Source organism: Brevundimonas sp. (assembly GCF_013912065.1).
In the GTDB taxonomy this organism is placed as follows: Bacteria; Pseudomonadota; Alphaproteobacteria; order Caulobacterales; family Caulobacteraceae; genus Brevundimonas.
This window is the reverse complement of the sequence record NZ_JACESA010000002.1, coordinates 1-55,565: the sequence shown is the minus strand read 5'-3', so window position 1 is coordinate 55,565 and position 55,565 is coordinate 1. Positions and strand designations below refer to the sequence as shown.

General features: G+C 66.9%; 56 protein-coding genes and 1 pseudogene (1 of these 57 running past the window's edge). 21 read left to right on the top strand and 36 right to left on the bottom strand.

What is annotated here, in order from left to right; translation table 11 throughout:
* The 3 genes from plsX to H2037_RS02110 all read right to left on the bottom strand — a co-directional run.
* Window positions 1-286, bottom strand: partial view of a phosphate acyltransferase PlsX gene (gene plsX / locus H2037_RS02120; RefSeq protein ID WP_292117126.1) — the 5' end (the start) only. 791 nt of this gene lie to the left of the window's left edge; the window shows 286 of its 1,077 coding nt (coding positions 1-286); it begins with the start codon at window positions 284-286; its stop codon lies off the left edge, out of view.
* A gap of 107 nt (window positions 287-393) precedes the next feature.
* Window positions 394-912: a DUF177 domain-containing protein gene (locus H2037_RS02115; RefSeq protein WP_292117124.1), complete on the bottom strand. Its 519-nt coding sequence runs from the start codon at window positions 910-912 to the stop codon at window positions 394-396.
* A 4-nt stretch (window positions 913-916) separates the two neighbouring features.
* Window positions 917-1,441, bottom strand: coding sequence for a ubiquinol-cytochrome C chaperone family protein (locus H2037_RS02110; RefSeq protein WP_292117119.1), 525 nt, complete (start codon window positions 1,439-1,441; stop codon window positions 917-919).
* 91 nt (window positions 1,442-1,532) lie between these two features.
* Here H2037_RS02110 and bamE point away from each other — a divergent pair, with 91 nt between their 5' ends.
* Window positions 1,533-2,012, top strand: a complete 480-nt coding sequence (gene bamE / locus H2037_RS02105; RefSeq protein WP_292117115.1) for an outer membrane protein assembly factor BamE — start codon at window positions 1,533-1,535, stop codon at window positions 2,010-2,012.
* A 72-nt stretch (window positions 2,013-2,084) separates the two neighbouring features.
* On the opposite strand, the gene H2037_RS02100 is transcribed toward bamE, so the two are convergent.
* From H2037_RS02100 to hemA, 12 genes are all read right to left on the bottom strand, one after another.
* Entirely contained in the window at window positions 2,085-4,232 is a 2,148-nt protein-coding gene (locus H2037_RS02100; RefSeq protein WP_292117112.1) for a sodium-translocating pyrophosphatase, read from the bottom strand.
* 179 nt (window positions 4,233-4,411) lie between these two features.
* A complete protein-coding gene (locus tag H2037_RS02095) occupies window positions 4,412-4,840 on the bottom strand; it encodes a hypothetical protein (protein WP_292117110.1) in 429 nt (142 codons plus the stop codon).
* Window positions 4,841-4,892: 52 nt separating this feature from the next.
* Window positions 4,893-5,882: a thiamine-phosphate kinase gene (gene thiL / locus H2037_RS02090; protein ID WP_292117107.1), complete on the bottom strand. Its 990-nt coding sequence runs from the start codon at window positions 5,880-5,882 to the stop codon at window positions 4,893-4,895.
* Complete coding sequence (gene nusB, locus H2037_RS02085) at window positions 5,882-6,406, bottom strand: transcription antitermination factor NusB (RefSeq protein ID WP_292117104.1); 525 nt, start codon at window positions 6,404-6,406, stop codon at window positions 5,882-5,884. The genes thiL and nusB overlap by 1 nt, the downstream gene beginning before the upstream one ends.
* Entirely contained in the window at window positions 6,403-6,864 is a 462-nt protein-coding gene (gene ribH / locus H2037_RS02080) for a 6,7-dimethyl-8-ribityllumazine synthase (RefSeq protein WP_292117101.1), read from the bottom strand. The genes nusB and ribH overlap by 4 nt, the downstream gene beginning before the upstream one ends.
* Entirely contained in the window at window positions 6,861-8,000 is a 1,140-nt protein-coding gene (gene ribB / locus H2037_RS02075; protein ID WP_292117098.1) for a 3,4-dihydroxy-2-butanone-4-phosphate synthase, read from the bottom strand. The genes ribH and ribB overlap by 4 nt, the downstream gene beginning before the upstream one ends.
* A complete protein-coding gene (locus H2037_RS02070; RefSeq protein ID WP_292117094.1) occupies window positions 7,997-8,587 on the bottom strand; it encodes a riboflavin synthase in 591 nt (196 codons plus the stop codon). Before H2037_RS02070 ends, ribB begins: the two co-directional genes overlap by 4 nt.
* 81 nt (window positions 8,588-8,668) lie before the next feature.
* The gene (locus H2037_RS02065) at window positions 8,669-9,289 is read right to left on the bottom strand and encodes a RibD family protein (protein WP_292117091.1); all 621 of its coding nucleotides are present in this window, start codon (window positions 9,287-9,289) and stop codon (window positions 8,669-8,671) included.
* On the bottom strand, window positions 9,289-9,759 hold the full coding sequence (gene nrdR, locus H2037_RS02060) for a transcriptional regulator NrdR (RefSeq protein ID WP_292117089.1): 471 nt from the start codon (window positions 9,757-9,759) through the stop codon (window positions 9,289-9,291). The genes H2037_RS02065 and nrdR overlap by 1 nt, the downstream gene beginning before the upstream one ends.
* 8 nt (window positions 9,760-9,767) lie before the next feature.
* Window positions 9,768-11,051 (bottom strand): serine hydroxymethyltransferase, encoded by a 1,284-nt coding sequence (glyA, locus tag H2037_RS02055; RefSeq protein ID WP_292117086.1) that lies wholly within the window; start codon window positions 11,049-11,051, stop codon window positions 9,768-9,770.
* Between the two features lie 185 nt (window positions 11,052-11,236).
* Window positions 11,237-11,428: a hypothetical protein gene (locus H2037_RS02050; protein ID WP_292117085.1), complete on the bottom strand. Its 192-nt coding sequence runs from the start codon at window positions 11,426-11,428 to the stop codon at window positions 11,237-11,239.
* Entirely contained in the window at window positions 11,425-12,651 is a 1,227-nt protein-coding gene (gene hemA, locus H2037_RS02045) for a 5-aminolevulinate synthase (protein WP_292117084.1), read from the bottom strand. Before hemA ends, H2037_RS02050 begins: the two co-directional genes overlap by 4 nt.
* Window positions 12,652-12,846: 195 nt before the next feature.
* Here hemA and H2037_RS02040 point away from each other — a divergent pair, with 195 nt between their 5' ends.
* The gene (locus H2037_RS02040) at window positions 12,847-14,577 is read left to right on the top strand and encodes a patatin-like phospholipase family protein (protein ID WP_292117083.1); all 1,731 of its coding nucleotides are present in this window, start codon (window positions 12,847-12,849) and stop codon (window positions 14,575-14,577) included.
* 13 nt (window positions 14,578-14,590) lie between these two features.
* On the opposite strand, the gene H2037_RS02035 is transcribed toward H2037_RS02040, so the two are convergent.
* On the bottom strand, window positions 14,591-16,396 hold the full coding sequence (locus tag H2037_RS02035; protein WP_292117080.1) for an aminopeptidase P family protein: 1,806 nt from the start codon (window positions 16,394-16,396) through the stop codon (window positions 14,591-14,593).
* 9 nt (window positions 16,397-16,405) lie between these two features.
* The gene (locus H2037_RS02030) at window positions 16,406-17,272 is read right to left on the bottom strand and encodes a 50S ribosomal protein L11 methyltransferase (RefSeq protein ID WP_292117078.1); all 867 of its coding nucleotides are present in this window, start codon (window positions 17,270-17,272) and stop codon (window positions 16,406-16,408) included.
* A gap of 97 nt (window positions 17,273-17,369) precedes the next feature.
* Here H2037_RS02030 and H2037_RS02025 point away from each other — a divergent pair, with 97 nt between their 5' ends.
* Entirely contained in the window at window positions 17,370-17,975 is a 606-nt protein-coding gene (locus H2037_RS02025; RefSeq protein ID WP_292117076.1) for a hypothetical protein, read from the top strand.
* 60 nt (window positions 17,976-18,035) lie between these two features.
* Here the strand turns inward: H2037_RS02025 and H2037_RS02020 are convergent, their stop codons facing one another.
* A complete protein-coding gene (locus tag H2037_RS02020) occupies window positions 18,036-18,944 on the bottom strand; it encodes a LysR family transcriptional regulator (protein ID WP_292117074.1) in 909 nt (302 codons plus the stop codon).
* Window positions 18,945-19,036: 92 nt separating this feature from the next.
* On the opposite strand from H2037_RS02020, the gene H2037_RS02015 reads away from it, so the two are divergent.
* From H2037_RS02015 to H2037_RS01995, 5 genes are all read left to right on the top strand, one after another.
* Window positions 19,037-20,071 carry an aldo/keto reductase gene (locus tag H2037_RS02015; protein WP_292117072.1) on the top strand — a complete coding sequence of 345 codons (1,035 nt, stop codon included), beginning with the start codon at window positions 19,037-19,039 and terminating at the stop codon, window positions 20,069-20,071.
* A gap of 23 nt (window positions 20,072-20,094) precedes the next feature.
* Window positions 20,095-21,264, top strand: coding sequence for an MFS transporter (locus H2037_RS02010; protein WP_292117069.1), 1,170 nt, complete (start codon window positions 20,095-20,097; stop codon window positions 21,262-21,264).
* Between the two features lie 201 nt (window positions 21,265-21,465).
* Window positions 21,466-23,055 carry a DEAD/DEAH box helicase gene (locus H2037_RS02005; protein WP_292117067.1) on the top strand — a complete coding sequence of 530 codons (1,590 nt, stop codon included), beginning with the start codon at window positions 21,466-21,468 and terminating at the stop codon, window positions 23,053-23,055.
* A 95-nt stretch (window positions 23,056-23,150) separates the two neighbouring features.
* A complete protein-coding gene (locus tag H2037_RS02000) occupies window positions 23,151-24,200 on the top strand; it encodes a GGDEF domain-containing protein (protein WP_292117064.1) in 1,050 nt (349 codons plus the stop codon).
* A gap of 39 nt (window positions 24,201-24,239) precedes the next feature.
* Window positions 24,240-24,989: a lysophospholipid acyltransferase family protein gene (locus H2037_RS01995; protein WP_292117061.1), complete on the top strand. Its 750-nt coding sequence runs from the start codon at window positions 24,240-24,242 to the stop codon at window positions 24,987-24,989.
* Between the two features lie 121 nt (window positions 24,990-25,110).
* On the opposite strand, the gene H2037_RS01990 is transcribed toward H2037_RS01995, so the two are convergent.
* From H2037_RS01990 to H2037_RS01935, 11 genes are all read right to left on the bottom strand, one after another.
* Window positions 25,111-25,461: a TfoX/Sxy family protein gene (locus tag H2037_RS01990; protein ID WP_292117058.1), complete on the bottom strand. Its 351-nt coding sequence runs from the start codon at window positions 25,459-25,461 to the stop codon at window positions 25,111-25,113.
* Between the two features lies 1 nt (window position 25,462).
* Window positions 25,463-25,852: an iron-sulfur cluster assembly accessory protein gene (locus H2037_RS01985; RefSeq protein WP_292117055.1), complete on the bottom strand. Its 390-nt coding sequence runs from the start codon at window positions 25,850-25,852 to the stop codon at window positions 25,463-25,465.
* A 13-nt stretch (window positions 25,853-25,865) separates the two neighbouring features.
* On the bottom strand, window positions 25,866-26,255 hold the full coding sequence (locus H2037_RS01980) for an SUF system Fe-S cluster assembly protein (protein ID WP_292117053.1): 390 nt from the start codon (window positions 26,253-26,255) through the stop codon (window positions 25,866-25,868).
* A gap of 4 nt (window positions 26,256-26,259) precedes the next feature.
* The gene (locus H2037_RS01975) at window positions 26,260-27,483 is read right to left on the bottom strand and encodes a cysteine desulfurase (RefSeq protein WP_292117648.1); all 1,224 of its coding nucleotides are present in this window, start codon (window positions 27,481-27,483) and stop codon (window positions 26,260-26,262) included.
* A gap of 50 nt (window positions 27,484-27,533) precedes the next feature.
* Window positions 27,534-28,556, bottom strand: coding sequence for a Fe-S cluster assembly protein SufD (gene sufD, locus H2037_RS01970; protein ID WP_292117050.1), 1,023 nt, complete (start codon window positions 28,554-28,556; stop codon window positions 27,534-27,536).
* Window positions 28,553-29,302: a Fe-S cluster assembly ATPase SufC gene (sufC, locus tag H2037_RS01965; RefSeq protein ID WP_292117047.1), complete on the bottom strand. Its 750-nt coding sequence runs from the start codon at window positions 29,300-29,302 to the stop codon at window positions 28,553-28,555. The genes sufD and sufC overlap by 4 nt, the downstream gene beginning before the upstream one ends.
* 8 nt (window positions 29,303-29,310) lie before the next feature.
* Complete coding sequence (locus H2037_RS01960) at window positions 29,311-29,613, bottom strand: type II toxin-antitoxin system RelE/ParE family toxin (protein WP_292117044.1); 303 nt, start codon at window positions 29,611-29,613, stop codon at window positions 29,311-29,313.
* On the bottom strand, window positions 29,610-29,870 hold the full coding sequence (locus H2037_RS01955; protein ID WP_292117041.1) for a hypothetical protein: 261 nt from the start codon (window positions 29,868-29,870) through the stop codon (window positions 29,610-29,612). Before H2037_RS01955 ends, H2037_RS01960 begins: the two co-directional genes overlap by 4 nt.
* Before the next feature lie 471 nt (window positions 29,871-30,341).
* Window positions 30,342-31,808, bottom strand: a complete 1,467-nt coding sequence (gene sufB / locus H2037_RS01945; protein WP_292117038.1) for a Fe-S cluster assembly protein SufB — start codon at window positions 31,806-31,808, stop codon at window positions 30,342-30,344.
* Entirely contained in the window at window positions 31,808-32,947 is a 1,140-nt protein-coding gene (locus H2037_RS01940; RefSeq protein WP_292117035.1) for a cysteine desulfurase family protein, read from the bottom strand. The genes sufB and H2037_RS01940 overlap by 1 nt, the downstream gene beginning before the upstream one ends.
* On the bottom strand, window positions 32,944-33,426 hold the full coding sequence (locus H2037_RS01935) for an Rrf2 family transcriptional regulator (protein WP_292117032.1): 483 nt from the start codon (window positions 33,424-33,426) through the stop codon (window positions 32,944-32,946). The genes H2037_RS01940 and H2037_RS01935 overlap by 4 nt, the downstream gene beginning before the upstream one ends.
* A 158-nt stretch (window positions 33,427-33,584) precedes the next feature.
* On the opposite strand from H2037_RS01935, the gene H2037_RS01930 reads away from it, so the two are divergent.
* Together H2037_RS01930 and H2037_RS01925 are read left to right on the top strand one after the other, a co-directional pair.
* Window positions 33,585-34,235 carry an alpha/beta hydrolase gene (locus H2037_RS01930; protein ID WP_292117029.1) on the top strand — a complete coding sequence of 217 codons (651 nt, stop codon included), beginning with the start codon at window positions 33,585-33,587 and terminating at the stop codon, window positions 34,233-34,235.
* A gap of 33 nt (window positions 34,236-34,268) precedes the next feature.
* Window positions 34,269-35,543: an FAD-dependent oxidoreductase gene (locus tag H2037_RS01925; RefSeq protein WP_292117027.1), complete on the top strand. Its 1,275-nt coding sequence runs from the start codon at window positions 34,269-34,271 to the stop codon at window positions 35,541-35,543.
* On the opposite strand, the gene H2037_RS01920 is transcribed toward H2037_RS01925, so the two are convergent.
* On the bottom strand, window positions 35,540-36,127 hold the full coding sequence (locus tag H2037_RS01920; RefSeq protein WP_292117025.1) for a TetR/AcrR family transcriptional regulator: 588 nt from the start codon (window positions 36,125-36,127) through the stop codon (window positions 35,540-35,542). The genes H2037_RS01925 and H2037_RS01920 overlap by 4 nt on opposite strands.
* 121 nt (window positions 36,128-36,248) lie before the next feature.
* On the opposite strand from H2037_RS01920, the gene H2037_RS01915 reads away from it, so the two are divergent.
* A complete protein-coding gene (locus tag H2037_RS01915) occupies window positions 36,249-36,656 on the top strand; it encodes a RidA family protein (protein ID WP_292117022.1) in 408 nt (135 codons plus the stop codon).
* Between the two features lie 16 nt (window positions 36,657-36,672).
* On the opposite strand, the gene ahpF is transcribed toward H2037_RS01915, so the two are convergent.
* Together ahpF and ahpC are read right to left on the bottom strand one after the other, a co-directional pair.
* On the bottom strand, window positions 36,673-38,259 hold the full coding sequence (gene ahpF / locus H2037_RS01910) for an alkyl hydroperoxide reductase subunit F (RefSeq protein ID WP_292117019.1): 1,587 nt from the start codon (window positions 38,257-38,259) through the stop codon (window positions 36,673-36,675).
* A 157-nt stretch (window positions 38,260-38,416) separates the two neighbouring features.
* Complete coding sequence (gene ahpC / locus H2037_RS01905; protein ID WP_292117015.1) at window positions 38,417-38,980, bottom strand: alkyl hydroperoxide reductase subunit C; 564 nt, start codon at window positions 38,978-38,980, stop codon at window positions 38,417-38,419.
* 272 nt (window positions 38,981-39,252) lie between these two features.
* On the opposite strand from ahpC, the gene H2037_RS01900 reads away from it, so the two are divergent.
* A complete protein-coding gene (locus H2037_RS01900; protein WP_292117012.1) occupies window positions 39,253-41,178 on the top strand; it encodes a hypothetical protein in 1,926 nt (641 codons plus the stop codon).
* A gap of 52 nt (window positions 41,179-41,230) precedes the next feature.
* On the opposite strand, the gene H2037_RS01895 is transcribed toward H2037_RS01900, so the two are convergent.
* The gene (locus H2037_RS01895; RefSeq protein WP_292117010.1) at window positions 41,231-42,433 is read right to left on the bottom strand and encodes a DUF1343 domain-containing protein; all 1,203 of its coding nucleotides are present in this window, start codon (window positions 42,431-42,433) and stop codon (window positions 41,231-41,233) included.
* A gap of 208 nt (window positions 42,434-42,641) precedes the next feature.
* Window positions 42,642-43,145, bottom strand: a complete 504-nt coding sequence (locus H2037_RS01890; protein ID WP_292117008.1) for a DOMON-like domain-containing protein — start codon at window positions 43,143-43,145, stop codon at window positions 42,642-42,644.
* A gap of 129 nt (window positions 43,146-43,274) precedes the next feature.
* Here H2037_RS01890 and H2037_RS01885 point away from each other — a divergent pair, with 129 nt between their 5' ends.
* The 5 genes from H2037_RS01885 to H2037_RS01865 all read left to right on the top strand — a co-directional run bounded on the left by H2037_RS01885 (window position 43,275) and on the right by H2037_RS01865 (window position 47,841).
* Window positions 43,275-44,087 (top strand): class I SAM-dependent methyltransferase, encoded by an 813-nt coding sequence (locus H2037_RS01885; protein ID WP_292117004.1) that lies wholly within the window; start codon window positions 43,275-43,277, stop codon window positions 44,085-44,087.
* A 66-nt stretch (window positions 44,088-44,153) separates the two neighbouring features.
* On the top strand, window positions 44,154-45,407 hold the full coding sequence (tyrS, locus tag H2037_RS01880; protein ID WP_292117002.1) for a tyrosine--tRNA ligase: 1,254 nt from the start codon (window positions 44,154-44,156) through the stop codon (window positions 45,405-45,407).
* A gap of 94 nt (window positions 45,408-45,501) precedes the next feature.
* The gene (locus tag H2037_RS01875) at window positions 45,502-45,987 is read left to right on the top strand and encodes a peroxiredoxin (RefSeq protein WP_292116996.1); all 486 of its coding nucleotides are present in this window, start codon (window positions 45,502-45,504) and stop codon (window positions 45,985-45,987) included.
* Between the two features lie 158 nt (window positions 45,988-46,145).
* Complete coding sequence (locus H2037_RS01870; protein WP_292116993.1) at window positions 46,146-47,291, top strand: peptidoglycan DD-metalloendopeptidase family protein; 1,146 nt, start codon at window positions 46,146-46,148, stop codon at window positions 47,289-47,291.
* On the top strand, window positions 47,275-47,841 hold the full coding sequence (locus tag H2037_RS01865; protein ID WP_292116990.1) for a polymer-forming cytoskeletal protein: 567 nt from the start codon (window positions 47,275-47,277) through the stop codon (window positions 47,839-47,841). Before H2037_RS01870 ends, H2037_RS01865 begins: the two co-directional genes overlap by 17 nt.
* Before the next feature lie 56 nt (window positions 47,842-47,897).
* Here H2037_RS01865 and prfB read toward each other — a convergent pair.
* Window positions 47,898-49,020 (bottom strand): peptide chain release factor 2 gene (prfB, locus tag H2037_RS01860; RefSeq protein ID WP_292116987.1). Its coding sequence is split into 2 segments (ribosomal slippage): window positions 47,898-48,950 and window positions 48,952-49,020, totalling 1,122 coding nucleotides; the frame shifts between segments, so codons are not numbered across the junction.
* A 121-nt stretch (window positions 49,021-49,141) separates the two neighbouring features.
* Window positions 49,142-51,553 (bottom strand): penicillin-binding protein 1A, encoded by a 2,412-nt coding sequence (locus H2037_RS01855; RefSeq protein WP_365832799.1) that lies wholly within the window; start codon window positions 51,551-51,553, stop codon window positions 49,142-49,144.
* 136 nt (window positions 51,554-51,689) lie between these two features.
* On the opposite strand from H2037_RS01855, the gene H2037_RS01850 reads away from it, so the two are divergent.
* The 4 genes and pseudogenes from H2037_RS01850 to mutL all read left to right on the top strand — a co-directional run.
* On the top strand, window positions 51,690-52,118 hold the full coding sequence (locus H2037_RS01850; protein ID WP_292116984.1) for an organic hydroperoxide resistance protein: 429 nt from the start codon (window positions 51,690-51,692) through the stop codon (window positions 52,116-52,118).
* Window positions 52,119-52,175: 57 nt separating this feature from the next.
* Window positions 52,176-53,180, top strand: a complete 1,005-nt coding sequence (gene cobS / locus H2037_RS01845; protein WP_292116982.1) for a cobaltochelatase subunit CobS — start codon at window positions 52,176-52,178, stop codon at window positions 53,178-53,180.
* Between the two features lie 72 nt (window positions 53,181-53,252).
* Entirely contained in the window at window positions 53,253-55,040 is a 1,788-nt protein-coding gene (locus H2037_RS01840) for a response regulator (RefSeq protein ID WP_292116980.1), read from the top strand.
* Window positions 55,041-55,122: 82 nt separating this feature from the next.
* A pseudogene (mutL, locus tag H2037_RS01835) lies at window positions 55,123-55,518 on the top strand (DNA mismatch repair endonuclease MutL); the annotation flags it as partial.
* Window positions 55,519-55,565: the final 47 nt, after the last annotated feature.

The following is a 55,565-nucleotide window of genomic DNA, read 5'->3' as shown; positions in this document are numbered from 1 at the left end:
CCGCCTCGACGGCGTTCCACAGGCTGGAGCCCTTACCCCGGCGCATGGCCTGGGCGGGCTTCTCGTCCATGGCCACGACCTTGTCGGTATGGCGGATTTCGACGGCGTCGGCCGGCAGGTCGCACCGCGCCAGTTCGGCCCTGATCTGGGCCTCGTCGCCGTGGAGCAGGAAGCGGACGCCTTCCCCGCCGTGCGTGCGGATATAGGAGCGAACGCCGGGCACGACGACGGATGGCCCGTGATCGCCGCCCATGGCGTCAAGCGAGATCGTAACTGGGGCTGGCAAATGGACCTCGTGTGGCCGCGCCGTCTTGTCGCGCGACGCTTGATATAGGGGCGCTGGACGATAGCGCCCAGCCGGGGGGATGCAACCACCCGGCCCCTACGTCAACCTCAGCCTTCGTCCTCTGGCGACTTCAGGGCTTTCAGGGCGGCAAAGGGGGAAATCTCGGCGGGCTCTTCCGGTTGCACGAATTCCGCGCCGGGCTTGCGGGGGAAGGGATCCAGCGACAGGGCCAGTTGCTCGACGGCGTACTGGCCCAGGTCGATCTTGCCGTCCTCGATCAGGTCGGCGTCCTCTTCGTCAAGCGTCACCTCGATCTCGTCGGTCTCCTGCGGCGCGGCTTCGACCAGCTGGATCGAGAAGCGACGATCGACATCGACCGGCAGGGGCTCAAGCGTCAGGCCGCAGGTCTGGACCGCATGGGCCTTCACCCGCCCTTTCAGCGTCCATTCGCTGGTCGAGGGCGTCGGCTTCACCTCCATGTCGATCACGAAATCCTCCAGCCGCTGAAGGTCCAGGGCGCGGGCGATTCGCTTGCGCGTCTCCGCGTCCGGCTCAAGCATCCGGGTCAGACCGGACCCGATCTGGTTGATCCGCACCGTCTCGCTGTAGGGAAGGCTCACGCTCATAGTCTCAAATTTCCGTCCAGGCCGGCCGCGCCAGCACTTCGTTGAATTTCTGCGCCGCCAGACCAGCCCGCACGGCGATCGCATAGCGCGCCAGAGCCTCGGCTTGTTCAGCCTCGGGTTCGGCATAGACATTGCGCGCCAGCGCCTGCGTCAGCGCCGCCGTATCGGCGTCGCGCAGCGGCGTCTCATAGGCGTTCATCCGCCCGTACAGGGCCTCGCCCAGCTTGCGCATCTTCTTGCCGACCGAGACGTCGCCCACGCCTTCCTCGCGCAGCGCATGATCCAGGGCCGAGACATAGACGTCGAACAGCGCCTGGCCCGCGTCGCGTCCCTGTTCGGTGTTCTCGTCGCGCAGCCGCAGCACCAGCAGCAGGACATGCAGGGTGTAGAGCTCGAACCGGGCGTCGATCCGGTCGGCCACGCCCAGGCGCGTATAGAAGGCGACATTGCGGGCCTGTTCCACCGCCAGGGCGTACAGGTGGTCGCCGATGCGGGCGCCGGGCCGGGGTTTGAACAGGTTTTTCAGCATGGTTTTCCGCGGCCCCTTTTCCGCCGCGCCGTTGAACTAGGACGCGTGTCCGTCTAGGTCAAAGACCTTGTTCTCTCGCAGGCGCCCGATCATGTCTCGTTTCGTCCCGCTTTTCGCCGCCGTTTCCCTGGCGACCCTGTCCGCCGCCTGCGCGCCGACGATCGGCTCCAACGGCTTCCAGGCCATCGACGCTAAGCCCCAGGACATCGTCGCCGGAACCGACACCAAGGAGACGGTGCTGGCCCGCCTGGGTTCTCCGTCGACCACCTCGACCTTCGAACCGGACCAAGTCTGGTACTACATCAGCCAGACGACCGAGAAATACACCTACAACCGGCCGACCATCTCCAGCCGCACCGTCACCGAAGTCACCTTCGAGCCGAACGGCGACACGGTGACCGGCGTCCGCACCCTGGGCCTGGCCGACGGCGAGCAGATCGCCATGAACCGGACCGAGACCCCGACCCGCGGCCGCGCCCTGACGGTGCTGGAGCAACTGCTGGGCAACGTCGGCCGCGGCCAGCTGCCCCGCACCGAGGACGACACCCCCGGCCAGCGTCGTCCGGACTAACCGACGCTCGCGCCAAGACAGAAACGCCCCGGAGATCGCTCTCCGGGGCGTTTTCGTATCGGCTTGGTTTACCTAGCCGACAGTGCCGCTCGCCAGCACCGCCAGCAGCAGCAGGGCGACGATATTGGTGATCTTGATCATCGGGTTCACCGCCGGCCCTGAGGTGTCCTTGTAGGGATCCCCCACCGTGTCGCCGGTCACGGCCGCCTTGTGAGCCTCGGAGCCCTTGCCGTGGACGACGCCGTTCTTGTCGGTGAAGCCTTCCTCGATCACCTTCTTGGCGTTGTCCCAGGCGCCGCCGCCCGAGGTCATCGAGATGGCGACGAACAGGCCGGTGACGATCACCCCCATCAGCATGGCGCCCAGCGCGGCGAAGGCGTTGGCCTTGTCCGAAATCGCCAGGACGGCGACGAAGAGGACGATAGGCGACAGCACCGGCAGCAGCGACGGCACGATCATCTCGCGAATCGCCGCCTTGGTCAGGATATCGACGGCTCGGCCGTACTCCGGCTTGACCTGATAGGTCATGATGCCGGGGTTCTCGCGGAACTGACGGCGCACCTCGGCCACCACGGCCTCGGCCGCCCGCCCCACCGCCATCATCGACATGCCGCCGAACAGGAAGGGCAACAGTCCCCCGAACAGCAGGCCGACGACCACATAGGGATTGGTCAGGTCGAAGGCGATCGGCCCCATGTCGGCGAAGAAGGGATAATCCCCTGGATTGGCCGAGAAATACTGCAGGTCCGACGTATAGGCGGCGAACAGGACCAGAGCCCCCAGTCCGGCCGAACCGATGGCGTAGCCCTTGGTCACAGCCTTGGTGGTGTTGCCCACCGCGTCCAGCGCATCGGTCGAATGCCGCACCTCGCTGGGCAGGCCCGCCATCTCGGCGATACCTCCGGCGTTGTCCGTGACCGGCCCGAAGGCGTCCAGGGCCACGATCATCCCCGCCACGCCCAGCATGGTGGTGGTGGCGATGGCGATGCCGAACAGGCCTGCCAGCTGGAAGCTGGCGACGATGCCGACGATGATGGTCAGGGCGGGAAGCGCCGTGGCCTCCAGCGACACAGCCAGCCCCTGGATGACGTTCGTCCCGTGGCCCGACACCGAGGCGTTGGCCACCGACCGTACGGGCCGGAAGTTGGAGCCGGTGTAGTATTCGGTCACCACCACGATGGCCGCCGTCACCGCCAGTCCGACCATGCCGGACCAGAACAGCGCCATCGGCTGGATCTCCAGCCCGCTCGCGGTGACGATCGGACCAGTAACCATCTGATCGATGACCCACCAGACCGCGCCGATGGACAGGACGCCCGTCACGATCAGCCCCTGGTACAGGGCGCCCATGATGTTCTGGCTTTTGCCCAGCCGTACGAAGAAGCTGCCGATGATCGAGGTGAAGATACAGACCCCGCAGATCGCCAGCGGCAGCGCCATCATCACATCCACATAGGGCTGACCCCGGAAGAAGATGGCCGCCAGGACCATGGTCGCCACCGTCGTGACCGCATAGGTCTCGAACAGGTCGGCCGCCATGCCGGCGCAGTCCCCGACATTGTCGCCCACATTGTCGGCGATTGTCGCGGCGTTCCTTGGATCGTCTTCGGGAATTCCGGCCTCGACCTTGCCCACCATGTCGCCGCCCACGTCGGCGCCCTTGGTGAAGATGCCTCCGCCCAGACGGGCGAAGATCGAGATCAGCGAGGCGCCGAAGCCCAGGGCCACAAGCCCGTCGATCACCTCCCGACTGGTCGAAGCCAGGCCCATATGATGCGTCAGCACGATATAATAGCCGGACACCCCGATCAGGGCTCCGCCCGCCACGAACATCCCGGTGATCGCTCCTGACCGGAAGGCCAGGTTCAGTCCCTTGGACAGGCTTTCCGAAGCGGCCTGCGCCGTACGCACATTGGCCCGGACCGAGATCAGCATGCCGGCGTAACCGGCGGCGCCCGACAGCACGGCCCCGACCAGGAAGCCGACCGCCGCATAGACGCCGATCAGGAAATAGGCCGCGATCAGGATCACGATCCCGACCAGGCCAATCGTCATATATTGCCGTTTCAGATAGGCCGAGGCGCCTTCCTGGATGGCGGCCGCGATCTCTCGCATCTTGTCATTGCCGGTGCTCGCCTTCATCAGCACGGCGGTCTGGACGGCGCCGTACAGCACCGCCAGAACACCGGCGGCGAAAGCCAGCGTAAGAAAAGTCGTCATTGGCGTTTCCATGCCCTTGCAAACAGGCGCGCAGGCCTTGGCGCGGGCGGGCGTTATCGCCTCTGTCCGCCTTCCGGTCCCCCCGCACGCGGCGGACGCGTCAGTGCGTCCCTTGGGATTTGCAGGCGGAGCGTGTCATGGGCGTCCCGGTGACGCAACCGTGATCGCTGGAACGGGCTTCAGCGACCCAGCATGCCGCCGCGGCGACGCGGACTTTGGTTCAAGACCTCGACCCGCGTGACCGAACCCCGTCCCGAGATGGAATTGGCCGCAGCGACGAGCGCGGCGGACATCCGGCCCTCGTCCAGACGGGTCCAGTCGCCGGCCACGGTGAACGGCGTGCGATGCGCGGCCCTGACCAGGGCGTCGCGGAAGAAGGCTTCCTTGAGCCTCATCTCTTCCAGGCTCTTGCCGCCGCCGATGTGCAGCCTCAGCGATACGAAGACGTAGTTTCTCAGCCGGCCGTCCGCGATCACGGGCAGGCCGAGACCCGGCAGCCCCAGCGCCGGCGCCGTCTCGGGCGCCTTGCTTGACGAGGCGACGGCCGGGGCGGCGGCGACAGTCGCCATAGCGACCGGTCCGGCGGTGATCAGGGTTCTGCGATCCATGATCGGTACGCTTAGCCCGTTCCGGTTAGGATTCTGTTGCCGCCAGAGCGGCTCAACCGTGGGTCCAGCCGTCGCGCTCCAATGCGACCGCCTGACCGTCATAGGTCGCCGCAACCCCTGCGCCAGCCGTCACGGCGCCGATCCGGGTCAGCCGAAGCAGCCGCCGCTCAGCCTCGCGTCTCAGCGTCTCCTCGTGGCGCGGGTGGGCGGTGAAGGCGATCTGATAGTCGTCGCCCCCGGTCGCCAGCGCCTCCAGCGCCGCCTGCGGATCGACCCGGTCCTCGAACCAGGCCTGGGCGGCTGCCGACAGGGGCAGGACGTTCAGGTTCAGCGCCACGCCGACCCCGCTCGCCTTGGCGATATGGGCCAGGTCGGCGACCAGACCGTCGGACACGTCGGCTGCGGCCGTCCCCAGGGTCCGCACGACCTCGGCGAAATCCAGCCGGGGCATGGGCATGCGATAGTGATCGACCAGGGCCTTCAGTCTTTCGGCGTCCAGCGGCAGCTCGCCCCGCGCAGCCTTCAGCCCCAGCATGCCGTCGCCGATCGTCCCGGTGACGAAGACCAGATCCCCGACCTGGGCGCCGGCGCGCGACACGGCCGCGCCCGCCGGAACCCAGCCCAGGGCGGTCACGGAAAATGCCGCCGGCCCCGGCGTCTTCACCGTGTCCCCGCCCAGCAGGAAGACGTTGAACAGGGCCTGATCCTCGGCCAGACCCGCCGCGAAGGCCTCCCGTTCAGGCCACCCACACCGCTCCGACCAATGGCAGGCCAGCAGATAACCGAACGGCTCGGCGCCCTTGGCCGCCAGGTCCGACAGATTCACCCGCAGCAGCTTCTTCGCCACCGTATCCAGCGGATCGTCGGGCAGAAAATGCACGCCCTCTACGATGGCGTCCTTGGTCAGGACCAGGTCATGGCCGGGGCGGGACGGCAGCACCGCCACATCGTCCTGAAGCCCCCGCCCCCATTCGGGATGGGCCAGAGGCCGCAGCAGCTTCTCGATCGTCTCGAACTCGCCCGCGACGTCGAGCGCGGGCATCAGGCTCGCGCGTCTTTCGCCACGCCGTCCAGCGCCGCATTGACGAACCGCGCCTCGGCGTCGTCGAAGAAGGCCTTGGCCAGTTCGACATATTCGTCGATCACCACTTCGCGCGGCGTCTCGGGATGTTTGATCAGCTCCCAGGCGCCCGAGCGCAGCAGGGCGCGCAGGGTGGCGTCGATCCGCTCCAGCCGCCAGTTCGAAGCGAGACGGGCCTTGATCGCCGTGTCGATATCGCGCTGGCTCTCGATCACCCCGCGCACGATGTCGGCGAAATAGGCCTCGTCAGCCTCGGCCAGGGCTTCGCCCTCGATATCGGCGTCGAAGCGGAAGTTGGAGAACTCGGTGATCACCGTCTCCACGCCCTCGCCCGCCAGCTCCATCTGGTACAGAGCCTGGACGGCCGCCAGACGCGACACGGTGCGGGCCCGCCGCTGTTTGGAGCTGAGGTTGGGCTCGGCCCGTTGTTTTTCCGCCTCGGCCAGTTGTTCGAGGACGGCCTTGACGCTGTTCGGTTCAGTCATGCGCCGAGGCCTAGCCGCAACCGCTTCTTCAATGCAATGAGGTCGAGGCAGGCTTTGGCCGCGCCGCCCCCCTTATCCCCTTCCGAAAGCCGGGCCCGGGCCCAGGCCTGCTCCTCGTCCTCGGTCGTCAGAATGCCGTTGCCGATGATCAGGCCCTTGACGCCCAGGGCCATCAGGCCGGCCGCCGACTGGTCCGAGACGATCTCGAAATGATAGGTCTCGCCACGGATCACGCAGCCCAGGGCGACATAGCCGTCATAGCGCGGCGCGGTGGGGAAGCGTCCGGACTCCTCGGCCAGGGCGATCGTCGTCGGCACTTCCAGGGCGCCGGGCACGGTGACGACGTCGAACTGGGCGCCCTGCGCCTTCAACGTCTCCTTGGCGCCTTCCAGCAAGGCGTCGGCCAGCTCGTCGTAGAAGCGCGCCTCGACGATCAGAATACGGGGTGCGTCATTCACGCCTTGTCTTCTCCATCCATGTCGCGCCAGCCGACGATACGCAGGCCGTAGCCGTCCAGCGCCGTCGGTTCGGGTCGCGTCGAACTCATCACGATCATGTCCTTGACGCCCAGGTCCAGCAGGATCTGAGCCCCCACGCCATAGGCGCGCAGCGACCGGTCCTTCGCCGCCGGCTTGTCCACGCCGGCCAGCCGCTCGGCCAGCGAATTCAGCGACGGATCGCGCAGGAAGACGACCACACCGGGGCCGTCATGCTCGGTGATCTGTTGCAGGGCCTTGGGCACATAGTCCTGGCGCGCCTCGACATGGCCCAGCAGGTCGCAGGCGAAGTCCACCTGATGCATCCGCACCAGGGTCGGTTTGCCCGGCTCGGGCCGGCCGTGAACCAGGGCGACGTGTTCCGCCCCCTCGATGGTGTTCTTGTACAGCATCAGGCGGAAGGGGCCGCCGTGGACGCTCTCGAACGGCGTATCCATGATCCGCTCGACGAACCGTTCGGTGCGGCGGCGATAGGCGATCAGGTCGGCGATGGTGCCGATTTTCAGCCCATGCAGCTGGGCGAAGGCGACCAGATCGGGCATCCGCGCCATCTCGCCGTCGTCCTTGATGATCTCGCAGATCACCCCGGCCGGGGTCAGGCCCGCCATGCGGCTGATGTCGACCGCGGCCTCCGTATGGCCGGCGCGGACCAGCACGCCGCCGTCACGCGCCACCAGGGGGAAGATGTGGCCGGGCGAGACGATGTCATCCATGCCCTTCGACGCATCGGTCGCCACATGGATGGTGCGCGAACGGTCAGCGGCCGAAATGCCGGTCGTGACGCCTTCCTTGGCCTCGATCGAGACTGTGAAGGCGGTCTTCATGCTCTCGCGATTGTCCGCCGCCATCGGCGGCAGACGCAGCTGGTTCGCGCGCTCCGCCGTCATGGCCAGACAGACCAGGCCGCGCGCCTGACGGATCATGAAATTGATCTGTTCGGGGGTGGCGAACTGGGCGGGGATGATGATGTCCCCCTCGTTCTCGCGGTCCTCGGCGTCCACCAGGATATAGGGCCGCCCGTTGCGGGCGTCCTCCAGGATATCCTCGATGGGACTGATCGGGCTGTCGTTCATATTACTGGCTGCAAACTGCATCATGCCGTCTCCTGCCACCGCGCGAGGTATCGCGCCAGCATGTCGATCTCGAGATTGACCGGATCGCCGACCTTCAGGCGTCCCAGGGTCGTCACTTCCCACGTATGCGGAATGATATTCAACGAAAACACCTGACCCTCGACGCTGTTCACCGTCAGGGAGACGCCGTCCACGGTGATGGAGCCCTTGGCGGCGATATAGCGGTGCAGGGGCGCCGGCGCCTCGACCTCGACCCGGTGCGACCCGCCCTCCGGCGTGATCGACACGACGCGTCCCAGACCGTCGACATGGCCCGAAACAACATGGCCGCCCATCTCGTCGCCCAGTTTGGCCGCCCGCTCCAGATTGACGCCGTCGCCGGCCTTCCAGGCGCCCAGGGTGGTCTTGGACAGGGTCTCGTTCGACACCTCGACCGCGAACCAGTCCGGCCCCTTCTCGGTCACCGTCAGGCAGCAGCCCGCATGACTGATCGAGGCGCCCAGGTCGATCCCGGCGACGTCCCAGACCGTCTCGATCTCATAGCGGCGGTCCCGCTCGGTTTCACGGACGTCGCGAACGCGGCCTATGTCGGTGACGATTCCGGTGAACATTTCGGCTCCGGTCCCTCCCGGACCCAAAAAAGACAGTCTGAATAGTCTGAAATCAGCCGGCGGAAGCGCTCGGCGGCGGGCTTACGATCGCTCGTAACGCTCCCACAGGTCGTCTCCGACGGGCTCGACACCCAGGCGACGGAACTTGGGGGCGTCGGACAGCTTTGCAAGAGCCAGGGCCGCGACGCAGGGCCGTCCCTCCCCGCCCAGCAGGATCGGGGCGCGGAACCATTCCAAACGATCCACCACGCCGGCGCGCAGGAATGAGGCCGCCACCTGGCCGCCGCCCTCGATCAGGACCGAGCCCGCGCCCGCCGCCTTCAGCGCCGTCAGCACCGCCGGGATCGCCGGACGTCCGTCCTCGGCCTCGACCTGGATCACTTCGGCGGCGCCGACCGGGGCTGGCTCGACGGTGGTGAGGATCAGGCTGTTCTCGCCCGCGACCTTGGCTGTGGGCGGCGTCCGCAACCGGCTGTCCAGCACGACCCGCAGCGGCTGATCCACGCTGCGCCCCGGCAGGCGGGCGGTCAGTTCGGGATCGTCGTGAAGCACGGTCTCGACCCCGACCAGGATGGCGTCGTGGCCCGCCCGCAACCTATGGCCTTCCAGCCGCGCCGCCTCGCCGGTGATCCATTGGCTCTCGCCCGACGCCGTGGCGATGCGGCCGTCAAGCGACGTCGCCAGTTTCAGGGTGACGCGCATCAGGCCTTGCCGGACGGGTCGTCGAACCCTTCATCGCCTAGGAATTTGGCGAAGTCGCCGGTGTGGCGGAAATCCTTGTAGACCGAGGCGTAGCGGACATAGGCCACCTCATCGACGCCCTTCAGCGCCTTCATGATGAAGTCGCCGACGACGCTGGACGGGATCTCGGTCTCGCCCAGGCTTTCCAGCTGGCGCACGATCCGGTTGACCATCTGCTCGACCTGTTCGGCCTGAACCGGCCGTTTACGCAGGGCCACGCCCAGCGACCGTTCCAGCTTGTCCCGCTCGAACGGCGTGCGGCGACCGTTGCGCTTCAGGATGACCAGCTCGCGCAGTTGCACCCGTTCGAACGTGGTGAAACGCCCGTTGCAGTTCGGACAGGACCGACGGCGTCGGATGGCCGAGCCGTCGTCTGACGGCCGGCTGTCCTTAACCTGGGTGTCCTGATGACCGCAGAAGGGGCACTTCATCGGTCATTTCATCCGTAGATGGGGAAGCGGTGGGTCAGTTCGCGCACCTGGGCCGCCACGCCCGCGACCACGGCCGGATCGGCCTCGTCGCCGCCGTTCATCGAAGAGACGACGTCGGCGATCCAGTGGCCGATCTGCTTGAACTCGTCCTCGCCGAAGCCGCGCGTCGTGCCGGCCGGCGTGCCCAGGCGGACGCCCGAGGTGACGGTGAAGGGCGCGGTGTCGAACGGCACGCCGTTCTTGTTGCAGGTCATCAGCGCCTTTTCGAGCTCGTGCTCGGTCGCCTTGCCGGTCACGCCCTTGGGCCGCAGATCGACCAGCATCAGGTGGCTGTCGGTGCCGCCCGAGACGATGGCCAGGCCCCGCTCGACCAACACCCCGGCCAGGGCCTGGGCGTTCCTGACCACCTGTTGGGCATACAGCTTGAACTCGGGCTGCAACGCCTCGCCGAAGGCCACGGCCTTGGCCGCGATCACATGCTCCAGCGGCCCGCCCTGCAGACCGGGGAAGACGGCCGAATTGATCTTCTTGCCCAGGTCCGCGTCGTTGGACAGGATCATGCCGCCGCGCGGACCGCGCAGGGTCTTGTGCGTCGTGGTGGTGACGACGTGGGCGTGGGGGATCGGGTCGGGATAGGCGCCGCCGGCGACCAGACCGGCGTAGTGGGCCATGTCCACCATCAGATAGGCGCCGACACTGTCGGCGATCTCGCGGAACCGCTTGAAGTCGATGTGGCGGCTATAGGCCGAGGCGCCGGCCAGAATCAGTTTCGGCTTCTCGCGCTCCGCCATTTCGGCGACGTGGTCATAGTCGATCAGATGGGTGTCTTCCGTCACCTTGTAGGTCACGGGCCGGAACCACTTGCCCGACTGGTTCGCCGGCGAACCGTGCGTCAGGTGCCCGCCGCAGGCCAGGTCCATGCCCAGGAACGTATCGCCGGGCTGCAGCAGGGTGAAGAAGACCGCCTGGTTGGCCTGGGCGCCCGAGTGGGGCTGAACGTTGGCGAAGGCCGCGCCGAACAGCTGCTTGGCCCGTTCGCGCGCCAGATCCTCGGTCACATCGACATATTCGCAGCCGCCATAGTAGCGGCGACCGGGATAGCCCTCGGCGTATTTGTTCGTCAGAACAGAGCCCTGCGCATCCAGCACCGCCTGGGAGACGATGTTCTCGGACGCGATCAGTTCGATCTGTTCCTTCTGGCGACCCAGTTCGCCCTGAACGGCCTTGAAGACGTCCGGATCGGCGTCGGCCAGGGTCTTGGTGAAATAGGCGTCATGGGTGAAGGCGGTCACGTCGGAATCCCCGCAGGTCAGAAGGCCGCCTATCTAGGCTGCGGCGGCCGTATCCACAATATCTTGTGTCTTCCCTACCCTTTCGTCATTCCGGGCGAAGGGCCCCTTAGCCCGAAGACCCGGAACCCAGTGGCGCCGCTGGGTTCCGGGTCTCCGCTACGCTTCGCCCGGAATGACGAAAGAAATCAAAGCCCCAACGCCCGCCTCAACTTGGCAATCGCCACCCGCTCCACCGCCTTGGGTTCGTTCACCGGCCCGATTGCGCTGACCTCGCGGCCGCTGGCTACATGGATGGCAGAGCATTTGACATAGGGTCCGTTCCGGACCCGCTCGACGATCACCTCGCCCAGATCGGAGGCGTCGCCGTCCTCGCTCAAGCCGCGACCGGTCGCCGGGCCACGTTGCAGTGCGAGAACAGCCGGTCCATGGCATCGACCAGATGATCCATCATCTCGTCGGTGTGGTTCGGCGACGGGGTAAAGCGCAGGCGCTCGGTCCCCTTGGGCACGGTCGGATAGTTGATCGGCTGAACATAGACGCCGTACTCGTCCAGCAGCATGTCCGAGATCATCTTGCAGTGCACCGGATCGCCGACGTGCACCGGCACGATATGGCTCTCTGAGTCCATCACCGGAATGCCAGCGGCGGCGAAGCGCGCCTTCAGCGTGGCGGCCCGTTCCTGATGCTGCTCACGCAGTTCGGGATGGGTCTTCAGATGCCGCACCGAGGCCAGGGCGCCCGCCGTCAGGGCCGGCGGCAGGGAGGTGGTGAAGATGAAGCCCGCGGCCCAGCTGCGCACCGCGTCGATAATCACGGCGTCGGCGGCGATATAGCCGCCCATGACCCCGATGGCCTTGCCCAGGGTGCATTCGATGATGTCGATCTGGTCCAGCACGCCGTCGCGCTCGGCCACGCCGGCGCCGGTTTCGCCGTACAGGCCCACGGCATGGACCTCGTCCAGATAGGTCATGGCGCCGTATTTCTTGGCCAGGGCTATGGTCCCGGCCAGGTCGGCGATGTCGCCGTCCATCGAATAGACGCTCTCGAAGGCGATCAGCTTGGGCGCCCCGACCGGGGCGGCGGCCAGCAGGGCCTCCAGATGCTCGAGGTCGTTATGACGGAAGATATGCCGCTCGCCGCCGCCATGGCGGATGCCGGCGATCATCGAGGCGTGGTTCAGGGCGTCGGAGAAGGTGATCAGGCCGGGCAGGATCTTCTGCAGCGTCGACAGGGTCGCCTCGTTGCCCACATAGCCCGAGGTGAACAGCAGCGCCGCTTCCTTATGATGCCAGTCGGCCAGTTCGGCCTCAAGATCGACCGCCGAGCGCGTGGTGCCCGAGATGTTGCGCGTCCCGCCGGCGCCGGCGCCGACCGCGTCGATCTCGTCCTGCATGGCCTTCAGCACGTCGGGATGCTGGCCCATGCCGAGGTAGTCGTTCGAACACCAGATGACGACGTCCTGTTCGGAGCCGTCCTCGCGACGCCGCACCGCCTGCGGGAACCGGCCCTGCACGCGCTTCAGGTCGGCGAAGACGCGATACCGCCCTTCGCTGCGCACCTGTTCCACCGAGTTTTCAAAGGCGGCTTTATAGTCGAACAAGATATTCGTTCTTTCGCTTATGGCGATCGTCTCTCGTTCTTTGCGCCGGACTCCGGCGATTGTCCATGTCCGGTGCATGGACAAAACGCCCCAAATCCCTAATTGATAACGGTTATCAGAAACGGGAGAACCTCGAGCGAGTTGGCGAAGGCGAAACCGATTCACCCTGCCTGGAATCTCACCTACAACCGTCTCATGGCTTCGCTTCGTCCTGACACCCTGGCCTCCGCCCTGTCGCGCATCTTCGAGGGGCCGATGATCGATCGCGCCAGCTGGTTCGCCCTGACCGGCGGCGAGCGGCTGTTCTCGACGGGGGATCCGTCCGACACCCTCTATCTGGTCCGGTCGGGCCGGCTGGGGGTCTTCCACACCGAGCCGGATCAACCTCCGCATCTGCTGGGCGTGGTCCGTCCGGGCGAGCCGGTCGGCGAAATGGCCATGCTGGCCGGCACCGCCCACACCGCCGACGTCGTCGCCCTGCGCGATACCGAGATCCTGGCCCTGCCGCGCGACGCCTTCTTCGAAGCCGCCCGCACCGAACCGGACCTGATGGTCGAACTGTCCCGGCTGATGATCCACCGGGCGCGGGAACGCGCCGGCGGGGCCGCCGAGCCCAGCGTCTTCGGCTTCGTCTCGGCCCGCCCCCGCCCGATCCGCGCCTTCGTCGAACGGATCGCCGCAGCCGTCCAGGCCATGGGCTTCACCTGTCGGGTCATCGACCAGTCGGCCCTGAGTTCGGCCGCCGAATGGTTCAGCCGGGTCGAGGACAATCACGACTATGTCCTCTATGTCGCCGAACAGGACCAGCCCGCCTGGGCCGAACTCTGCGCACGCCAGGTCGACCGGCTGTTCATCGTCGGCAGCGGTCTCCTGGCCCCGCCCTCCGACCTGCCCCGTCGCATGGGGTTCGGCGACGGCCGCCGGCTGACGGACCTGATCCTGCTGCGCGATCCGCGCATGAACCGGCCGGCCAACACCCGGGTCTGGCTAGACGTCCTGAAGCCCGACCGCTGGTTCCACTGCGTCTCGGGGGTCGCCGCCGACACGGAACGGATGGCGCGTGTCATCACCGGCACGGCCATAAGCCTTGTCCTGTCGGGCGGCGCAGCGCGGGCCTATTGCCATATCGGGGCGATCAAGGCGCTGGAAGAAGCCCGGGTGCCGATCGACTTCGTCGGCGGCTCGTCCATGGGGGCCGTCATCGCCGCCGGCCCGGCCCTGGGCTGGTCCTACGAACGGCTGGATTTCGAGATCCGCCGCGCCTTCGTCGAATCGGATCCCCTGTCAGACCTGGCCTTCCCCATCATCGCCATGTCGCGCGCCCGTAAGGTCTCGGGCCTGCTGCAGCGGGCCTATGGCGACGTCGATCTGGCCGACCTGGCCCTGCCCTTCTTCGCCGTCTCGGCCAATCTGACCTCGGGCCGGATCGAGGTTCATCGCTCCGGCCTGATGCGTCGCGCCATGCGCGCCTCGATCGCCATTCCGGGGGTTCTGCCGCCCGTGGTCATCGACGGCCAGGTGCTGGTCGACGGGGCTGTACTGAAGAACTTCCCCACCAGCGTAATGCGCCAGTTGAACAGCGGCCCCATGATCGGCGTCGACATGTCTCAGACGCGCGGCGTCGATCCGACGGCGCTGGAAAACCCCCCGTCCTGGTGGAAATGGGCGCTCAGCGGCGCCTGGAAGAGCGGCCCGCCCATCGTCTCCATTCTGATGCGATCGGCGACCATTACGGGGGATTCGGAAATGGCGCAGTCGCGGGCCGAGGCCGACGTGCTGATCCTGCCCCAACCCGGCGCGACCGACATCCGTGACTGGAAGGCCTATGACGAGCCCGTCACCACTGGCTATGAGGCGACGAAGGCGGCCCTGGCCGATCTCAAGATTCCCATAACCCACCTGCGGCGCAGACTGCCCGCCCACTGATCCTAGATCAGGGTCAGAGAGGCGCGCAGGCGCCCTCCAGCCAGGCCCAGACGTCGCCCTCGACCAGAGGTCCGACCTTGGCCAGGGTCTCGGCGTGATAAGCGTCGACATAGGTTCGCTCGTTCGGCGTCAGCAGGCCCGCCTCGATCAGCCGCCGGTCGATCGGCGCGAAGGTCAGTTGCTCGAACCCGTGCATCGGCCGCTCGCCGCCTTCGGGGACCACGGCCGGCGTCACCACCTGCAGGGTCTCGATGCGGATGCCCCAATGGCCTTCGCGGTAATAGCCGGGCTCGTTGGACAGGATCATACCCTCCAGCAGCGGCTGGGACGTGCCCCATTTGGCGATCCGCTGCGGCCCCTCGTGCACGCCCAGATACGAGCCGACCCCGTGGCCGGTGCCGTGGTCGTAATCCAGTCCCGCCGCCCACATCGGGGCGCGGCACACCGCATCCAGTTGCAGGCCGCTGGTCCCCTCGGGGAACCGCACGGTCGCCATGGCGATGTGCGCCTTCAGCACCAGGGTGAACTTGTGGCGCTGGTCCGCCGTGGGCTCACCCACCGCCATGGTGCGGGTCACGTCCGTCGTCCCGTCCAGATACTGGCCGCCGCCGTCCACCAGCAGCAGGGAGCCCGCCTCGATCCGCCGGATCGTCGCGCCCACCGGCTTGTAATGCGGCAGGGCGCCGTTCGGCCCGGCCCCGGCGATGGTGTCGAAACTCAGGTCCTTCAGCGCCCCGGTCTCCTCGCGGAACCGCTCCAGCGTCTCGACCACCTCGCGTTCGTCCGGCAGGGTCTGCTGCGCCGTCGTATCGACCCAGTGCAGGAACCTCGCCAGAGCCGCGCCGTCGCGGATGTGCGCCCGGCGGCTGCCTTCGATCTCGACCGCGTTCTTGGCGGCGCGGGGAATGGCGCACGGGTCCATGGCCCGCACCACAGTCGCTCCGGCCTGCTCCAGCCGGTCGAAATACCAGGCGGACGACAGCGCCGGATCGACCATAACCTTTTGTCCGCCCAGACCGTCCAGAGCCTCGGCCAGACGCTCGGTCGCCTCGATCCGCACCGCGTCGCCCAGCCATTGGGGCAACTCGTTGGTGACCTTGGCCGGGTCGAGGAACAGCCGCGCCGTCCCGTCCGTCGCCAGCAGGGCCTGGCCGATCGGCAGGGGCGAACGGATCACGTCCCCGCCCCGCACATTGAACAGCCAGGCGATCGACGACGGCGCGGTCAGCAGCACGACATCGGCCCCCGCCTCGGCCACGGCCCTGGCGATCCGCGCCCGCTTCTCCGCATGAGGTTCGCCGGAATAGGCGTCGGGGTGCGGAACCACCGGCGCGGTCGGCTGGGCCGGACGGGCCTCGCCCCAGGCCTGGTCCAGCGGATTGACCTCGACCGGCTTCAGTTCGGCCCCGACCTTCTGCGCCGCACGTTTCAGGGCGACCAGGGCGTCGGGGCTGTGCAGGCGCGGATCATAACCGATCACCGACCCCTTGGGCGCGCTCTCCAGATAGGCGGCGACGTCGTTCAGGTCGCGGCGCTCGAACAGGGCCGGATCGGTCTGGGCCCTGACCTGAACCGTATAGCGGCCGTCCGTGAACAGGCTGGCCCGGTCCTGGAACACCACGGCCGCCCCGGCCGAGCCGGTGAAGCCGGTCGCCCAGGCCAGCCGCTCGTTGGCGTCCGGCAGATATTCGTTCTGATGCTCGTCCTCGTGCGGGATCAGGAAGCCGTCCAGTCCCTGTTCCGCCATCCGGGCGCGCAGCAGCGGCAGGTGTTTCGCCCCGAAGGACGGATCGGTGGTTTCGTCGAAGGTCTGGCGCATGATCTCTCCTCAGCCCATCCGCCGCAGCACCAGGGCGCTCCAGGCGTCGTGATGGATCCGCTTCTCCAGCCGGAATCCGCGCGACGTATAGGCCGCCGTCACCCGGCGCTCCTGCGTCCGCAGCAGTCCCGACAGGATGGCCACCCCGCCCAGGCTCAGCGCCATCTTGATGTCCTGCGACAGGGCCACCAGCGGCGGCGCCAGGATATTGGCGAAGACCAGGTCATACGGCCCATGGCGGCGCACCCGCTGGTCGTTCAGGCCCGAGGCGTGGACGAAGCTGGCGTGGGCCTGGTTCAGGGCGGCGTTTTCGTTGGCGATCCGCACCGACGGCGCGTCGATGTCGGTCCCGACCGCGATCCGGCTGCCGGTCCGCGCCGCCGCGATAGCCAGCACGCCCGTGCCGCAGCCGACGTCCAGCACCCGTTCGAACCGTTCGCGCTTCAGCAGGTCGTCGAACGCCTCAAGACAGCCGACGGTCGTGCCGTGGTGTCCAGTGCCGAAGGCGGCGCCGGCGTCGATCTTCAGATTGACGGCGTTGGGCGGAACCCGCCCCTCGTCATGGGCGCCATAGACAAAGAACCGCCCGGCCCGCACCGGCGGCAGGCCCGACAGGGACATGGCCAGCCAGTCGGCGTCCGCCAGCTTCTCCACCGTCACCGTCACCGGATGATCGGCCAGGCGCGCCTTCAGTCCTTCGATCTCGTCGATCGTGGTCGGAAAGGCGTCGATACGCCAGATGTTGCGATCCTCGTCCTCCTCCAGGATTGAATAGGTCGCCCCCTCCAGCGTGGGGTCGGCGTCGATGGCGGCGGCGGCGGCCTCGGCGCTTTCGCGCGGGCCGCGTGCGATTATCTGAACTGCGGACTCGGACATTTCTCAAACACCGCTAAGATGACGAATCGTTGCGATCCGGCGCTTCGTCTTCCCGACGCCGCCGGGCTTTTTATCTAACCGAGGGGTCGGGGAATACATGGCCAAGTCACCGTCTACGTCTAAAACTGCGTCGCCGAAGCCGGCGACCGCCGCTTCCAAGCCTAAAGCCGCGCCGAAGTCGAGCGCCGTGAAGGCCGTCGCCGAGAAAACCGTCGCGCCCAAGGCGACCAAGCCCGCCGCCGCGAAACCTGCCGCCAAGACCACGGCCGCCAAACCCGCCGTCGCCAAACCCGCCGCCGCCAAGGCCGCGCCCAAGGCCCCGGCTGTGAAGGCTGCGGCCGCCAAGACCGCTGCTCCGAAGACCGCCGCTCCGAAGGCTCCGGCCGCAAAGCCGGCCGCCAAGGCCGCCCCGGCGAAGACCGCGGCCAAGCCCGCCGCCAAGACTTCGGCTCCCAAGGCCGCGACGGCTAAGGCCCCCGCGCCGAAGCCGACGGAATCCAAGGCCGCCGCGCCCGCGCCCAAGCCTGCCTCGCCCTCCCCTGCAGCTGTCGCCGCCGCGCCTGCCTCGGCCGCTGTCGCCACGGCTCCGGCCCCCAAACCCGCTGAAGCGCCCAAGCCCAAGCCGGCCGCAGCCCCGGCGCCCAAGGCCGAGGAAAAGGGTTTCCTGGCCAAGCTCGGCGATCTGATCTTCGGCAAACGCTGATCGGGCCTCGCGCTCTGGACTGAAGTCGCCGGACGGTTCGCCCGTCCGGCGATTTTCGTTTCAGCGCAGCCGGTCGGCCATGAAGTCGACGAAGACCCGCACCCGCGCCGGCATGTTTGCGCCGCCGACGAAAACGGCGTGAATCGCCTCGCGATCGCCGGGATTGAAAGCCTCCAGCAGCGGGACCAGACGCCCTTCCGATATGGCGTCCCCGACGCTGAAATGCCCGACCCGCGTCACCCCCACGCCCGCCAGCGCCAGCTGGGTCAGGGTCTCGCCGTTATTGGCCTCGACCGGCCCCTTGACCGTCAGGGCGTAGTCGCGCCCATCTCGTCGAAACGGCCAGACCGGCTCGGCTCTCCTGAAATTGAAGTTCAGACAGTCGTGGTCGTGCAGGTCCTCAGGAACCTGGGGCGTGCCCCGCCGCGCCAGATAGTCGGGCGAGGCGACGATGGTCCGGCCCGTTTCGCCCAGACGCCGCGCCGTCAGAGGACTGTCAGCCAGCGGCCCGAAGCGGATCGCCACATCCGCCTGACCGCCAGCCACATCGACCACCGCGTCGGTCAGATTGATGTCCAGCAAGATGTGCGGATACAGCCGGACGAAATCGCCGATCAACGGCACCACATGCTGGCGTCCATGGGCCAGGGCGGCGCTGACCCGCACTCGGCCGCGCGGCGCCCCCTGGTCGGCGATCACCTGTTCGGCCTCGTTCAGATCGGCCAGGATTCGTCGCGCCGCGCCCAGATAGGTCTGACCCTCGGCCGTCAGGGTCAGCACCCGCGTGGTGCGCAGCATCAGCCGCACGCCCAGCCGCGCCTCGATCCGGTCTATGGTCCGGCTGACCGCCGATGGCGTCAGGTCCAGCGCCCGACCTGCGGCCGAGAAACTGCCCTCGCCCGCCACCGTCGCGAAGACCTCCATCTCGCGGGCGCGATCCAGGCCGACGGCTGGTACCTTTGCGTTCATTTCAAAAATCCTTGGCCTGACGCCGCCCTACCGCCGATAAGCGCCGCCGTCCATCTGTGCCTCCGAAGACGGTCGCCACAGCGAGGACAATCATGGAATATCGTCAGCTTGGGGCCTCGGGCCTGCGTGTGCCGGTGCTCAGTTTCGGCGCGGGCACCTTCGGCGGCTCCGGTCCGCTTTTCGGCGCCTGGGGCAACAGCGATGTCGACGAGGCGCGTCGCCTGATCGACATCTGCCTCGAGGCTGGGGTCAATCTGTTCGACACCGCCGATGTCTATTCGGACGGCGCGTCGGAACGGGTGCTGGGCCAGGCCGTCAAGGGCCGTCGTGACCAGGTGCTGATCTCGACCAAGACCGGACTGCCGACCGGCGACGGCCCGGCGGACTGGGGCGTTTCGCGCGCCCGGCTGATCCGCGCGGTCGAGGACGCGCTGCGCCGGCTCGACACCGACCATATCGACCTGCTGCAGCTCCATGCCTACGACGCCTCGACCCCGGTCGAGGAATTGCTGGCCACGCTCGACGGTCTCGTGGCCTCCGGCAAGGTCCGCTACACCGGCGTCTCCAACTATCCGGGCTGGGCGCTGATGAAGGCCCAGGCGGCCGCCGACCGCCACGGCCGCACCAGGTTCGTCGCCCATCAGGTCTATTATTCGCTGATCGGCCGGGCCTATGAGGCCGACCTGATGCCGCTGGCCGTCGATCAGGGCCTCGGCGCCCTGGTCTGGAGCCCGCTGGGCTGGGGCCGGCTGACCGGCAAGATCCGTCGCGACACGCCGATCCCGGCAGGCAGCCGCCTGCACCAGACCGCCGCCTTCGCCCCGCCGGTCGAGGACGAGCACCTCTATCGCGTCGTCGACACCCTGGACGCCGTCGCGGCGGAGACCGGCAAGACCGTGCCCCAGATCGCCCTCAACTGGCTGCTGCGGCGCCCGACCGTCGCCTCGGTCATCATCGGCGCGCGCAACGAGGCGCAGTTGCGCCAGAACCTGGGCGCCGTCGGCTGGAGCCTGACGCCCGATCAGGTCGCGGCGCTCGACGCCGCCAGCGACGTCCTGCCTCCCTATCCCCACACCCCCTATCGCCAGCAGGCCGGTTTCGCCCGCCTGAACCCGCCGCTGGTCTAAGCCTCCCTCAAGGTCTCCTTTCCATGAAACTCAATCCTCCCCTACTGGCGCTCGCCGCCGGCGCCTTCGGCATCGGCGTGACCGAGTTCGCGCCCATGGGCCTGTTGCCCGTCATCGCCACCGATCTGGGCGTGTCGATCCCGACGGCCGGCCTGTTGATCAGCGCCTATGCCCTGGGCGTCATGCTGGGCGCGCCGCTGATGACCCTGACCACCGGCCGCGTGCCCCGCCGCACCCTGCTGATCGGACTGGCGGCCATCTTCACCATCGGCAATCTGCTGTCGGCGATCTCGGGCAGCTACGGCATGCTGCTGGTCGCGCGCGTGGTGACATCGCTGAACCACGGCGCCTTCTTCGGCGTCGGCTCGATCGTGGCCGCCAGTCTGGTCGCGCCCAATCGTCAGGCCGGCGCCGTCGCCGCCATGTTCATGGGCCTGACCATCGCCAATGTCGTCGGCGTGCCCCTGGCGACCTGGGCCGGAGACGCCCTGGGCTGGCGCGCCAGCTTCTGGGGCATCGCCGCCATCGGCGTTCTGGTCATGGCCGCCCTTCGCCTGACCCTGCCGAACCGACCCGCCCCGACCGGCGGAGACATGGTCGCCGAGCTGCGGGTCCTGGGTCGCGGCCCGGTGCTGGCGGCCCTGGCCCTGACCGTGATCGGCTCCAGCGCCATGTTCACTGTCTTCACCTATATCGCCCCGATCCTGCGCGAAGAGACCCAGGCCTCGCTCGGTTTCGTCACCGCCATGCTGGTGACCTATGGTCTGGGGCTGACGCTGGGCAACTGGCTGGGCGGCCGGTTCGCCGACCGGTCGGTGGACCGGACTTTGATCATCACCCTGGCTTCACTCTCGGCCATCCTGGTCGCTTTCGCCGCGGCCATGCCGTTCGCGGTCCCGACCTCGATCCTGGTCTTCCTGTGGGGCGTCGCCAGCTTCGCGCTGGTGCCGCCGCTGCAGGTGCGGGTCATGGCCGCCGCGGGCGACGCGCCCAACCTCGCGTCGGCGATGAACATCGGCGCCTTCAACCTGGGCAACGCCATCGGAGCCGCGGTGGGCGGGGCGGTGATCGCCGGAGGCCTGGGCTATCCCGCCGTCTCCCTGGCCGGCGCCGTCGCTTCCGGACTGGGTCTGCTGCTGGTCCTGTTCCTGACCAGGAGGCGCGCGCCCGCCACGGCTCCCGCCGTCGGCTGAATGAGCGATAGCGAGCGTCACGGCGCGGGTTCGGTCTCCCGCGCCGGAACGCCACGAATATCGGAAATACTTGACTTTGAGGCAGGGACTTCTATATCGCCCCCAGCCTCGGGACAGGTCTGCGATCCGCGCCGCCCGCTCGCCCAAAGAGGGGCGGTTCCGTTGCTGCAATGCACGCAGACGCTTTCTTCCCAAGGATTCATGACCGAATTTTCCCAACTGGGCCTCTCGCCCACGACCCTGCAGGCCGTCGCCGACACCGGCTACACGACCGCCACCCCGATTCAGGAACAGGCCATTCCCGTCGCCCTCGCCGGCCGCGACGTCCTGGGCATCGCCCAGACCGGCACCGGCAAGACGGCCGCCTTCACCCTGCCCCTGGTCGAACGCCTGGCCTCGGGCCGCGCCCGCGCCCGGATGCCGCGCGCCATCGTCCTGGCCCCGACCCGCGAACTGGCCGACCAGGTCGCCGAGAGCTTCGCCAAATACGCCAAGGGCACCAAGCTGAGCTGGGTGCTGCTGATCGGCGGGGTCTCCATGGGCGACCAGGTGGCCGCACTGAACAAGGGCGTCGACGTCCTGATCGCCACCCCCGGCCGCCTGCTCGACCTGTTCGAACGCGGCAAGATGCTGCTGACCGGTGTCGAGATCATGGTGGTGGACGAGGCCGACCGCATGCTCGACATGGGCTTCATCCCCGACATCGAGCGCATCTTCAAACTGACGCCGCCGCGTCGCCAGACCCTGTTCTTCTCGGCCACCATGCCGCCCGAGATCACCCGCCTGACGACCGCCTTCCTCAAGGATCCGACCCGGATCGAGGCCTCGCGTCCGGCGATGACCGCCGACACCATCACCCAGTATATTGTCCGCATCCCGACCTCGGACCCCAAGGCCAAGCGCGTCGCCTTGCGCGCCCTGGTCGGTCGTGAGGACGTGCGCAACGGCATCGTCTTCTGCAATCGCAAGTCCGAAGTCGATATCGTCGCCAAGTCGCTGAAGACCCACGGCTTCGACGCCGCGCCGATCCACGGCGACCTGGACCAGTCGCACCGGATGAAGACTCTGGCGGACTTCCGTTCGGGCGCGCTGAAAATCCTGGTGGCCTCCGACGTCGCCGCCCGCGGCCTGGACATTCCGGACGTCAGCCACGTCTTCAACTACGACGTCTCGCACCACGCCGACGACTATGTCCACCGCATCGGCCGCACCGGCCGGGCGGGCAAGCTGGGCCAGGCCTTCATGATCGTCACCCCGGCCGACGACAAGTCGCTGGATAAGGTGCTGAAGCTGATCAAGATGGATCCGAAAGAACTGGTCCTGGACGACATCGACTTCGACGCGATCAAGGACGGCCCGCGCCGCGACGACAAGCGTCCGACCGGTCGTGAACGCTCGAGCGAACGCACTGGTGAGCGCACTGGCCGCAGCCGTTCGCGCGCCGCCGAACCGGTCGAGACCGCCGCCGCGCCGGAAGCCCCGGCCGCCGAGGCGCCCCGTTCACGCAGCCGCCGCAAGGCCAAGCCGGACGCCGTCGCCGAGACTGTCGTGGAGGCCGTCGCCGAAAAACCGGCCGCCGTCGCAAAGCCCCGGCCCGCGCCCAAGGTTGAAGCCGAGACAGCCCCGGCCCGCGCCCCCGTCGAGGAAGCCCGCGCCGATCGCGAACCTCAGCTGCGTCAGTCGGACCGTCGCGGAGAACGTCGCCCGGAAGAGCGCGAACGTTCGGGCGTCAAGGGTTTCGGCGACGATATCCCGGCCTTCCTGCGTCGCCCGGTCGTCATCCGCGCCTGATTTCATCGCGCGTCGTCGCCTGCGTTTACCCGGTATTACGGATCATCTCCTAACCTCCCCGCCAAGGCTTCAGAAGGAAGCTGGCGGAGAGACGGATGACAGCGCAGGTCGAAATGGCGGTTCGGGGCCCGAAAGCCTATTCCCTTGCGCGCAACGCCGTCGCCGAGATGGAGCGGGCCGGCGTCTGGCCGACACCGCTCAATTTCGAACTCTGGCTCCATTATCTCGGCGACCCGGAAGCGCCTCTGGGTCAGGAGATCAATCGCCTCCTCGCCCAGAAGGGCGTCATCTCCGACGAGACCGCTGAAATGCTCGCGGCCGAATTCCTGCCGCGCAACCGCCTGTCCGAAGATATTCGCAACGCCGGCGCGGTGCTGGATCGCGAACTGGCCAGCGTCGCCGGCGCCATCGCCAAGGCCCACAAGACCCAGGCCGACTATGGCGAGACCCTCGCCACAGCCTCCGCCAGCATGGAGACGGCCGGAAACGAAGCCTCTCTCAGAACCCTCGTCGGCGGACTGACGGTCGCCACCAAGCGCGTTCACCGCGAGACCGCCATTCTCGAAAAACGTCTGGAAAGCTCCAACAAGGAGGTCGCGCGCCTGCGCGAACACCTGGAACAGGTGCGCCGCGACGCCATGACCGACGCCCTGACCAATCTGGCCAACCGCAAGGCCTTCGACGAGCGTCTGGAACAGGTCTGCGCCGACAACCACCATGCGCCCCTGACCCTGGCCATCCTCGATATCGATCATTTCAAGCGCTTCAACGACACCTGGGGTCATCAGACCGGCGATCAGGTGCTGCGCTATGTCTCCACCATCCTGTCCCGCATCTGCGGCGGAAACCGTTTCGCCGCCCGTTTCGGCGGCGAGGAGTTCGCCATCATCTTCCCGGGCGAAAGTACGGGCGCCGTCACGGCCGCGCTGGAGACCATACGCGAGGAAGTCGCCTCCCGCTCCCTGCGCCGGCGCTCCACCAATGACGAGCTCGGGGCGGTGACCATCTCGGCGGGGTTCGCGGAACACCTGCCGGGCGAAAGCGCCGCCGGCCTGCTGGAACGCGCCGACGCGGCCCTCTATGCGTCGAAACACGCTGGCCGTAATCGCGTCACCAGCGCGCCTTCGATCGAAAAGGCGGCGTGAAGCCCCTGACACGGCGACGCTTTCTGCCATAGTCGGTCCATGCGCAGCCTCGCCTTCAATATCGCCTACTGGATTCTGTCAATCGGCTACGGCCTGGCCGCCGCCTTCGCCGCCCTGGCGCCCGGACGCGGCCCGACCGGTTGGGTCATCCGCGCCTATGTCAGGCGGATGGTCCAGGCCATGGCCGTCTTCGCCGGCATTCGATTGGACGTGCGCGGCAGGGATCGGCTGCCTCAGGGCGCCTTCATCATCGCCTCAAAACACCAGAGCTGGGGAGACGGTTTCGCTACCTATGACCAGTTCGACGACCTGGCCTTCGTCACCGGCGACCATCTGGAGAAGTTTCCCCTGCTCGGCGGGGTGCTGAAGAAGCTGGGTGCCATCGTCGTCAACAGTTGCGGCGGACATGAAGCCCGCCAGGCTCTTGCCACCCGCGCCGCGGAGGCCAAGGCCGAGAACCGCAAGATTCTGATCTATCCCGAGGGCCATCTGGCCCCGGTCGGCCAAAAATACCGCTATCGCTCCGGCGTCTGGCACATGTACCGCGACTTCGACATGCCGGTCGTGCCCCTGGCCACCAACCTCGGCCTGTTCTGGCCCGAGGAGAGGTACGAAAAACATCCCGGAACGGCGACGCTCGAGTTCCTCGACCCCATCCCCGTCGGCCTGCCGAAAGAGGAGTTCCTGACGCGCCTCGAAGCCGTGATCGAAGCCCGCACCGCCGAACTGATCGCCCAGGCGACGGGAAAGCCGGTCACGCCCGCCGTGCTGATGGAAACACCCAGCTAGACCCTGTCTCCTCCCCGCTTCGCGGGGAGGTGGCGCGGCGCTTCTTCAGCGCCGTGACGGAGGGGCTCTTCACCGCATCCCGAGCGTCCCGGTGGGGCGTCCAGCCCCCACCGCCCAGCCTCTACTTCTTCTTCTTCCCTGACGCCTTGCGCACCGCCACCTCCACCGACCGTCGCGCCCAGGCGACCGCCTCGTCCGGATCGTCCAGCGCCGTCTCAGGCAGACTCCAATAGCCCATGGACATCATCCGCCCGTCCTTGGTCGGATATTGGAACTGCCTGGAACCGACACCAGCGAAGGCCTCCGCCAGCGCCTCGTCGGCCTTCAGCCAGACCACACCGTCGTCCAGCAGGGCGAACATCACGCCCGATGCATAGACCCCGGCCCCGCCGAACATCCGCTTGATCTCCAGCCGGCCCAGGTCATGGAAATGCTCGCGCACCCATTCGTCGAAGTCGGCGTCATAAGCCATGTCAGACGGCGGCGGCCGGAACGATGGTCACGCTCTCGCCGCAGCCGCAGGCATCGGTCTGGTTCGGATTGTTGAACACGAATTTGGAGGCCAGCCGGGTCGTCTCGTAATCGATCTCGGTGCCGATCAGGAACAGCACGGCCTTGGGCTCAATCAGGATGGTGACGCCCTTGTCCTCGACCACCTCATCCAGAGGCCCGATGCTGTCGGCATAGGCGAAGGTGTATTCCTGCCCCGCGCAGCCGCCGTTCTTGACCCCGATCCGCAGGCCGATGTGGTCGTTCTCGGCATTGTCCAGGATTTCGCGCACCCGCTCGGCGGCGGCGTCGGTCAGGGTCACGGCCTTGGGGCGCGGACGGCGGGGACGGGACGTGGCTTGAAGTTCGGTCATCGGAACAGGTCCATCAGAACATGTTGAGGGCCAGCTTGGCCTCGTCGCTCATCTTGGAGGAATCCCACGGCGGGTCGAACACCAGATTGGCCTTGGCGCTGCGCACCCCCTCGACCTTCTCGACCGCCGTCTCGACCCAGCCCGGCATCTCGCCGGCGACCGGACAGCCCGGCGCGGTCAGGGTCATATCGACCACCACGTCGCGGTCGTCGGACACGTCGACGCGGTAGATCAGGCCCAGCTCATAGATGTCGACCGGGATTTCAGGATCATAGACAGACTTCAGCGCCTCGATCAGGCTTTCGGTCAGGCTGTCGAGCTCGGCCTGCGACAGGGCGCTCTTCTGGGGCTCGTCCCAGGCGTCCTTGAAGGCGTCGCTGTCTTGAATGGTGTTGTCTGTCATCGGCTTACACGAAGAAGTTCCGCGCCTTGATCAGCGCGTCCACGAAGGCGTCGGCATCCTCCACGGTGTTATATAGGGCGAAGGAGGCGCGCGTGCTCGACGTCACCCCCATTCTTTTCGCCAGGGGCTCGGCGCAATGCAGCCCGGCGCGGACGGCAACGCCGTAACGATCCATGATCTGGGCCACGTCATGGGCATGGGCGCCCTCGACGGCGAAGGTCAGGATGGCGCCCTTGCCTTCCGCCTGCCCCAGGATGCGCAGCCAGTTCTGCCCCTGCAGACGATCGACGGCGTGCTGGTACAGCGAATGCTCATGCGCCTGAACCACCGCCCGGTCGTATTGGCCCAACCACTCCAGCGCCGCGCCCAGGCCGATGGCCTCCAGGATCGGCGGCGTGCCCGCCTCGAACCGATGCGGCGGTTTGGCGTAGGTTACGCGGTCCCGCTCCACCGTCTCGATCATCTCTCCGCCACCCTGATAGGGCGGCAAGGCCTCCAGCGCCTCGGCCTTGCCGTACAGGGCGCCGACCCCGGTCGGGCCGAACAGCTTGTGGCCGGTCAGCACATAGAAGTCGCAGCCGATGGCCTGGACGTCCGGCGTCGCATGGACCGCGCCCTGGCAGCCGTCGATCAGAACCTGGGCGCCGGCCGCATGGGCCAGCCGCGTGATCTCGGCAACCGGATTGATGGTCCCCAGCACGTTCGACATATGGGTGACCGCGACCATCCGCGTCTTCGGCCCCAGCAGCTCGGCATAGGCCGCCATGTCCAGCGACCCGTCGTCCAGCACCGGGATCCACTTGATCACCGCCCCGCGCCGTTCCCGCAGCAGGTGCCACGGCACGATGTTGGAATGGTGCTCCATCTCAGAGACGATGATCTCGTCGCCGGGTTGAATCGACAGGCCCAGACCGTTGGCGACCAGATTGATCGCCTCGGTGCCGCCCTTGGTCCAGACGACCTGTTCAGGGCTCTCGGCGTTCAGGAAGCGGGCGACGATCTCACGCGCTTTTTCAAAGGCTTCCGTCGCTTCGTTCGACAAGGTGTGCAGGCCGCGATGGACGTTGGCGTAGCCGCCCTCCATCGTCGCGACCAGGGCGTCGATCACCGCCCGCGGCTTCTGGGCCGAGGCGGCGTTGTCCAGATAGATCAGAGGCTTGCCGTTCACCGACCGCGACAGGATCGGGAACTGCGCCCTGACGGCGTAGGGATCAAATCCTCCCCCCATGGGGGAGGTGGCGTGGCGCTCTTGCGCCGCGACGGAGGGGGCAAGATCAGTCACAACCGCGCCGTCAGCCATTCCCGCGCCACCTCTCTTGCGCCTTCATGTTCGATCCGGTCGATGACCTCGATCAGGAAGGCCTGGGTCAGCAGGGCGCGGGCTTCGTCGGCTGGAATCCCCCGCTGCTGCATGTAGAACAGGGCGCTATCGTCCAGCGCCCCGACCGTATTGCCGTGCGCGCACTGGACGTCGTCGGCATAGATGATCAGTTCCGGCTTGGCGTCGATCTCGGCCCGTTCCGACGCGATCAGCGCATGGTGCCCCATCCGCGCATCAGTGCCGTCCGCGCCGCGCTCGACCACGATCTTGCCCTGGAAGACGCCGCGCGCGGTGTCGCGCGCCACGCCCTTGATCAACTGGCTGGTCGTGCCGTCCCGCTCCATGTGGCGAACCACGCTGGTCAGATCCGCCTGGCGCGATCCGTTCAGCAGATAAAGGCCGTCCGCCTGGACATGGGCGCCCTGGGCCATGTGCCGGATGCGGGTCTCGATCCGCTGCAGCTTGGCGCCGGTGGCGATGATGGTCTGGCGATACACGCCGCCCGCCTCGACCCGGACCTCGGCCTCGGCGACGGAGATGACGTCCTCGGGCTCCTCGACCAAGACGACCCGCGTCACCTCGGCGCCCTGGGCCACGTCCAGTTCCAGCCGGTTGTTGACCACATAGGCCGAGCCGGCGCCCTCGTGGGTCTCCAGCAGCAACAGCTTGGCGCCGGCCCGCGCCGACACCCGTGCGCTGGCCGTGTGGCCCGTGCCGACGGCATCGGAGATATAGCGCAGCCGCAGTGTCTGCTCGCCCGAGGCGATGAAGTCCGTCACGCCCACGGCGCGCCCATTGGCGAAGACGATGGCGTCCCCGCCCAGGTCATAGAAGGGGCCCGGCGCTCCGACCGCCGCCGTGCCCGACGGCTCCGGCGCCTCGCGAAGATACCGCTTCAGGTCGCTGTATTTCCATGCCTCGTTCCGCCGCGACGGAAAGGTCGAGGCGTCGGTCAGGTCGATGGCGAAGGTCGCGCTCATGCCAGTTCCGGCAGATACTTGTCGTATCCTTCCGCCTCCAGCTGATGCGCCAGCTCCGGCCCGCCCGAGGCCACGATGCGGCCGCCGGCCAGCACATGGACCCGGTCGGGTTTGATATAGTCGAGCAGGCGCTGATAGTGGGTGATGACCAGCATGGCCCGGTCGGGCGAGCGCAGGGCGTTCACCCCCTCCGACACGATCCGCAGGGCGTCGATGTCCAGGCCGGAATCGGTCTCGTCCAGGATCAGCAGCGACGGCTCCAGGAGGGCCATCTGCAGGATCTCCATCCGCTTCTTCTCACCGCCCGAGAAGCCGACGTTCAGCGGCCGCTTCAGCATGTCGAAATCCATTTTCAGCGCCTTGGACGCCTCGCGCACCAGCTTCAGGAAGGCCGGCGCCGCCACCTCCTCCTCGCCCCGCGCGCGCTTCTGGGCGTTCAGCGCCGTCCGCACGAAGGTCAGGGCCGGCACGCCGGGGATCTCGATCGGATACTGGAACGACAGGAAGACGCCCTTGGCCGCCCGCTCCGCCGGGTCCAGCGCCAGCAGGTCCTCGCCCTTCCAGACGACCGAACCTTCCGTCGCCTCATAGCCCGGCCGTCCCGACAGGGCGTAGCCCAGCGTCGACTTCCCGGCCCCGTTCGGCCCCATGATGGCGTGCACCTCGCCGGCGGGAACGTCGAGCGTCAGGCCCTTGAGGATCGGCTTGTCGCCGACGGAGACGTGGAGGTTGGAAATGGAGAGCATTGTTTCGATCAGTCGTTCGTAGTGGGATGAACGGCGCTCAAATCCTGTCGAGCGTCGTAGAAGGCGATGATGCGAATGCCGTCCTGGCGTTCGCGGTAGACGATGATCTTCTTCCAGTCGGCTGCGCTCCATTCCAGAAGCCCAGGCCAGCGGGACAGATGACCTTGATGAGGATGCGCGGCTAGACGCCAGAGCGTGGCTTTGATCTCCGATTCCGCCTTGTCCGAAGCTGCGAGACTGTGCGCGTCAAGATGGTCGAGAAAATCGGAGAACGCCGTCAGCGCGGGCTCAGACCATTCGAAATCCTTCACCGCGTACGACGCGCCACAAGCCGGGCATCCGCCTCCTCGTTCGAAATAATCCGCCCCTCGCGCTCCGCGGCCAAGCCCGCCTCGATCTGCGCGATCTGATCCGCCGATAACGGCGCGCCACGGTGAACCTCCTTGTCCATGATGAACCCTTCGGCAGCCGAGGCGATAAATTCACCAACCGGCATCCCGATCTCGGCCGCCGCACGTTTCAGGCGATCAGCGGTGTCTTCTCGGAAAGGAACGGCAATCGTTTCCATCAGAATGTCCTCGACGATAGGATCAGACCAGATCTCTTGATGATACCACGACCCAGACCCATGGTGGCGTGCACCTCGCCAGCGGGAACGTTGAGCATCGGCCCCTTAAAAATCGGCTCTTCACTGACGAAGACCTGGAGGTTGGAGATGTGAAGCATTCTATGAGAACTCATAGGCAGGCACCATTCACAGCGCATGCGTAAACAATCACGCCCATCCAGACGAAAAACAGGAGGGCCAAAGGAGCACTCAGAGTCGCCACCAAACCCCAGCGCCAATCTGCACGAAATGTGAGTGTGAGAGCGACGACCCAGGCGACTGCAAGGACAGCGATTACGGCTGCGTGGATGTTTTCAGAACCGATCAGCTTGTACTCGAACCTCAAGACTTGGGCAGCGCAAGCCAGCAAAGCGAGACCGATCGTCGCTATGAAGCGGCGTCGCGCGGTCCCAAATGCTGGCAAGGCTAAGCTCACCCCACGCTCCCTTCCAGACTGATCGCCACCAGCTTCTGCGCCTCGACGGCGAACTCCATTGGCAGCTTCTGCATCACGTCCCGGACGAAGCCGTTGACCAGCAGGGCCACCGCCTCCTCCTGCGACAGCCCGCGCTGCTGCGCATAGAACAGCTGGTCGTCGCTCAACCGCGTCGTCGTCGCCTCGTGCTCCAGCTGGGCAGATCCGTTGCGGGCTTCGATATAGGGGATGGTGTGCGAGCCGCATTCCTTGCCGATCAGCAGGCTGTCGCACTGGGTGAAGTTACGCACCCCCGTCGCCTTCGGGTGCACCGAGACCAGGCCCCGATAGGTCGAGTCCGACTTGCCCGCCGACACCGCCTTGGCGATGATCCGCGACTTCGAATTCTTGCCCAGGTGGATCATCTTTGTGCCGGTGTCGGCCTGCTGATGCCCATTGGTGATGGCGATGGAATAGAACTCGCCCGAGCTCTCCTCGCCCTTCAGGATGCAGGACGGATATTTCCAGGTCACGGCCGAGCCGGTCTCCACCTGGGTCCACGACACCTTCGACCTATCGCCGCGGCAATCCGCCCGCTTGGTGACGAAGTTGTAGATGCCGCCCTTGCCCTCGGCGTCGCCGGGATACCAGTTCTGGACGGTCGAATATTTCACCTCGGCGTCGTCCAGGGCCACGATCTCGACCACGGCCGCGTGCAGCTGGTTCTCGTCGCGCATCGGCGCGGTGCAGCCCTCGAGGTACGAGACGTAGCTGCCCTTGTCGGCAATGATCAGGGTCCGCTCGAACTGCCCCGTCTGGCTCGCATTGATGCGGAAATAGGTCGACAGCTCCATCGGGCAGCGCACGCCCGGCGGGATGTAGACGAACGACCCGTCCGAAAAGACCGCGCTGTTCAGGGCCGCGAAATAGTTGTCCGAGACCGGCACCACCGACCCCAGATATTGTCGCACCAGATCCGGATATTCGCGCAAAGCCTCGGAAATCGGCATGAAGATCACGCCGACCTTGGCCAGTTCCTCCTTGAAGGTCGTAACCACGGACACGCTGTCGAACACGGCGTCCACGGCCACGCGCGGCGCGCCCTGCACCCCCGCCAGAACCTCCTGCTCCTTCAGCGGGATGCCCAGCTTCTTGTAGATTTCCAAAATCTCGGGATCGACCTCGTCCAGAGACTTCGGCCCTTCCTTCTGCTTGGGCGCCGCATAGTAGAACAGGTCCTGATAATCGACCGGCTCATACTTCACCGCCGCCCAGGTCGGCTCCTCCATCGCCAGCCAGCGCTCATAGGCGGCGAGACGCCATTCCAGCATCCACTCGGGCTCGCCCTTCTTCTCGGAGATGAAGCGCACGATGTCGGCGTTCAGCCCCTTGGGTGCGAACTCCTGTTCGATGTCCGAGGTGAAGCCATGCGCGTATTTTTCCAGCGCGGCGACGGCGTCGATGGTTTCCTTGACGGCGGCCATCAGGCGACCTCTCTCACGCGCGCGGCGGCGCGTGTCTTGTGCTTGTCATAGGCGGCGATCCAGGCGTCGGCGAACCGGCTCCAGTCGCCTTCTTGCGTGCCCCATCCGCCGGAGACGCGCACGCCCCCGGTCGCCAGGGTGTTCAGCCCCATGGCGCTGATGGTCTTGGACGGCTTGACCTTGCCCGACGAACAGGCGGAACCGGCCGACACCATGACGCCGGCCAGATCCAGCGTAATCAACTGTTGAGGACTGTCCCAACCCTCGACCGCCATGAACAGGGTGTTGGGCAGACGCGCCACGTCTCCGCCGATCACCGTCGCCCCGGCGGCCCTGACCCGAGCCTCGGCCGCGTCGCGCCAGCCGATGTGCGAAGCCATCGTCTCGAGATCCCGCGCGGCGCAGTCGGCCGCGACGCCGAACCCGGCGATGCCCGGCACATTCTCGGTCCCGGCCCTCAGACCGCGCTCCTGCCCGGCCCCGTGCAGGATGCGGACGCCCGAGACGCCTTCCTTGAAGATCAGGGCCCCGACGCCCTGCGGCCCGCCCAGCTTGTGCGCCGACAGGGTCAGGCTGTCCGCGTCCAGCGTGCGCATGTCGACCGGGATCTTGCCCGCCGACTGGATGGCGTCGACATGTAGCCAGCCGCCGGCGGCGCGCACCAGGGCGGCCGCCTCGACGATCGGCTGGATCACGCCGCTTTCGTTGTTCGCATGATGGATGGCGACCACGGCCCGCCCCGGACGGGCCAGGGCCTGCGCCAGCCAGGCCAGATCGACCACGCCGTTCGCATCGACCGGCAGCACCTCGACCGGCGCCCCAGCATTGGCCGCGGCCTCCGCCACGCACGGATGTTCGGTCGCCGAAACGATCAGACGCTCGCACCCGGCCGCCAGGGCGCTGGCGATCCCCTGGGCGTTCGCTTCCGTGCCGCCCGAGTTGAACACCACCGCCGTCGGATCGGCTCCGACCAGTTCGCCGACCTGGGCCCGCGCCGTCTCGACCCGCGCCCGCGCCCGTCGCCCGGCCGCATGGACCGCCGACGGATTGCCGTTGTCGGCCAGGGCGACGGTCATGATCTCCAGAACCTCGGGCCGCACCAGGCCCGACGCATTATAATCCAGATAGACGCCGCTCATGCCGCCACCCCCACCGGATCTGTCGGGGCGAGATTGCGCCGCCGCTGGCCCGTGCGGTTCATCACCACGTCTTCCAGGGACACGCTGGCCAGATAGCGATGGATCTCGTCGCCCAGATCTTCCCAAAGGTCGTGGGTGATGCAGCGTTCGCCGGCCAGCATGCAGCCCTGAGGCGAGCCGTGGGCCACGCACCGGGTCGCCCGGATCGGCTCGTCGACCGCCAGAACGATTTCAGCCACCACCGTCTCGTGCGCCCCCTTGGCCAGACGATAGCCGCCGCCGGGTCCGCGCACGCTCTTGACCAGTTCGCTCTTGCGCAACCGCGCGAACAACTGCTCCAGATAGCTCAGCGAAATCTCCTGGCGCGCGGCGATTTCGGCCAGGGAAACGGCCCGGATTTCGCCGCTCTCGCCGCGTCCGTTCTTCGCCAGATCGGCCATCGCCATCACGGCGTATCGTCCCTTGGTCGACAGACGCATATCGCACCCTCAAAAATTACGCGCTTTCCGGGGCTCTTGTGCTAGAACCCGCGCCTTCGCAAAGGCGGCTCGCTTGCGGAGGGACTTAGAAAGTCCCACCTCGGCGGTCAAGTATTACGCACACGCGAAATGACAGTTGAACGGATTCCAGAGCCCCTATGCCTGAAGTCATCCTGCCCGGCGCCTCCGGTCGCATCGAAGGCCGCTATTCCCCGGGCAAGCGCCCGAACGCTCCGATCGCCTTGATTCTGCACCCGCATCCCAAGGCGGGCGGGCATATGAACAACCCGGTCGCGGTGACGTTGCACCAGTTGTTCCAGCAGCGCGGCTTCGCCACCCTGCGATACAATTCGCGCGGCGTCGGCAAGTCGCAGGGCGAGTTCGATTCGGGCATCGGCGAGCTGGCGGACGCCGCCACCGCCCTGGACTGGCTCCAGTCGAACAATCCCGGCGCCAGCCAGACCTGGGTCGGCGGCTATCAGTTCGGCGCCTATATCGGCATGCAATTGCTGATGCGCCGGCCCGAGACGGACGGCTTCATCTCGGTCTCGCCGCCGTCGAACATGTACGACTTCAGCTTCCTGGCCCCCTGCCCGGCCTCGGGCCTGTTCCTGCACGGCACCGCCGACACCATCGTGCCGCCGGTCGAGGTCGAGCGCGTGGTCAACAAGCTGCGCACCCAGAAGGGCATCGTCATCGACTACGAACTGGAAGAGGGCGCCAGCCACTTCTGGCAGGACCATATGAGCGCAGTCGAACGTCGCGTCGGGGCCTATCTGGACAAGCGTCTGGAAGAAAACCCGGCCTGAGCCTACATCCAGGTCTCGCCTTAGGAGACCCGAATGCAGCACGACATCGTCATCATCGGCGGCGGCGCGGGCGGACTGGAGCTCGCCGCCCGGCTTGGGCGTAAATTCGGCGCCCGCGAAGGCCGCCGGCGCGTCCTGTTGATCGACCGGTCCATCTTCCACCTGTGGAAACCCAGCCTGCACGAGGTCGCGGCCGGTTCCCTGGACAGTCACCAGGAAGGTCTGTCCTATCCGATCCTGGCCCGCCGCAATCATTTCAGCTTCGCCTTCGGCGACCTGACCGGCCTCGATCCGGCGGCGAAAACCCTCACCCTGGGCGCGATCCGGAATGACGACGGCGAGGTCCTGGTCGAACCCCGCACCCTGGCCTTCAACACCCTGGTCCTGGCGATCGGCAGCGGCTCGAACCTGTTCGGCACCCCCGGCGCGGCCGAACACGCCCATCTGCTGGAGGATGTCGCCGACGCCGAGGCCTTCAACCGGCGCCTGACCTCGGCCTTCCTGACGACGGCCTATTCCGACGGGCGAACCCTGAACATCGCCATCGTCGGCGCCGGCGCTACCGGCGTCGAACTGTCCACCGAACTGATCGAGGGTCACGACGAGCTGTCGGCCGGCCTGACCCAGGAGCAGAGATTCGACCTGGGCGTCACCCTGGTGGAGGCCGCGCCGCGCATCCTCGGCGGCCTTCCCGAGCGGGTCTCGACCAAGGCCGCTCATGCGCTGGAAGCCAAGGGCGTTCGCCTGCTGACGGACGCCAAGGTCAATGCCGTCCACGCCCACCGTCTGGACACGTCCCAGGGCGAAATCCCGGCCGATCTGATCGTCTGGGCCGCCGGGGTGAAGGCGTCCGAGCAAAACCGCGATCTGGGCCTGGAGACCGGCCGCCTCAACCAGTTCGTCGTCGACGACCATCTGCGCGCCTCGGCGCCGGGGATCTACGCCATGGGCGACTGCGCCGAGGCGCCGGGGCCGGACGGTCGTCCCGTTCCCGCCCGCGCCCAGGCGGCGGCCCAGCAGGCCGCCTATCTGGCCAGGGCCCTGTCGGACCCGTCACGCGATCCGGGTCCCTACGTCTATCATGACAAGGGCTCGCTGGTGTCGCTGGGCGGCGACCGGGGCGTCGGGTCGCTGATGGGCAATCTCGGCGGACCCAATTTCCTGATCGAGGGCCTGGTCGCCAAATGGGCCTATATGGCCCTGCACCTGGACCACCACCGGGCGATCCTGGGCGTCCGCCGCACCGCAATCCTCGCCCTGTCCCGCCTGCTTCACCGCCGCGTCTCGGGGCGACTGAAGCTGCATTAGGGTTGCAGCCGCAGGCCCGAGACCATCTGCCGGAAGGCGTCCACGGCCTTGCCCATCACGGCCTGCGGCTCGTCCGCCGCCGCGACCCACAGGGCCGCGTTCAAGGCCGCTCCGTTGACCAGCCGGGCGGCCGCCTCGGGGTCCACGGGCTTGACGATGCCGTCGTCGATCAATTGCTGGATGGTCTGGATCGTCGTGCGCAGACAGGCCGTCTGGTTGGGCCAGCGCGACGGATCACCCAGCACCGCCGGCCCGTCCAGCAGCATGATGCGCTGGATTTCCGGCTCCAGCGACATCTCGACATAGGCGACGCCCTCGTCGACGAAGGCGTCCCAGGTCGAACGCCCCTGCCCCGCCGCGCGCATCCGCACCAGCATCTCGGCGTCGATCTGGTCGATGACTGCTCTCAGCAGTCCCTTCTTGTCCCCGAAATTGTGATAGAGGGCGCCCCGCGTAAGACCCGCTTCCGCAGTCAGCTGGTCCATGGACGCCGAGGCGTATCCATGGGTCGCGAACGCCCGCCGCGCCGCCGCGATCAGACGCGCCCGCGTCTCTTCGACCATCTCCGCCCGCGTCGCCGCCATCGGATTTCCTGTTCGCCTAAATTCCACGCCCGCATGTTGACATACGCGTCGTATGTACCGACGTATTCACATACGAGGCGTATACTAACACTCCTCCTCGATGTGAACCCAGGACCCCGACATGACCACGACCAATACCAGAGACGCCGTTTTCCCTGCGGGCCGCCATGACTTGTACGCGCAGCACGGCTACTCCGCCGCCATCCGCTCGGGCGACCTGCTGTTCGTCTCCGGCCAGGTGGGCAGCCGCCCGGACGGCTCGCCGGAGCCGGACTTCCCCGCCCAGGTCCAACTGGCCTTCGACAATCTGAAAGCCGTGCTGAACGCCGCGGGGGCCGGCTTCGACGATATCGTGGACGTCACGACCTTCCATACCGATCCGGAAAACCAGTTCGGCGCCGTCATGGCCATCAAGCAGCGCGTCTTCGACACGGCGCCCTATCCGAACTGGACCGCCGTGGGCGTCAACTGGCTCTCCGGTTTCGACTTCGAGATCAAGGTGATCGCCCGCATTCCGGCGACGGCGTGACAGGCCTGGAGGCGGCTCAGGCCGCCTCCACCACTTCCTCGGCCGGGACCGTGCGGATCATATAGTCGAAGGCCGCCAGACCGGCCTTGGAACCCTCGCCCATGGCCACAACGATCTGCTTGTAGGGCACGGTGGTGACGTCGCCGGCGGCGAAGATCCCCGGCTGCGAGGTCTCGCCGCGGTGATCGACCTCGATTTCGCCGCGCTGGGTCAGACCCACGGCGCCGTGCAGCCATTCGGTGTTCGGCACCAGGCCGATCTGGACGAAGACGCCTTCCAGATCGACGTCGTGATGGGCGTCCGAGTTGCGGTCCTTGTAGGACAGGCCCGTCACCTTCTCGCCGTCGCCATGCACCTCGGTCGTCAGGGCCGAGGTGACGATGCGCACGTTCGGCAAGGTCGCCAGCTTGCGTTGCAGCACCGCATCGGCCCGCAGTTCGCTGTCGAACTCGATCAGGGTCACATGGGCCACGATGCCGGCCAGGTCGATGGCCGCCTCGACGCCCGAGTTGCCCCCGCCGATCACCGCCACCCGCTTGCCCTTGAACAGCGGCCCGTCGCAGTGCGGGCAATAGGCCACGCCCTTGTTCTTGTACTGATCCTCGCCCGGCACGTTCATCTGGCGCCAGCGCGCGCCGGTCGACAGGATGACGGTGCGCGACTTCAGGCTGGCGCCGTTCTCCAGCACCACCTCGTGCAGCCCGCCGGGAACCTTGGCCGGGACCAGCTTCGTCGCCTTCTGCAGGTTCATCAGGTCCACCTCATATTCGCGGACATGCTGTTCCAGATGGGCGGCCAGTCTCGGCCCCTCGGTATGGGGCACGGAGATAAAGTTCTCGATCGCCATCGTGTCCAGCACCTGGCCGCCGAACCGTTCGGCCGCGATCCCGGTGCGGATGCCCTTGCGAGCGGTATAGATGGCCGCCGCCGCCCCGGCGGGGCCGCCCCCGATCACCAGGACGTCGAACGGCGCCTTGGACTTGATCTTCTCGGCCGCGCGCGCCTCGGCGCCGCTGTCGATCCTGGCGACGATCTGCTCCAGCTCCATCCGGCCCTGGCCGAACAGTTCGCCGTTCAGGAAGACCGTCGGCACGGCCATGATCTTGCGTTCCTCGACCTCGTCCTTGAACAGGCCGCCCTCGATGGCGACGTGTTTGATGCGCGGGTTCAGCACGCTCATCAGGTTCAGCGCCTGCACCACGTCGGGGCAGTTCTGGCACGACAGCGAGAAATAGGTCTCGAACACATAGTCGCCGTCCAGGTCCTTGACCTGCTGGATGACGTCCTGCGCCGCCTTGGACGGATGGCCGCCGACGTGCAGCAGGGCCAGCACCAGCGAGGTGAACTCGTGGCCCAGTGGAATGCCCGCGAAGCGCACGCCGATGTCGGTGCCCTTCCTGCGGATCAGGAAACTGGGCTGGCGCTCGTCGTCATAGTCGCGGCCCATCTCGACCTTGCCGTGCGAGACAGCGACGATCTCCTCCAGCAGGCCCTTCAGTTCGACCGACTTCGGCCCGGCGCCCAGCGAGGCGACCAGTTCGACCGGATGGACGATATTCTTGAGGTAGCCCTCGAGCTGAGTTTTCAGATTGGCGTCCAGCATGGCGGGCTCCTCTAGACTGTTGGAACGCGACGCCTGCGAGCCCGATCCCGGGCGAGGCGAACACGACGAAATAGCAGGCGGCGGGGGCTGAAACGCAACACGCCCCCGCCGACCGAACGGATCCGGCGCGAGGCCGGATCCGATGGGCGTGTCGGTCTTAGATCTTGCCGACGAGGTCGAGCGACGGCGCCAGGGTGGCTTCGCCTTCTTCCCACTTGGCCGGGCAGACTTCACCCGGATGCGCGCGAACATACTGGGCGGCCTTGACCTTGCGCAGCAGTTCGGCGGCGTTGCGGCCGATGCCTTCCGAGGTGGTTTCGGTGAACTGGATCACGCCGTCCGGATCGACCAGGAAGGTCGCGCGGTCGGCCAGGCCCACGCCCGGACGCATGGCGTCGAAGTTGTTGGTCACGACGCCCGAGGGATCGCCCAGCATGGTGTAGGTGATCTTGCCGATGGCCGGCGACGAGTCGTGCCAGGCCTTGTGCGAGAAATGGGTGTCGGTCGACACCGAATAGATCTCGACGCCCAGCTTCTGGAACTCGGCGTAGTTGTCGGCCAGGTCTTCCAGCTCGGTCGGGCACACGAAGGTGAAGTCGGCCGGATAGAAGAAGAAGACCGCCCACTTGCCCGCCACGTCGGCGTCCGTGACCGTCAGGAACTTGCCGTCCTTATAGGCCTCGGCGGTGAAGGGTTTGAGGGTCGTGTTGATGAGGGCCATGCAGGGCGTCCATTCAGCAGTAGGTTGGGGAGGCCCGCTTCCTACCGCACCGCAACAGATAAGCCCAATCAGTTATTTGCAGGTGCGTGATAGATTTTGGTTATAGCAAAATCCAACCCCACCCGACCCCGTCATCCTCGGGCTCGACCCGAGGATCCATACGCCCGGTGTTTGGACAACGAACTCGGTCCGCGCGTGACAAAGAGTGCAACTTGCAGGGCTCTGCCGTCGCCGCCTAAGGTGTCATGGATGACCTTAGTTGACATGCTCTGATGGACGTTCGCCACTTCGACCTTTTGCCGGGCGACGTCACCGTCGTTGAAGCCCTTCCCGAGGGGCGCGAGCCCTGGGGTTTCGCCCCGTTTGACGATCAGTGCGCGGTCATCAACCTAGTCGATGATCGCTTCATCGTGGCCTTGGGAAAAGCGCGCGGTAGACGACTGCCGAGGGTCGGGGTGTTCGACGTGGAAGAGCGGACCGTGGTCGCGACGGTTCAGAGCGCGGCGTTCCAATACCTTTCAGGCTTCGCCTTCTCGAGCAAGCATCGGGCTGTCTTCATCCCAGACAGCTCAGGTGAGCGGCTCGACGACATGCCGTCGGCCCTATTGAGGGACGGCCTTCGTCGTATCGACGTCGATACGGGAACGCATCGCTTTATTCATTTGGCGCCCGGCTTCTTCATCAGCGACATCGTCGCGCGCTCCGACGGAGCCATTGTCTGCAACGGCAATGGTAAGCGCATTGCAGTCCTGCACCCGGAAGACGACTCAGTTGAAGTGAGCGAGGCGACAGGCTTCATTCGCACATTCCAGAAGAGCCAAACCGTCTTCAAACTCCGATGGTTCAGCCCTGACGGCTATTGGGCGCTGCGCGCACATCTGGGGTCTGTCGTGACCCACGATCCGTCGCTGCTCGAGCGGCTGTTTCCCGGTCGCGCAAAGGCCGTTCATCCCGATCTCGCCATTATCAAAGGCCGGGCCTACGGTGTGAGCCTGGATCTTTACCGGCTCGATCCCTTCCGCCACCATCGGCGGCTAGCGCTTCGGTACCAGCCGACGCCTTCACCAAGCCTCGGACGGGTCTTGGACTACTATGCTGACCGCCAAGACTGGCGGACGTGGGACGGGCGAAGCCAGCTGTTCTTTACCAAGGATATGACCACGGAAGACCGCAAGAAGTATCAAATACGGAAAAGTCCCGAAGAAGCGGCGGTCTCCTTTTTGACGGGGGTCGAGGCGGTCACATGGGACGCTGACAGCTTGGGTTTTGTCGCGACCTTTACTGACGGTCAGACGCGGCATGTGACGATTGACGGTCAGGTGGGACCGCTCCAGCCGGCGGTCCCCGAGCCCAAATATGTCATGGGCAGCCTTACACCACGCCCTCTGCCGTCAGAGCAGGCGATCTCCCGCGTTCGTCGCGACATCGCTGATCGCGCCACAGTCCGGGTACCCCTTCATGACGCATCGCCTGCCGGCTTGGCCATGGCTGTCAGTGAAATGGCGGACCGGATGGAGGCGGGGCTTGCTGATCTTGTGTTTAATGATGCCGTCCAGTTCGTCGTTATCGACGGCAGAAGGCGGCTGAACGATAAGCGCTTCTTCGACCTAGTACGCGCTCTTCCAGCAGATGAACGCCAGGCCATCATCCCGCCACTGCGACGGCTGCTAGAAAGCTATGGACGTCAGGTCGCAGAGCGAGACTCGGTCATATCGATCAAGTGGGGCTTCACCGGCGAGAACGCCGAACATGCCGCGCTGTCACAAGCCGCGCTGATGTTGGCTCAGTTGGATCCGGGCAGCTTTGAAGTGCTGCGCGGATGGTTCGAGTCCGTTGATCAAGAGCACGATTATTTCGCTGCAGAGAAGGTGTTACCGGCCATCAAAAAGCGGGTTGGATTCGACGACCTCGCCACCGTCCGCTTCGGGCTGTGGTTCCTGATGTATCAGTGGCAAACGACCTCCTACGATCTATCCAAACTCGGAGTCATCGAGGCGGCGCGTGGCCTTTTCGACCCGCCGTCATTTGCAGCAGCCGTCACTGAAGAAGCTCAGAAATTCTCTAGTTTCGACGGGTTCAAGGACAGCGACACAAGCGATGTTGAACATCGCATTGGGATCATCGTTGCGATCTTAGACGTCGCGCACCCTTGGGACCAAGCGGCGAGCCGGATGTTGGTAAAGCCCGCTGTCGCCTAGGCGCTCCGAGGAAGGTCCGCTTCCCCCCGAATAGATGTCCAGCACGTCCGCCTCAATACAGCAGGAACCCCCGCCGCGCCTCTTCCCACGCCGCCTCATCCGGCCGCGTCGCCGCCTCCAGATCCCCCGGCCCCGCCGCCGCGTCGTCCACCCATGCCCGCAGCCCCGGTCCGCCGTTGATCACATCGATGGCCAGTTTCCCGAACGCATACTCGTACGGAAAATCCCGCCACAGGTCGTAGTCGGGATACAGCCGCCGGATCGCCTTGAACCCCAGGGCCTGCACCCGCCACGGCTTGAAGGCCGCGTGGTCATAGCCGGGGTGATCGACATGGATCTGCACCCCGCTGCACAGTTTCCCGACATGCTTGTGGAAGGTCGGCTCGAACCACATGTCGCGCAGTACGCAGCCGCCCAGCCAGTCCGGGGCCAGCCGCCGCATCTCCGCGATCACCGCCCGCGCATCTATGTCCGGCGCCCCGAACAGCTCCAGCGGCCGGGTCGTGCCCCGGCCTTCCGACAGGGTCGCCCCCTCCAGCATCACCGTGCCGGCATAGGCCCGCGCCATCGACAGGTTCGGCGCATTCGGGCTGGGGTTGACCCAGGCCCGCTGGCCCAGCGGCCAGCCGAAGCCCGGCCCCGCCTCGGGGGCCCAGCCCTGCATCTCCACCACCTGATAATCCACATCCAGCTTGAACTGGTCGATGAACCACAGGCCCAGTTCGCCCAGGGTCATCCCGTGCCGCATCGGCATCGGCCCGGCCCCGACAAAACTCTCCCAGCCGGGCTTCAGCGTCATGCCCTCGACCGGCCGCCCCGCCGGATTGGGCCGATCAAGCACCCACACCGACTTGCCGTGTTTCGCCGCCGCCTCCAGCACATACAGCAGCGTCGTCACATAGGTGTAGATGCGGCAGCCCAGGTCCTGCAGGTCGATCAGGACGACGTCGAACGTCTCCATCCACTCGTCCCTGGGCCGCCGCACCTCGCCGTACAGGCTGAAGACCGGGAACCCATGCACCGGATCGCGATAGTCCGGGCTCTCCATCATATTGTCCTGCAGATCGCCCTTCATCCCGTGCTGCGGCCCGAAGGCGGCGGTCAGCTCGATTTCGGGACAGGCGGCCAGGGCGTCCACCGCATGACCCAGATCCCTGGTCACCGAGGCCGGATGCGCCAGCAGAGCCACGCGCCGCCCCTTCAGCTGCCCCCTCAGGGCGTCGTCGGACAGCAGGCGGTCGAGACCGAAATTCATGGGCGGCTCCTGAGACTCTCGGCCCAGCCATGCCCGACGATGGGGCCGCTCACAAGCCGTCCCCCGCCCTCTCCACGCGTCATCCTAGGCCTTGTGCCTAGGATCCATAGACTCGAGCGGCGAAGACCGGACTCCCAACCCAAACACCGGGCGTATGGATCCTAGGCACAAGGCCTAGGATGACGGGGTTTGGGGCGTAAGCGGCGCATCAAAGAACAGCCGCCCATCCCTTTTCATTGTGAAAATCCGGTTCCTCGGACGGATGCGCCAGCCCCCAATAGGCGATCGCCCCATCCAGCCCCTCGACCACCGCCGTCAGCCCGACCGCGTCCGTGACATCCTGCGGCAGTTCCACATCGACCGTCAGCACGAACCGCCCCTGCGCCATCCGCGTCACGATGAAGGGCGCCGCGATCTCAAGCCCCCGCATCCCCTCGCGATAGCCGTCGAAACGATAGGCCGCCCAGGCCCCCGACGGCGACAGATTGTATTCGACATAGCCGTCCGCCGTCCGCACGAAGGCCTCGAAACAGGTCGTCCGCCACAGGTCGTCCGTCTGCACCCGCGCCGCCGCCTGCGGCCAGCGTACAAACTCCACCGGCCCGGCCAGGACGTACTCCAGGCTCAACACCCGTCCCGCCCGCCGCGCCTCGACCTCCAGCGTCAACCCGGCGGGGGAACAGGTCGGGTGCGGGATCAGGGGCAGACGCATCCGTCCTTCGTATCGAACGGGGGGCGGCGGTCAACGGCGCTCCGCCTGCCGATGAGGTTTGTCAGATGCGCCATGGCCCTCCCCGGCCGCAGGTGTTACATATCACTGGTATCGGAGATGAGATCGGCCATGAACCCGAATAAGGCTCTGTGGGAGAAGGGCGATTTCACCCGTATCGCCGCCTCCATGCGCTCCAGCGGCGAGGACTTCGTCGACAGTCTGAATATCGAGCCCGGTCATCACATCCTCGACCTCGGCTGCGGCGACGGCACCACCGCCCTTCCGGCCGCGCAGCGCGGCGCGACCGTCCTCGGCGTGGACATCGCGGCCAATCTGGTCGCCGCAGGCAACCGTCGCGCCGAAGCGGCCGGACTGGACAATCTCCGATTCCAGGAAGGCGACGCATCCGATCTCCAGGAGATCGCCGACGAGCGGTTCGACCTTGTGGTCAGCATGTTCGGCGCGATGTTCGCCCCCGACCCCGCCAATGTCGCCCGCGAAATGGTCCGGGTCGCCCGACCGGGCGGCCGGATCGTCATGGGCAACTGGATTCCCGGCGACCCGACCCTGATCGCCCAGGTCTTGAAGACCAGCGCCGCCTATGCGCCCGCACCGCCCCCCGGCTTCATCAGCCCGATGGCCTGGGGCCTGGAAGAGGTCGTGAATGAGCGGTTCATTGCGGCCGGCCTGTCCGCCTCGAACATCACCTGCCGACGCGCCACCTATGTCTTTCGCAATGACGGGCCGCCGCGCGACCTCGTCCAGACCTTCAAGACCTACTACGGCCCGACGATGAACGCGTTTGAGGCCGCCGCGCGCGAGAATAAAGCCGACCAGCTCGAGGCCGAACTGATCGACCTCTTCGAGCAGCACAACCGCGCCGGGCCCGACGCCACCGAGATCCCAGCGACCTTCCTAAGAGTCGAAGCCTTCAAGCCCTAGCTGGGGCGGGCGGGCATACGGAAAGGGAAGACGACCGTCGGCATCCCTGCTAACGGACCCTCCGCCATGACCGAACACGTTTTCAAATCCGACTTCCTCCGCACCATGCAGGCGCGGGGCTATATCCATCAGATCACCCATCCGGCCGAGCTGGACGAGGCGGCGACCAGCGGGATCGTCACCGGCTATATCGGCTTTGACGCCACGGCGCCGTCGCTGCACGTCGGCCACCTGATCCAGATCATGCTGCTGCGCCGTCTGCAGCAGGCCGGGCACAAGCCCATCGTCCTGATGGGCGGCGGCACGACCAAGGTGGGCGACCCCTCCTTCAAGGACACCCAGCGCCCCCTGCTGACCGAAGCGCGGATCGCCGAGAACATCGCCGGCATCAAGGGCGTGTTCGAGAAATTCCTGACCTTCGGCGACGGCCCGTCCGACGCCGTCATGCTCGACAACGACGAATGGCTGTCGAAACTGGGCTATCTGGAGTTCCTGCGCGACTACGGCACGCACTTCACCGTCAACCGCATGCTGAGCTTCGACTCGGTCAAGCTGCGCCTCGAACGCGAGCAGCCCCTGACCTTCCTCGAGTTCAACTACATGCTGATGCAGGCCACCGACTTCCTGGAGCTGAACCGCCGCTACGGCTGCCAGCTGCAGATGGGCGGGTCGGACCAGTGGGGCAATATCATCAACGGCGTCGAACTGACCCGAAAGGTGGACCAGAAGGCCGCCTTCGGCTTGACCACCCCCCTGCTGTCGACCGCCTCTGGCCAGAAGATGGGCAAGACCGTGGGCGGCGCCGTCTGGCTGAACGCCGACGCCCTGTCGCCCTATGACTACTGGCAATACTGGCGCAACACCGAGGACGGCGACGTCGCCCGGTTCATGCGCCTGTTCACCGACCTGTCGGACGACGCGATCGCCGGCTACGAAGCCCTTGAGGGCGCGGCGATCAACGACGCCAAGAAGGCCCTGGCCGACGCCGCAACCACCATGCTGCACGGCGCCGACGAAGCGGCCAAGGCGCGCGCCGCCGCCGAGACCGCCTTCGAGAAGGGCCAGATCTCGGCCGATCTGCCGACCATCGAACTGCCCGCGGACGAGGTGTACGGCGCCATGATCGCCGCCGTCGTGACCAAGGCCGGCCTGACCGCCTCGAACGGCGAGGCCCGCCGCCTGGCCCAGGGCGGCGGCCTGCGCCTGAACGACGCCCCTGTGTCCGACGGCGCCCAGCTGCTGACCCAGGCCGACCTCAAGGACGGCGTGATCAAGCTGGCGGCGGGCAAGAAGAAGATCGTGCTGGTTCGCCCCGTCTAACTCCGCCGCATCTGACGTCCGCAGCGCTTGATCCAACGTACTGGCTCGCGAAAGAACTGGGTCCCGGCTTTCGCCGGGATGATCGGAGTTTGAAATGTCCGCTGCCGAAGGCCAACCCGCCCCCGCCCTCGATCTCCCGACCGACGGCGGCGGCCGGGTCTCCCTCGCCGCCCTGAAGGGCAAGCCCGCGGTCGTCTATTTCTATCCCAAGGACGACACGACCGGCTGCACCCGCGAGGCCCAGGACTTCACCGCCGTGGCCCCCGACTTCGCCGCCCTGGGCGTCCCCGTCATCGGCGTGTCCAGGGACACGGTGAAGAAGCACGACAAGTTCAAGGCCAAATACGACCTCGCCGTCGTCCTGGCCTCGGACGAGGACGGCGCGGCCTGCGAGGCCTGGGGCGTCTGGGTTCAGAAGAAGCTCTACGGCCGCGAATATATGGGTATCGAGCGCGCCACCTTCCTGATCGACGCCCAGGGCCGGATCGCCCGCGCCTGGCGCAGCGTCAAGGTCGCCGACCACGCATCGGCCGTGCTGGCGGCCGCTCGCGACCTGGAACGGGGTGCACAATCCGGTTGAATCGCGATTCTCGATTTCCCTCTTTGCGGGAGTCTCAATCAACAATGTCGTGATTTCGGCCTTTTGGGGCTCTAATCGTGGTTAACGCAGCATGAACAGTCTTGCCCGTGTCATCTTGGCACCGGATAAACCTCCCCTCGACGTGGGGGCGTTGCGTAATGACTGCGGAAGACCAATCGCGAAGACCGTCCTGGATCGAACGCGTTCTGCCCGTTCGATACGTCTATCTCCGCAGTCATGACGAGGTTCGGGCCTATGCCCTGACCGCCCGCCGCCAGGTGACCCTGGGCCTCGTGGTCATGGCGGCCGTCACCTGGACCCTGATCACGTCCGGCGCCTTCCTGTTCGACACGATCGCCCGGCAGCGCGCCGATTCCGAGGTGATCCGCGCCCGCGCCGCCTCGGAACGGCTGAACGCCGACCTCCAGGCCCGGCTGGAGAGCGCGGTGGTGCGGATGTCCGCCGCCAACGGGTCGCTGGACCAGACCGCCGCCATGATCGCTCGCCGCCACGCCGCGCTGACCACGGTGATGAGCAAGTTCCAGGGTGTGGACGGCGCCGCTAAGGCCCTGGCGCCCCGCCCCGTCCCCGCCGGCGTCGGTCCGATCCAGCGGATCATGGCCGTGCGTCTGGACCAGGAACGATTGCTGGACCGGGCCGAGACCTTCGCCCAGACCCGCGCCGAACGGCTGCGCCTGGCCTTCCGTCTGGCGGGCCTGAACCCCGCCGCCTATATGGCCGCCTCCGGCCCCCTGGGCGGACCTCTGGTCGAGGCGCGCGATCCCCGCGCCCTCGCCGCCATCCTCGACGTCGACGAGCCCTTCGCCGTCCGCATCCGCCACGCGGCGACCAATCTCAACGAGATGCGGGCCCTGACCGACGCCGCCGAGGGCCTGCCGTTCAAACGCCCGACCCAGGCGCGCACCACCTCCGGCTTCGGCGTCCGCTTCGACCCGTTCAACGGCCGGCCCGCCGTCCATCAGGGCCAGGACTTCGCCGCCCCGCTGAACACCCCCATCTACGCCACTGCGCCCGGCGTCGTCGCTTTCGCCGGGGTTCGTTCAGGCTATGGCAATACTGTCGAGATAGATCATGGCCGCGGTTTCAAGACGCGCTACGCCCATCTCAACACCCTGGGGGTCAAGCCCGGCCAGTCGGTCTCGCTCGGCCAACGTGTCGGGGCCATGGGCACCACGGGCCGCTCCACCGGCGTCCACCTCCATTACGAAGTCTGGCTGAACGGCCGACCACAGAACCCCGCACGCTTCCTCAGAGCAGGAGATCAACTTGTTCAACAAGATTAGCAAAACCCCGCCCCCCGCGCCTTCGAACCGCCCGTCCGCGCCGGTGATCCCGCCGCTGCCGGACATGCCGTCTCCCCCGCGCGCCGGCGCCCCCGCGCCGACCTCCTCGCCTGTGCCGACCGGCCGCGGCCTGTCGACCCTGTCGTCGGACCTAGTGTTCGAAGGCAATGTCAGCGGCGACGGCGACCTGCAGATCGACGGCCAGGTGAAGGGCGACGTCCGCGTCGGCCGCCTGATCGTCGGCGAGACCGGCGCCGTGGAAGGCAATGTCCAGGCGGACTTCATCGAGGTCCGCGGCCGTGTCGTCGGCGGCGTTCTCGGCAAGCAGGTCAAGCTGGTCGCGACCGCCTATGTCGACGGCGACATCACCGCCGAACAGCTGTCGATCGATGTCGGCGCCTTCTTCCAGGGCCGTGTCGCCCAGGGCCAGCGCCAGACCCCGGCGCCCGCCGCCGTGGCTCCGGTCGCGCCGCAGCCGGCTCCCGCGCCTGCGCCCAAGCCCGAAACCGAGGCCAAGCCAGACCTCGTCGCCGCCAAGCCCAACGCCTGATCCAGAACCGAAGCCCCTCTCCGCCGTTCGTGGCGGAGAGGGTTGCTCCCTGAACTTTACGCCGCGCTCGATCCGCGCGTCTCGCCGACCCGCGCCGCCAGGGCCGCGCCCATGAAGGCGTCCAGATCGCCGTCCAGCACCCCTTGCGTATCCGAGGTCTCGACCTCGGTCCGCAGGTCCTTCACCATCTGATACGGCTGCAGCACATAGGATCGGATCTGGTGTCCCCAGCCGATGTCGGTCTTGGCGTCGGCCAGGGCCTGAGCCACGGCCTCGCGCTTCTGCAGTTCCAGCTCGTACAGCCGCGCCCGCAGCATCTTCCACGCCTGTTCGCGGTTCTGGTGCTGCGACCGGCCGGCCTGACAGGCCACCACGGTGTTGGTCGGGACGTGGGTCAGGCGCACGGCCGAGTCGGTCTTGTTGATGTGCTGACCGCCCGCGCCCGAGGCGCGATAGGTGTCGGTCCGCACGTCCGACGGATTGATGTCGATCTCGATGGCGTCGTCGACGACGGGCGAGACGCCGATGGAGGCGAAGGAGGTGTGCCGCTTGGCGGCCGCGTCATACGGACTGATGCGCACCAGCCGGTGCACGCCCGATTCCGACTTCAGCCAGCCATAGGCGTTGGGACCCGAGATCAGGATGGTGGCGGACTTGACCCCCGCCTGCTCGCCCTCTTCGTGGGCCTCGATCGTGACCTCGTACCCGTGGGCCTTGGCCCAGCGCGAATACATCCGCAACAGCATGCCGGCCCAGTCGTTGGACTCGGTGCCGCCGGCGCCGGAGTTGACTTCCAGATAGGCGTCGTTGCCGTCGGCCTCGCCGGACAGCAGGGCCTCCAGCTCGGCCCGGGCCGCCCGATCCTTGATGCCCCGTAGCGAGACGCGCGCATCCTCCAGCGCGCCCTCGTCGCCTTCCTCGTCCGCCATCTCGGCCAGCATCACCCCGTCCTCGAGGTCCTGCTCCATCGCCTTGACGGAATTGATCTGGGCTTCCAGGCGCGAGCGATCGCGGCTGACGGCCTGGGCCTCGTCGGGCCTGTCCCACAGGGTCGGGTCCTCGACCCGCGCGTTCAGCTCATCGAGCTTTCTTAGAGCGACATCCCAGTCAAAGACGCCTCCTGAGCAGAGCGACGCTCTGCTCGATGTCGGCCTTCATGGCCTCGACATCCGGTCTCATCGCAATCTCCAGCGACAGAAAAGCCCTCAAGCAGCGCGGCCCGCGGGCCGCGCGATAGGGCGGATTGAAAGGAAAACGGCGCGCCACGAGGACGCGCCGTTCGATGGGCCTACCTAGAGCCTCAGTACAGTCCGCTCAAGTCCTCGGCGGGCGCCTTCTTCGGCGGCGGGGGCGCCGCGACCGGCGGCGGAGCGCCCGTTGCGGCGGCGGCGGCCTCCTGCTCGCGACGGATCACCTCGTAATAGTTCTGCGGCCCGACCGGCTGGGTCGGCGCCTGGACTGGCGCCGGCGCCTGGCGTTCGGTGCCCGGACGGAAGGCTTCCTCTATGCCGTTCACGGTGCGGAAGACGGCGTTCTTGGGCCGGACGAACGGCCGGGCCGGCCTTTCCTTCAGCGCCGTCTGCATGAACTCGGTGAAGACCGGCACAGCGGCCGAGGCCCCAGCCTCGCCGGACCCCAGGGACCGGTTGTCGTCGAAACCGACGAAGACCCCCACCACGATGTCCGTGGTGAAGCCGACGAACCAGGCCGAGCGATATTCATTGGTCGTGCCGGTCTTGCCGCCGACCCAGCGCCCCAGGCCGCGCGCGCTGGCGGCGGTGCCGCGCTGAACCACGCCCTCCAGCATCGAACTCATCTGATAGGCGGTGATCGGGTCGATGACCTGGGTTCCGCGCGGCTGCAGGCGCGGCGATTCCTGGCCCGAGAAGCCCCGGCCGCATTCGCGGCAGTTGCGGGTGTCGGCGCGGAAAATGGTCTTGCCGTCCCGGTCCTGGACATAATCGATCAGATAGGGCGTGACCCGCCGGCCGCCGTTGGCGAAGGCGGAATAGGCGGCCGTGATCTCCAGCGGCGTAACCTCGCCGGCCCCCAGCGACACAGACAGGTTCGGCGTCAGGCCGGGAATGCCCATCCTGTCGGCCTGATCCACGATCTTCTTCATCCCGACCGACTGGGCCAGCCGCACGGTCATGACATTGCGCGACAGCTCCAGGCCCCGCCGCAGCGTCTGGGGGCCGTAATACTGACGGCTGTAGTTCTCGGGCGTCCAGCGCTGGCCATTGGCCCCGCCGGCGAAGCTGATCGGCGCGTCCAGAACGATCGAGGCGGGCGTGAAATCGCCTTCCAGCGCGGTCGCATAGACGAAGGGCTTGAAGGCCGAGCCCGGCTGACGTCGCGCCTGGGTCGCCCGATTGAAGCTGGACAGGGCGTAGGAATAGCCGCCGACCATCGCCAGCACACGGCCCGACTGGGGCTCGACCGCCACCAGAGCGCCGTTGACGCGCGGAACCTGTTTCAGGGCGAACTGCCCGTCCTTCTTCTCGACGAAGATCAGCTCGCCCCGGCGCAGTTGCCGGTTGGCGTTGGCCCAGGCGGCGTCGGCCGCGATCAGGGTTCCGGTCTCGTCGTCCTTGGCGGTGCGAACGCGGACATTGTTCCCGCTGACGCTCTCGATGGCGGCGGCCTGCCAGGTGCGACGTTCGGGCGGGGCCTGTTCCTTCAGGGCCGCGGCCTGCCAGCCGTCGGCGAAATCGGTCGTGCCCCAGCCGCCGCGCCAGCCGTGGCGACGGTCGTAGTTCTCGAGCCCCTGCATCAGGGCCTGGCGCGCGGCCGTCTGAAGGGTCGGATCCAGGGTCGTGCGCATGTAGAAGCCGCCGGCGCGCAACTGGGCGCCGAAATCGGGATTGGCCGCCGCCTGACGCCGCGCCTCCTCCACGAAGAAGTCGGCGTCCTTGTAGTCCGACCGCTGGGGCGCATCGCGCGTATTCAACGGCCGGGCGCGCGCCTCGACCAGTTGAGCCTCGGTCAGCCAGCCGCTCTGCTCCATCTCGCCCAGCACCCAGTCCCGCCGGCCCTTGGCCGCGCCCGGATGACGTTTGGGGTGATAGTTGTTCGGACCCTTGGGCAGGGACGCCAGGAAGGCCGCCTCGTCCGGCGTCAGCTGGGCCAGGGACTTGCCGAAATAATTATAGGCGGCCGAGGCGATCCCGAACGAGCGATAGCCCAGGAATATCTCGTTCAGATACAGGTTGAGGATCTGCTCCTTGGACAGGGTCGCCTCCAGGCGATTGGCCAGGATGGCTTCCTTCAGCTTGCGGTTCAGGCTCGATTCGTTGGTCAGCAGGACGTTCTTGGCCACCTGCTGGGTGATGGTCGAACCGCCCTCCAGCCTGCGCCCCTGGGCCAGATTGACCACGTTCTTGATCGAGGCCCGGCCGATGCCGCCCACGTCTATGCCGCCGTGCTGGAAGAAGTTGCGGTCTTCTGCGGCCAGGAAGGCCTGCACCACCGTCAGCGGAATCTGATCGTAGGAGACGTAGATGCGGCGCTCGTCGGAGAATTCGCCGATCAGGGTGCCGTCGCCGGCATAGACCCGCGTCGCCGTCGGCGGCCGGTAATCGGCCAACTCCGAGGCGTCGGGCAGGTCGTGAAACAGCCACGCCGCATAGACGGCGACCACCAACCCCGCCAGGGCGATGCCACCCAGCAGAACCATGCCCGCCCACACGAACCAGCGTTCGGCAATCTTCACTGCTTACTCCGACGACACGCCCCGAAAGGGTGCTTTAGCCCGCGTCGCCCCCCTAAGGCTAGGGCGAGGATGCAACGCCCCCTCGCCGTCTCCCGTTGAAGCCCCATATCCGTCTTCTCAACCCCAGGAGCCCACCATGGAAGTTCTGTATCGCGCCCAGGCCACTGCGTCCGGCGGCGGCCGCGAAGACGGCCGCTCGGCCACCGACGACGGTAAGATCGACGTCAAACTCTCCACCCCCAAGGAAATGGGCGGCAAGGGCGGCGACGGCACCAATCCCGAACAGCTGTTCGCCACCGGCTACGCCGCCTGCTACCTCGGCGCGCTTCGCCTGGTCAGCGGCAAGGCCGGCACGCCGGTCGGTCCCGACACCAGGATCACGGCCGGGGTCGGCTTCGGCAAGAACACGCTGGGCGAGGGTTTCAACCTCGATATCGACCTGACCGTCACCGACCACGGTCTGGACCAGGCGGTGATCGACGATCTGATCGCCCAGGCGCACCAGGTCTGCCCCTATTCCAACGCCACCCGCGGCAATGTCGACGTGAGACTGGCGGCGAAATAAGCGTGTGTTGAGCCGCGCGTGTGTTGAGCCATGCGCGCGGCGCCTCTAGATGGGGGCATGACCTCTCCGCTCGACGCCTCCCCCGATCCCCTGCTGACGCTCGAACCCGCCCGCCGCGTGACCCTGCGCGAGGCCTTCGGCGTGGACAGCGACATGACCGTGCCCTGTTTCGCCGAGCGCGACAGCCATGTGCCCGAGATCGACACGGCCTATCGTTTCGATCCGCAGACGACCATCGCCATCTGCGCCGGCTTCGCCTTCGACCGCCGCGTCATGGTCCAGGGCTATCACGGCACCGGCAAGTCGACCCATATCGAACAGGTCGCCGCCCGCCTGAACTGGCCCCTGGTGCGCGTCAACCTGGACAGCCACGTCAGCCGGATCGACCTGGTCGGCAAGGACGCCATCGTCCTGAAAGACGGCAAACAGATCACAGAATTCCGCGAGGGCATCCTGCCCTGGTCGCTGCAACGCCCGGTCGCCCTGGTGTTCGACGAATACGACGCCGGCCGTCCCGACGTCATGTTCGTGATCCAGCGCGTGCTGGAGGCGCAAGGCCGCCTGACCCTGCTGGACCAGAACCGCGTCATCCGCCCGAACCGCTATTTCCGTCTGTTCGCCACGACCAACACCATCGGCCTGGGCGACACCACGGGCCTGTATCACGGCGCGCAACAGATCAATCAGGCCCAGTTGGACCGCTGGAACATCGTCACGACGCTGAACTACCTCGACCACGACGTCGAGGCCGAGATCGTCGCCGCCAAGGTGCCCGAATGGTCCGACGCCGAGGGCCGCCGCCGCATCGCCGCCATGGTCCGCGTCGCCGACATGACCCGCAACGCCTTCATGAACGGCGACATCTCCACCGTCATGTCGCCCCGCACCGTCATCACCTGGGCCCAGAACGCCATCATCTTCGGCGGCGACGTCGCCCTCAGCTTCCGCCTGACCTTCCTGAACAAGTGCGACGAACTGGAACGCCCCACCATCGCGGAATTCTACCAGCGCGCCTTTGGCGAGGACCTGCCGGAGGCGGCCACTCGGGTGAAAGTGGGTTAGGACGTCCTCCGGTTGAGGCCTCATTAAGCTCCGTCCCTTATGGCAACGCTTGCGACAGGGGAACGTGGCGAAGTGGCCGATAGTACGGATTATCTGAGAGCCTACGCCGACCGTTATCGGGACATGTTTCCCGTACGACTGGCCACCATAGCCGCCATCGTGCTGGTGGCGCTTTGGGTGATCGGATGGGGCTGGGCGGCCAATTTCGCGATCATTCAGTTCGGCCTCTACGCCCTGCTCTGGCGCGTGGTCCAGACCGCGCGGGCCCGTCCGGAGGCGCCGGGCGCCGAGCGCCGGTTCACCCTCTATACCGAGGCCGTCACCCTGGCCCTGGCCTCGCACAACGCCCTGTTCATCCTGGCGGTCTGGCGGGCCGAACCGCAATATCTGGACTATCTCCGCCTGCTGCTGGCCGGAAACCTGATGGTCGGCGCGCTTCAGGTCCATATCAGCCGACGCAGTTTCGCGGCCGCCGTCATTCCCCCCTCGATCGCCGCCCTGATCATCGCTTCCAACCAGCCTGTGGCGGGGCCAGCGTTGAAGTTCGCCGTCGGCCTGTTCGTGCTGGGCGTCATCGGCGCGGCCTGGCGTCAGTGGCGCAGCGACCGCGAGACGGTCGAACTGATGGTCGCCCTGACCGAACGCTCGCGCCAGCTTCAGTCCGCCCTCGCCCAGGCCGAGACCGACCACGCCGCCGCTGAACGGGCCAACAAGGCCAAGTCCCGTTTTCTGGCCATGATCAGTCATGAGGTCCGAACCCCGCTGAACGTCATCCTGGGTCTGACCGAGGTTCTGCGCGGCCGACGCCGTCCCAAGGCCGAGGCCGCCGTCATCGACGACATGGCCGACGCCGGCGGCATGTTGCTGCGCCTGCTCAACGGCGCGCTGGACCTGTCCAAGATCGAGTCCGGCCAGGTCGATCTCCACCTCGCCCCCGTCGATCTCGCCGAACGGCTGGACGCCATCGCCCGCGTCTGGCGGTCACGCGTGAACGAGCTGGGCCTGACGCTGGAGATCGAACGCCAGGGCGCGGCCGAGGACTTCATCGTCCTGACCGACGAGGCCCGCGTCGAACAGATCCTGATCAACTATCTGTCCAATGCGCTGAAACTGACCCCGGCCGGAACCATCCGCATCCTGGCCCGCGCCCTGCCCGCCGCCGACGGTCGCGTCTCCCTGGCGTTCGAGGTTCACGACCAGGGGCCGGGCGTGCCCGAGGATCAGCGCGAACGCGTCTTCCAGCCGTTCGAACAGCTCGCCGCCGGTCGCGCGGCCGGCGGTTCGGGTCTGGGTCTGGCCCTGTGCCGCGCCAGCGCCCAGGCTCTGGGCGGCGAGGTCGGAGCGGACGCGAGCCCGTCGGGGGGCGCCCTGTTCTGGTTCGGTTTCACGGCCGAGCGGGCGACCCTGCTCGCTGTCCCCAAGGCCTCGTCCCAGACCCAGGATCAGCCCCAAACCCAGACCCCGCGCGAGCCGCTTCGCGTGCTGGCCGCCGAGGACCATCCGGCGAACCGCAAACTGCTCGCCCTTCTGCTGCAGCCCTTCGGCGTCGACCTGGTGCTGGTCGAGAACGGACAGGAAGCCGTCGCCGCCGTGCGCCGGACCCGGTTCGACCTGATTCTGATGGACGTGATGATGCCGGTCATGGACGGCGTCGAGGCCGTCAACCTCATCCGCGCCGACGAGGCCGCGTCCGGCCTGCCCCGCACCCCGGTCCATATGCTGACCGCCAATGTGTTCGACGAAGACGTGGCCCGTTACAGAGAGGCCGGCGCCGACGGGGTTCTGCGCAAACCGATCGAGATCGCCGCCCTCCAGGCCGTTCTGCAGGACACGGCCGCCGCCGCTCACGCCCATGCCTGACCAGTCCGCCTGACCAATCGGCCTGACGCCCCTTCAACCGGCGTGGCGCGAATCCCTTCGGCCGCCTATCTTGCCGGGTCTGATGCCCATTCGTCGCCTCTCCCCCGAAACCGTCAATCGCATCGCCGCCGGCGAGGTGGTCGAGCGGCCGGCCAGCGCCATCAAGGAACTGGTCGAAAACGCCCTGGACGCAGGGAGCCGCAATATCGAGATCCAGGCGGACGGCGGCGGCCTGTCGCGCATCCTGATCGCCGACGACGGCAAGGGCATCCCGAAAGACGAACTGCCCCTGGCCGTCGAGCGCCACGCCACGTCCAAGCTTGAGCCCGACGACGCCGGCGACGTGGACCTGCTGCGCATCCACACCCTGGGCTTCCGGGGCGAGGCCCTGCCCTCGATCGGCTCGGTCGCCCGCCTGTCCATCACCACCCGGTCGCGCGACGAGGCCGAGGCCTGGACCATTCAGGTCGAGGGCGGCGCGACCGGGTGGTGATGGACAGGCGGGCGACCGAGCCGATCGAGGGC

What these genes read in the sequence shown, in the direction of transcription:
- H2037_RS01920 (WP_292117025.1), bottom strand. Translation starts at nt 36,127, where the DNA reads ATGGCGGCGACGCGGGCGGAGATGGTCGAAGAGACGCGGGCGCGTCTG.
- H2037_RS01990 (WP_292117058.1), bottom strand. Translation starts at nt 25,461, where the DNA reads ATGGCTTATGACGCCGACTTCGACGAATGGGTGCGCGAGCATTTCCAT.
- H2037_RS02115 (WP_292117124.1), bottom strand. Translation starts at nt 912, where the DNA reads ATGAGCGTGAGCCTTCCCTACAGCGAGACGGTGCGGATCAACCAGATC.
- H2037_RS01995 (WP_292117061.1), top strand. Translation starts at nt 24,240, where the DNA reads ATGCGCAGCCTCGCCTTCAATATCGCCTACTGGATTCTGTCAATCGGC.
- H2037_RS02065 (WP_292117091.1), bottom strand. Translation starts at nt 9,289, where the DNA reads ATGCGCGTCACCCTGAAACTGGCGACGTCGCTTGACGGCCGCATCGCC.
- H2037_RS01955 (WP_292117041.1), bottom strand. Translation starts at nt 29,870, where the DNA reads ATGGAAACGATTGCCGTTCCTTTCCGAGAAGACACCGCTGATCGCCTG.
- H2037_RS01870 (WP_292116993.1), top strand. Translation starts at nt 46,146, where the DNA reads ATGACTGCGGAAGACCAATCGCGAAGACCGTCCTGGATCGAACGCGTT.
- H2037_RS02110 (WP_292117119.1), bottom strand. Translation starts at nt 1,441, where the DNA reads ATGCTGAAAAACCTGTTCAAACCCCGGCCCGGCGCCCGCATCGGCGAC.
- nrdR (WP_292117089.1), bottom strand. Translation starts at nt 9,759, where the DNA reads ATGAAGTGCCCCTTCTGCGGTCATCAGGACACCCAGGTTAAGGACAGC.
- H2037_RS01895 (WP_292117010.1), bottom strand. Translation starts at nt 42,433, where the DNA reads ATGAATTTCGGTCTCGACCGCCTGCTGTCCGACGACGCCCTGAGGGGG.
- H2037_RS01935 (WP_292117032.1), bottom strand. Translation starts at nt 33,426, where the DNA reads ATGCGTCTGTCGACCAAGGGACGATACGCCGTGATGGCGATGGCCGAT.
- H2037_RS01890 (WP_292117008.1), bottom strand. Translation starts at nt 43,145, where the DNA reads ATGCGTCTGCCCCTGATCCCGCACCCGACCTGTTCCCCCGCCGGGTTG.
- H2037_RS02070 (WP_292117094.1), bottom strand. Translation starts at nt 8,587, where the DNA reads ATGTTCACCGGAATCGTCACCGACATAGGCCGCGTTCGCGACGTCCGT.
- H2037_RS02020 (WP_292117074.1), bottom strand. Translation starts at nt 18,944, where the DNA reads ATGAACGCAAAGGTACCAGCCGTCGGCCTGGATCGCGCCCGCGAGATG.
- H2037_RS01975 (WP_292117648.1), bottom strand. Translation starts at nt 27,483, where the DNA reads ATGGGGGGAGGATTTGATCCCTACGCCGTCAGGGCGCAGTTCCCGATC.
- H2037_RS02100 (WP_292117112.1), bottom strand. Translation starts at nt 4,232, where the DNA reads ATGACGACTTTTCTTACGCTGGCTTTCGCCGCCGGTGTTCTGGCGGTG.
- H2037_RS02025 (WP_292117076.1), top strand. Translation starts at nt 17,370, where the DNA reads ATGGCCAAGTCACCGTCTACGTCTAAAACTGCGTCGCCGAAGCCGGCG.
- H2037_RS02015 (WP_292117072.1), top strand. Translation starts at nt 19,037, where the DNA reads ATGGAATATCGTCAGCTTGGGGCCTCGGGCCTGCGTGTGCCGGTGCTC.
- sufB (WP_292117038.1), bottom strand. Translation starts at nt 31,808, where the DNA reads ATGGCCGCCGTCAAGGAAACCATCGACGCCGTCGCCGCGCTGGAAAAA.
- H2037_RS02010 (WP_292117069.1), top strand. Translation starts at nt 20,095, where the DNA reads ATGAAACTCAATCCTCCCCTACTGGCGCTCGCCGCCGGCGCCTTCGGC.
- tyrS (WP_292117002.1), top strand. Translation starts at nt 44,154, where the DNA reads ATGACCGAACACGTTTTCAAATCCGACTTCCTCCGCACCATGCAGGCG.
- ahpC (WP_292117015.1), bottom strand. Translation starts at nt 38,980, where the DNA reads ATGGCCCTCATCAACACGACCCTCAAACCCTTCACCGCCGAGGCCTAT.
- H2037_RS02000 (WP_292117064.1), top strand. Translation starts at nt 23,151, where the DNA reads ATGACAGCGCAGGTCGAAATGGCGGTTCGGGGCCCGAAAGCCTATTCC.
- H2037_RS02095 (WP_292117110.1), bottom strand. Translation starts at nt 4,840, where the DNA reads ATGGATCGCAGAACCCTGATCACCGCCGGACCGGTCGCTATGGCGACT.
- H2037_RS01850 (WP_292116984.1), top strand. Translation starts at nt 51,690, where the DNA reads ATGGAAGTTCTGTATCGCGCCCAGGCCACTGCGTCCGGCGGCGGCCGC.
- ahpF (WP_292117019.1), bottom strand. Translation starts at nt 38,259, where the DNA reads ATGCTGGACGCCAATCTGAAAACTCAGCTCGAGGGCTACCTCAAGAAT.
- sufC (WP_292117047.1), bottom strand. Translation starts at nt 29,302, where the DNA reads ATGCTCTCCATTTCCAACCTCCACGTCTCCGTCGGCGACAAGCCGATC.
- ribB (WP_292117098.1), bottom strand. Translation starts at nt 8,000, where the DNA reads ATGATGCAGTTTGCAGCCAGTAATATGAACGACAGCCCGATCAGTCCC.
- H2037_RS02040 (WP_292117083.1), top strand. Translation starts at nt 12,847, where the DNA reads ATGGCTTCGCTTCGTCCTGACACCCTGGCCTCCGCCCTGTCGCGCATC.
- H2037_RS01925 (WP_292117027.1), top strand. Translation starts at nt 34,269, where the DNA reads ATGCAGCACGACATCGTCATCATCGGCGGCGGCGCGGGCGGACTGGAG.
- sufD (WP_292117050.1), bottom strand. Translation starts at nt 28,556, where the DNA reads ATGAGCGCGACCTTCGCCATCGACCTGACCGACGCCTCGACCTTTCCG.
- H2037_RS02030 (WP_292117078.1), bottom strand. Translation starts at nt 17,272, where the DNA reads ATGTCCGAGTCCGCAGTTCAGATAATCGCACGCGGCCCGCGCGAAAGC.
- nusB (WP_292117104.1), bottom strand. Translation starts at nt 6,406, where the DNA reads ATGACTGAACCGAACAGCGTCAAGGCCGTCCTCGAACAACTGGCCGAG.
- H2037_RS01900 (WP_292117012.1), top strand. Translation starts at nt 39,253, where the DNA reads ATGGACGTTCGCCACTTCGACCTTTTGCCGGGCGACGTCACCGTCGTT.
- H2037_RS01885 (WP_292117004.1), top strand. Translation starts at nt 43,275, where the DNA reads ATGAACCCGAATAAGGCTCTGTGGGAGAAGGGCGATTTCACCCGTATC.
- H2037_RS01930 (WP_292117029.1), top strand. Translation starts at nt 33,585, where the DNA reads ATGCCTGAAGTCATCCTGCCCGGCGCCTCCGGTCGCATCGAAGGCCGC.
- bamE (WP_292117115.1), top strand. Translation starts at nt 1,533, where the DNA reads ATGTCTCGTTTCGTCCCGCTTTTCGCCGCCGTTTCCCTGGCGACCCTG.
- H2037_RS01875 (WP_292116996.1), top strand. Translation starts at nt 45,502, where the DNA reads ATGTCCGCTGCCGAAGGCCAACCCGCCCCCGCCCTCGATCTCCCGACC.
- H2037_RS02035 (WP_292117080.1), bottom strand. Translation starts at nt 16,396, where the DNA reads ATGCGCCAGACCTTCGACGAAACCACCGATCCGTCCTTCGGGGCGAAA.
- H2037_RS02005 (WP_292117067.1), top strand. Translation starts at nt 21,466, where the DNA reads ATGACCGAATTTTCCCAACTGGGCCTCTCGCCCACGACCCTGCAGGCC.
- cobS (WP_292116982.1), top strand. Translation starts at nt 52,176, where the DNA reads ATGACCTCTCCGCTCGACGCCTCCCCCGATCCCCTGCTGACGCTCGAA.
- H2037_RS01980 (WP_292117053.1), bottom strand. Translation starts at nt 26,255, where the DNA reads ATGACAGACAACACCATTCAAGACAGCGACGCCTTCAAGGACGCCTGG.
- H2037_RS01940 (WP_292117035.1), bottom strand. Translation starts at nt 32,947, where the DNA reads ATGAGCGGCGTCTATCTGGATTATAATGCGTCGGGCCTGGTGCGGCCC.
- thiL (WP_292117107.1), bottom strand. Translation starts at nt 5,882, where the DNA reads ATGCCCGCGCTCGACGTCGCGGGCGAGTTCGAGACGATCGAGAAGCTG.
- H2037_RS01915 (WP_292117022.1), top strand. Translation starts at nt 36,249, where the DNA reads ATGACCACGACCAATACCAGAGACGCCGTTTTCCCTGCGGGCCGCCAT.
- H2037_RS01985 (WP_292117055.1), bottom strand. Translation starts at nt 25,852, where the DNA reads ATGACCGAACTTCAAGCCACGTCCCGTCCCCGCCGTCCGCGCCCCAAG.